The organism is Saccharothrix luteola, from assembly GCF_020859565.1.
GTDB classification, from domain to species: Bacteria; Actinomycetota; Actinomycetes; order Mycobacteriales; family Pseudonocardiaceae; genus Actinosynnema; species Actinosynnema luteola.
The window spans coordinates 370,635-428,305 of sequence record NZ_JAJHUO010000002.1 but is presented as its reverse complement, the minus strand read 5'-3'; the positions used below and the strand labels follow the sequence as shown (position 1 = coordinate 428,305).

Below are 57,671 nucleotides of genomic sequence, written 5' to 3'. Positions count from 1 at the left end.
GCCCGGTAGCCGGGCACGTCGCGGACGTCGGCCTTGCCCATGTCGACGAACCGGCCGCCGTCGGCCAGCAGGCGCAGGGACGCGTCGGTGAATTCACCGGCCAACGAGTTCAGCACCACGTCCACCCGCGGGAAGCGCTGCTCGAACTCCAGCGTCCGCGACGACGCGATGTGGTCGTCGGCCAAACCCAACCCGCGCAGCACGTCCCATTTCCCCGGACTCGCCGTGGCGAACACCTCCGCGCCGAGCCGTCGGGCGAGCTGGATCGCGGCCATGCCGACACCGCCCGCGCCCGCGTGGATCAGCACGCGGTCGCCCGCGCCCACCCGGCCGAGGTCGACCAGGCCGTACCACGCGGTCAGGAACGCCACCGGCACGGCCGCGGCCCGGCTGAACGTCCAGTCGGCGGGCATCGGCGCGAGCACCCGGTGGTCGGCGACCGCGCTCGGTCCGAACGCGCCGGACAGCAGCCCGAGCACCCGGTCGCCGACCCGTAACCCCGTGACGGCCGAGCCGACCTCGGTGACCACGCCCGCCCCCTCGCTGCCGAGTGGAGCGGGGGTCGAGCCACCGGCGGAGCCGGCGATCGGACCGTAGACGCCCAGCGCGATCAGGACGTCGCGGAAGTTCAGCCCGGCCGCCCGCACCCGGACCCGGACCTCGTGCGGTCGCAACGGGGTCTCCGGGGCCTCGGCGAACACCAGGTCGTCCAGGTTTCCGGTGCCCGGCTCCACCAGCGAGCCCGTGACGGCCGCGTGCGCGGTGGTCCGGACGAGCCGGGGCACGTGGACGACGCCACGGCGGACGGCGAGCTGGTCCTCGTCGTCGAGGACGACCGGCGGCGAGTCGTCGGTGTCCACGAGGACGAAGCGGTCGGGGTGCTCGGCCTGGGCGGCGCGGACCAGGCCCCAGACGGCCGCGCCGTCGAGGTCGTCCACGTGGTCGCCGGGCGTGGCCGCCACCGCGTTGCGGGTGTGCACGACCAAACGCCCGTCGCCGTCCGCGGCGAGGAAGGCCTGGAGCAGTTCCAGCGCTTCCTCGACCGAGCGCGGCGCCACGACCCGGTCCGGTGCGGTCGTGTCGCCGTCGCGGCGGAGCCAGCCGAGCTCGAACAGGGCGTCGTCGGCCTGACGCGCCATCGGGCGGGTGGTGACCGAGCCGATCGTGACGATCGGCGCGCCGGACTCGTCGGCGAGCGCGACGGTGTAACCCTCGGTGGCCGTGCCCGACAACCTGACCCGGGCGGTCGTCACTCCGGTGCGGTGGACCGTGATCCCGGTGAGGGAGAACGGCAACCGCACTTCGCCGGTCGCATCGGCGAGCAGCGCCAGCGGTTGCAGGGCCGCGTCGAGCAGGGCGGGGTGCGTGCCGTAGCGGGCGGCGTCGTCCACGGAGACCTCGGCGAACACCTCGCCGCCCGCCCGCCACACCGCGCGCACGCCCTGGAAGGCCGGACCGTGCTCGTACCCCGCGCCCGCCAACGTGTCGTAGAGGTCCCGCACGTCGACGGGCCGCGCGCCGGCCGGTGGCCAGCTCGACGGGAACGCCGGTGCGGCGACCGGTTCGGGGGCGAGCGCGCCGGTGGCGTGCCGGACCCAGTCGTCCTGTCCCTGGGAACGCACCTCCACGGGGTGGCGGCCCGTTTCGTCCGCCACGCCGACGACGACCTGCACCCGCACGGCCCCGTCGAGCACCAGGGGCGATTCGAGGACGAGCTCTTCGACCGCCGCGCAGCCGACCACCCCGGCCGCGTGCGCGACGAGCTCCACGAACGCCGTCGCGGGCAGCAGCACGACGCCCAGCACCGCGTGGTCGGCCAACCAGGGGTGCGTGGCCGTGGACACCGTGCCGGTCAGCACCACGGCCCGGTCACCGGGCAGCTCGACGGACGCGCCGAGCAGCGGGTGGTCGACCGGGTCGAGGCCCGCGCCGGACACGTCGCCCGCGCCGCGCGGGGCCAGCCAGAAGCGCTCCCGCTGGAACGGGTACGTCGGCAGGCCGACCGCGGGCGCCGGCACACCCCAGTCGACGTCCACACCCAGCACGAACAGCCGTGCGGCGGCGGCCAGGAAGGCGGCACGCCCGCCCTGGTCACGGCGCAGCGTGCCGCTCGTCGTGGCGTCCTGCTCCTCCAGCGCGGGCACCAGCACCGGGTGCGGGCTGATCTCCACGAACACCGGCGAGCCCTCGGCCAGCAGCGCGCGGGCGGCCTGCTCGAACAGCACCGGCGCGCGCAGGTTCCGGTACCAGTAGGCGGCGTCGAGCCCGGCGGTGTCGATCACCTCGCCGGTCACCGTGGAGTGCAACGGGACCCGGGCGGACGACGGCGTGATGTCCGCGAGGTCGGCCAGCAGCCGGTCCCGGATGGCCTCGACCTGCGCGGAGTGGGCGGCGTAGTCCACCGGCAGGCGGCGGGCGCGGACGTCGTCGGCCGCGGCCAGCAGCTCGTCCAGCGCGTCGGTGTCACCGGACACGACCACCGAGCCGGGCGCGTTGACCACCGCGACGGTCAGCCGCTCGCCCCACCGGGCCAGGTAGGTCGCGGCGCGGTCGGCGGACAGGCCGAGCGACACCATCCCGCCCCGGCCCGAGAGCGCGACCAGGGCCTTGCTCCGCAGCGCGACCACCCGGGCGGCGTCCTCCAGCGACAACGCGCCCGCGACGTGCGCGGCGGCGATCTCGCCCTGCGAATGGCCGACCACCACGTCCGGCTCGACCCCGACCGACTGCCACAGCCGCGCCAACGCCACCATCACCGCGAACAACGCGGGCTGCACCACGTCGACCCGGTCCAAGGCACCGCCGTTCAGGACCTCGACCAACGACCAGTCGACGTGCGGGGCCAACGCCCGCTCGCACGCGTCGACCGCGTCGCGGAACACCGGTTCCGCCGCGTACAGCTCGCGGCCCATCCCGACCCACTGCGCGCCCTGACCGGGGAACACGAACACCGTGCGGTCCGCCGCACCCGCCACGCCGGACACCACGTCCGAGCCGAGGATCGCCGCCCGGTGGGGGAACTTCGCCCGACCGGCCAGCGCACGGCCGATGCCCACGTCCGGGTGGTGTTCGGCGAACTCCCGCACCCGCCGGACCTGCTCCCGCAGCGCGGGTTCGCTCTTCGCCGACACCAACCAGGGCAGCTCGACGTCCGCGGTCGCCCCGGTCGCCTCCGGCGCCTGCTCCAGCACGACGTGCGCGTTGGTCCCGCTGATCCCGAACGACGACACCGCGGCACGCCGGGGACGTCCGGTCCCCGGCCACGCGACCGGTTCGGTGAGCAGCCGGATGTCCCCGGCCGTCCAGTCCACGTGGGGCGTCGGCTCGTCCACGTGCAGCGTCCGCGGAAGCTGCCCGTGCCGCAACGCCATCACCATCTTGATCACACCAGCGACACCCGCCGCGGCCTGCGTGTGGCCGATGTTCGACTTCACCGACCCCAGCCACAACGGCTCCGAACGATCCACGCCGTACGTCGCCAACAACGCCTGCGCCTCGATCGGATCACCCAGCGACGTGCCCGTGCCGTGCGCCTCCACCGCGTCCACGTCGGACGGCTCCAGGCCCGCGTTCGCCAGGGCCTGCCGGATCACGCGTTCCTGGGACGGCCCGTTCGGCGCGGTCAGACCGTTCGACGCGCCGTCCTGGTTCACCGCCGTGCCGGCCAGCACCGCCAGCACCTGGTGGCCGTTGCGGCGGGCGTCCGACAGGCGTTCCAGCAGCACGAGGCCCGCGCCCTCGCCCCAGCTGGTGCCGTCGGCGGCGGCGGAGAACGGCTTGCACCGACCGTCGGCGGCCAGCCCGCGCTGCCGCGAGAACTCGGTGAAGCCGACCGGCGTCGCGATCACGGTCACGCCACCGGCCAACGCCAGGTCGACCTCACCCGTGCGCAGCGCCTGCGCGGCCAGGTGCATCGCCACCAACGACGACGAGCACGCCGTGTCGAGGGAGACCGCGACGCCTTCCAGCCCGAGCAGGTAGGCGATCCGACCGGACACCACGCTGGTCGCCGCGCCGGTGCCGAAGTACCCCTCGACGTCGGTGGGCGCGCCGTACCCGGAGGCCCAGATGCCGGTGAACACCCCGGTCCGGCTGCCGCGCAACGAGGTCGGGTCGATGCCCGCGTGCTCGAACGCCTCCCAGGCGGTCTCCAGCAGCACGCGCTGCTGCGGATCCATCGCCAACGCCTCACGCGGCGAGATCCCGAAGAAGTCCGCGTCGAACCCCGCCACATCGGTGAGGAAGCCACCGGAACGGGTGTAGCTGGTGCCCGCGTGATCGGGATCCGGGTGGTAGAGCCGATCCAGGTCCCAACCCCGATCGGCCGGGAAGTCCGTGATGGCATCCACCCCGTCGGACACCAACCGCCACAAGTCATCCGGCGACCCGACACCACCGGGCAACCGACACCCCATGCCCACGATCACGATCGGGTCGTCCTCCACCGCCCGCACCACCGGCGCGGCGATCTCCCGACGCGTGCCTGCGATCTCGTCGCGCAGGTAGTCGGCCAGGCGGGCCGGGGTGGGGTGGTCGAACGTCACCGTGGCGGGCAGCCGCAGGCCGGTGGCCGTGCCGAGGCGGTTGCGCAGCTCCACGGCGGTCAGCGAGTCGAACCCGAGGTCTTTGAACGGCTGCCGCGTGTCGACGGCGTCCGGCGAGGCGTGCCCGAGCACGGTGGCGGTGTTGGCCATGACGACGTCGAGCACCACGGCGGTCTGCTCGGCCTCCGACAGCGACCGCAGCCGGTCGGCCAGCGCACCGCGGTGGACCGGTCGCTTGACGGGCTTGCGGCCCACCAGCCCGCGCAGGGCCGACGGCAGCACGGGCGTGCGGGCCAGGGCGGGCAGGTTCAGCGCCACGGGCGCGACCGCGGCCCGGTCCGCGGCCAGCGCCGCGTCGAACAGGTCCAGCGCGTGCTCGGTGGTCAGCGGCACGACGCCGGCGCGGGTCAGGCGTTGCCGGTCGGCGTCGGAGAGGTGCCCGGTCATGCCGGACGCCTCGGCCCAGTACCCCCAGGCCAGCGAGACGGCGGGCAGGCCGAGGGCGCGCCGGTGCACGGCGAGGGCGTCGAGGAACGTGTTCGCGGCGGCGTAGTTGGCCTGGCCGGGGCTGCCCAGCACACCGGAAGCGGACGAGAACAGCACGAACGCGGCCAGGTCGAGGTGCCGGGTCAGCTCGTGCAGGTGCCAGGCCGCGCGCGCCTTCGGTGCGAACACGTCGGCCACCTGCCGCGGCGTGAGCGCGGTGACCACGGCGTCGTCCAGCACGCCGGCCGCGTGCACCACGGCGGTCAGGTCGGGGATCGAGGCCACCAGCTCGGCGACCTGCTCGCGGTCCGACACGTCACACGCGACCACCCGCACGTCCGCGTCCAGCTCCGGCGCCTCGCCGCCGCCGCGACCGACCAGCACCAGTCGCCGCACGCCGTGCTTCGCGACCAGGTGCGCGGCCACCGCACGGCCGAGCGTGCCCAGGCCGCCGGTGACCAGCACCGTGCCGTCGAGGGCGGCGGGCAGGGCGAGCACGATCTTGCCGATGTGCCGGGCCTGGCTCATGTGCCGGAACACGTCCACCGCGTCACGCACGCCCCGGACGTCCATCGGCAACGGCCTCAGCACGCCGTCGGCGAAGGCCCGCAGCACCTCGGTGAGGATCTCCCCGAGCCGCCGCAGCCCGGCATCGGCGATCTCGAACGCCGTGTAGTCCACGCCGGTGTCGGCGCGGACGTCGGTCTTGCCCATCTCCACGAACCGGCCACCGGGCGCGAGCAGGCGCAGCGACGCGTCGGTGAACTCGTCGGCCAGCGAGTTCAGCACCACGTCAACCCGCGGGAAGCGCTGCTCGAACTCCAGGGTCCGCGACGACGCGATGTGGTCGTCGGCCAAGCCCAAGCCGCGCAGCACGTCCCACTTGCCCGGGCTCGCCGTGGCGAACACCTCCGCGCCCAGGTGCCGCGCCAGCTGGATCGCCGCCATGCCGACACCGCCGGTGCCGGCGTGGATCAGCACGCGGTCGCCCGCGCGGAGCCGACCCAGGTCCACCAGGCCGTACCACGCGGTCAGGAACACCACCGGCGTCGAGGCCGCCCGCGCGAACGTCCAGTCGTCCGGCATCGGCGCGAGCACCCGGTGATCGGCCACGGCGATCGGCGCGAACGCGCCCGGCACCAGGCCGAACACGCGGTCGCCCGGCCGGAACCGGTCGACGTCCGGCCCGACGTCGAGCACCACGCCCGCGCCCTCACCGCCCATCAACGCCTCGCCGGGGTAGACGTCCAGCGCGATGAGCACGTCGCGGAAGTTCAGCCCGGCGGCCCGCAGGGCGATCCGGACCTGTCCCGACGCCAACGGACCGGTCAGCTCCGGCCGGGGCACGAGCGCCAGGTCGTCGATGCTGCCGGTGCCGACGTCCTCCAGCCGCCACGGGCCGTCGGGCGGGGTGAGCGCGCGGTCCACCCGCACGAGCCGGGGCGCGAGCAGCACTCCCTTGCGCACCACCAGCTCCGACTCGTCGGCCAGCGTGCCGTCCCACGAGTCGTCCGCGTCGACCAGCACGAACCGGCCGGGGTGCTCGGCCTGCGCCGCCCGCACCAGGCCCCACACCGCCGCGTGGGTCAGGTCGACCACGTCACCGGGCACGGCGGCGACCGCTCGGCGCGTGACGATCACCAACCGGTCCTGGTCGTCCTGGATCGCGGCCAAGGCCTCCTGCGCCGCCGCCAAGGCCGCGTCAGGGGCGTCGCCGGGGTGGTCCGACACGTGGTGGCGGGTACCGGCGGTGTCGTTCCCGGTCACCGGCGACCACTCGAGCGCGAACAGGTCGTCCGGGGTGTCGGCGAAGGCCCGGACCGCCAGGGATGCCACGGACGCGACCACGGCGCCGTCCTGGTCGGCGAGCGTGACCGAGTACGTGTCGGGGCCGCCGGACAGCCGGACGCGCAGCACGGTCGCGTCGGTGGGGCGCAGCACCGCGCCGGAGAACGCGAACGGCAGCTTGGCCGGGCCGTCCGGGTGCAGCAGCGCCACCGGGTGCAGGGCGGCGTCGAGCAACGCCGGGTGCAGGGCGAAGCGCTCCTCGGCGGGCGCCTCGACCTCGGCGTGCACCTCGTCGCCGACCCGCCACGCCGCCGTGACGCCTTGGAACGCCGGGCCGTAGTCGTAGCCGAGGGCGGCGAACGCGTCGTAGAGGTGGGTGACGTCGAGCGGTTCGCCGTTCGGTGGCCACGGGGTCGCCCAGGTGGGTTCCGGGGCGTCGCCGAGCGTGCCGGTGGCGTGCCGGACCCACTCGTCGGCGTGGGAGTGCACGGTGACGGTGCGCAGGCCCGTGTCGTCCGGCGGTCCGACGACCACTTGGAGCCGCACCACGTCCTGGTCGAGGACGAGCGGCGTTTCCAGGACCAGCTCGCGCACGGCGGGCGCGCCGACCTTGGTCGCGGCGTGCGCGGCGAGTTCCAGGAACGCCGTGCCGGGCAGCAGCACGGACCCGCGCACGGCGTGGTCGGCCAGCCACGGGTGCGTGGACAGCGACACCTTGCCCGTGAGCGCCGCGCCGCCGTCCGGCAGGTCCACCAGCGTGGTGAGCAGCGGGTGGTCGCCGGTCTCGGCGGTGGTCGGCCGCAGCCAGAACCGCTGCCGTTGGAACGGGTAGGCGGGCAGCGGCGCGGGGGTGATGCCGGTCGGGAACCGCCAGTCGACCTCGACGCCCCGGACGTGCAGGCGGGCCAACGCCGTGCGGAACTCGTGCGGCTGGTCGCGGCGCAGGGTCCCGGTGACCAGGACGTCACGCCGAGCGGCCGTCTCCTCGACCGCCGACGTCACCACCGGGTGCGGGCTGACCTCGACGAACACGCCGTGGCCGTGGTCGAGCAGGGTGCGCGTGGCGTGCTCGAACCGGACCGGCTCGCGCAGGTTGCGGTACCAGTAGTCGGCGTCGAGGTCGGTGGCGGGCGCGGCGGTGACCGTCGAGTAGAGCGGGATCGCGCCGGGTCGCGGGGTGATGCCGGCCAGGTCGTGCCGGAGCCGGTCGCGGAGGGCCTCGACCTCGACCGAGTGGGCGGCGTAGTCGACCGGGAGCGCGCGGGCGCGGAGGTCGTCGGCGGCGCAGGCGGCGAGCAGTTCGGCCAGGTCCCGGGTGTTGCCGGAGACGACGACCGTGCCGGGCGCGTTGACCACGGCGACGGTGAGCCTGCCCGACCACCGTTCGAGGTAGGCGGCGGCGCGTTCCGGCGACAGCGCCACGGACACCATGCCGCCCTGGCCGGCCAGCGACACCAGGGCCTTCGACCGCAGGGCGACGATCTTCGCGGCGTCGTCCAGCGACAGGATGCCCGCGACGTGCGCGGCGGCGATCTCGCCCTGGGAGTGGCCGACGACCGCGTCCGGGACCACGCCGTGGGCGCGCCAGAGCCCGGCCAGCGCCACCATCATGGCGAACAGGGCGGGCTGGACCACGTCCACGCGGTCGAGCGCGCCGTCGCGCAGGACGTCGACCAGCGACCAGTCCACGTGCGGGGCCAGGGCTTCGGCGCAGGCGTCGAGGTGGGTGCGGAACACGTCCGACGTCTCGTACAGCTCGCGGCCCATGCCCGGCCACTGCGCGCCCTGGCCGGGGAACACGAACACGGTCTTGCCCGGGACGCCCACCTCGCCGGTGATCAGGCCGGGTGCGCCGCCACCGGCGGCCAGGCCGTCCAGACCTTCGCGGTCCAGGGCGACGGCGCGGTGCTCGAAGTGCGTGCGGTTCGCGAGGGCCTGGGCCACGTTCGCGGCGGGGGCGTCGACGGTCTTGAGGCGTTCGGCTTGAGCGGTCAGGGCTTGTGGGGTGCGTGCGGACACCAGCCACGGGAGGTCGACGTCCACTGTGGACTGTGGTTCGGCCGGCACGTGTTCGAGGATGACGTGGGCGTTGGTGCCGCTGATGCCGAACGAGGAGACGGCGGCGCGGCGCGGGCGGTCGGCCCGCGGCCACGGTGCCGGCTCGGTGAGGAGGGAGACGTTGCCGGCCGTCCAGTCCACGTGGTCGGTGGGCCGGTCGACGTGGAGCGTGCGCGGGAGGGAGCCGTGCCGCATCGCCATGACCATCTTGATCACGCCCGCGATGCCGGCGGCGGCCTGGGTGTGGCCGATGTTCGACTTGATCGAGCCGAGGCGCAGCGGCTCGGCCCGGTCCTGGCCGTAGGTGGCCAGGAGGGCTTGCGCCTCGATCGGGTCGCCGAGCGTGGTGCCGGTGCCGTGCGCCTCGACGGCGTCCACGTCCGACGGCTCCAGCAGGGCGTTCGCCAGGGCTTGGCGGATGACGCGCTCCTGGGACGGGCCGTTGGGCGCGGCCAGGCCGTTGGACGCGCCGTCCTGGTTCACCGCGCTGCCTCGCACCACGGCGAGGACGCGGTGTCCGTTGCGGCGCGCGTCGGACAGGCGTTCCAGCAGCACCAGGCCCGCGCCCTCGGACCAGCTGGTGCCGTCGGCGGCGTCGGCGAACGACTTGATCCGCCCGTCCGGCGCGAGGCCGCGCTGCCGGGCGAACTCCACGAACCCGGCCGGTGTCGCCATGACCGTGACGCCGCCGGCCAGCGCCATCGCGCACTCCCCGGCGCGCAGCGCCTGCGCGGCCAGGTGGATCGCGACCAGCGACGACGAGCAGGCCGTGTCCACCGACACCGCCGCGCCCTCCAGGCCCAGCAGGTAGGACACGCGGCCGGAGGTGGTGCTGGTGGCGATGCCGGTGGCGAGGAAGCCCTCCAGGTCGGGCGGCGGCTGGGCGGCGTACCCCGAGGACCACACGCCGGTGAACACGGCGGTCCGGCTGCCGCGCAGCGAGGTCGGGTCGATGCCCGCGTGGTCGAACGTCTCCCAGGCCGTTTCCAGCAGCACGCGTTGCTGCGGGTCCATCGCCAGCGCCTCGCGCGGCGAGATGCCGAAGAAACCGGCGTCGAACCCGGCGCCGTCGGCGAGGAAGCCACCCGACCGCGCGTAGGTCGCGCCGGGTGCGTCCGGGTCCGGGTCGTAGGGGACGTCCCAGCCCCGGTCGGTCGGGAAGTCGCCGATCGCGTCCACCCCGTCGGCGACCAGCCGCCACAGGTCGTCCGGCGACTCGACGCCGCCCGGGTAGCGGCAGCCGATACCGATGATCGCGATCGGCTCGCGGGCGGCCTCCTCCACCTCGGCCAGGCGCTTGCCCATCACCCGCAGGTCGGCCGTGGCGCGCTTGAGGTAACTGCGGAGCTTGTCTTCGTCGGCCATGAACAGCTACTCCCCCGCGGTGCGGTGCTCGCCCGATCGGATGACCTGGGTCCTGCGGTGCTCGTCGTCGAGGATGCTGAACAGCTCGCTGTCGGTGGCGTCGTCCAGGTCGTCCTCGGGCTTGGCGCGTTTGGCGGTCCACGACGCCAGCAGCGCTTCCAGTCGTGCGGCGACGGCGTCGTGGTCGGCGTGCCCGCTCCGGTCCAAGGTGGACTTGAGCTGGTCGAGCTCGGCCAGCAGCGGGTCGGGTGCGCTCGCGGCCATCCGTTCCCGCAGGTGGTCGGCGAGCCGGGCGGGCGTCGGGTGGTCGAAGGTGAGCGTGGCGGGCAGGCGCAGCCCGGTCGCCGCGTCGAGCTGGTTGCGCAGCTCCACGGCGGTCAGCGAGTCGAACCCGAGGTCCTTGAACGCCCGGTGCGGGCCGATGGCGTCGGTGGACGCGTGACCGAGCACCTGGGCCACGGCGCGTCGGACCAGGTCCAGCACGTCGTGCGTCGGCTCGACCTGGCGCGAGTCCGCCGTGTGGCGCGGCCGGGCCACCGCGCGGCGGTCGAGGCGGACCGGCGCCAGCACCGGTTCGCCCGCGGTGAGGGCGGCGTCGAACAGGGCCAGGGCCTCGTCCGTCGCCATCGGCAGCACGCCTGCCTTGGCCATCCGGCGCCGATCGGCGTCGGTGAGCTTGCCCGTCATGCCGCTGGTCTGCGCCCAGGGTCCCCAGGCCAGGGACACGGCGGGCAGGCCGTGGGCGTGCCGGTGGGTGGCGAGGGCGTCGAGGAACGTGTTCGCGGCGGCGTAGTTGGCCTGCCCCGGACCGCCCAGCACGCCCGCGGCGGAGGAGAACAGGACGAACGCCTCCAGGTCGGCGGTCAGCTCGTGCAGGTGGAGCGCGGCGGCGGCCTTGGGCTCCCAGACCACCGCGAACCGTTCGGCGTCCAGAGACTGCACGACGGCGTCGTCCAGCACACCGGCCGTGTGCACGACCGACGTGACGGGGTGCTCGGCGAGCAGTCGTGCGACCGCGTCGCGGTCGGCCACGTCGCAGGCGACGACCGTGACGTCGGCCCCGGCCAGGTCCGCGACCAGCTCGGCGACGCCGGGGGCGTCCGGCCCGCGTCGACTGGCCAGCACCAGCCGCGCGACGCCGTGCTCGGCGACCAGGTGACGGGCGACCGCGCCGCCCAGCACGCCGGTGCCGCCGGTGATGAGCACCGTGCCGTCCGGGCCGAAGGTCGACGGCAGCGGTGCGAACTCGGCGCGTTCCAGGGTGGGCAGGTGGACTCGACCGGCTCGGACGGCCAGCTGCGGCTCGTCACCGGCCACGAGTGGCGACCCGTCGGTGTCGACCAGCACGAACCGCCCGGGGTGCTCGGAGGCGGCGGAGCGGACCAGGCCCCACACGGCGGCGGCCCGGAGGTCGGTCACGTCCTCGCCCCGCACGGACACCGCGCCGCGCGTCACCACGACGAGTCGGGCCGCATTGTCGGCCGCGGCCAGGAACTCCTGCACCACGGCCAGGGTCTCGACCGGGTCGGTGGCGTGGTGGAGCTGGTCGGCGTCACCGACCGGTCCGGTGGCGGTGTCCGTTTCGTGCCACGCGACCCGGTAGAGGGACTGCCGGCGGGTCTGCGGGGCGCGCAGGGTCAGCGACTCGACGGCCGCGATCGGTTCGCCGCCCGGGCCGCTCAGGCTGACCCGGTAGGTCTCGGGTCCGGTCGCGGTGAGCTTCACGCGTGCCGCGCCGCGACCGGTCGACCAGACCGTGACGCCGGTGAACGAGAACGGCACCTTGGCGCGGTCGTCGGCGATCGTGACGGCTTGCAGCGCGGCGTCCAGCAGCGCGGGGTGCAGGGTGAACCGGTCGCCGTCGCCGTCAGCGGCGAGTCGGACGTCGGCGTAGAGGTCGTCGCCGTGCCGCCGAACGGCCCGCAGGCCTTGGAACGCCGGGCCGTACTCGAAGCCGGCGTCGGCCAGGGAGTCGTAGAAGCCGCTCAGGTCGACCGGTTCGGTCTCCGGTTCCGTCCACGGCACGGGGGCCACGCCGGCGCCGAGCACACCGGTGGCGTGCCGCAGCCAGTCTCCGTCGGACCTGGAGTGGATGGCGACCGGGCGTCGTCCGGCCTGATCGGGCGCGCCGACCGTGACCCGCACGTCGACCGCGCCGTCGAGCACCAGCGGCGCCTCCAGTGCCAACTCCTCGACCGCCGGGCAGCCGACCTGACCTCCCGCCCGCAACGCCAGTTCCACGAACGCGGCGCCGGGCAGCAACGCGGAACCGAGCACGGTGTGCTCCGCGAGCCACGGCTGGGTGGCCGGCGACAGCTGCCCGGTCACCACCACACCCTGGTCGTCCGCCAACTCCACCACCGCGCCGAGCAACGGGTGGTCGACCGCGGCGAGCCCGGCGCCCGTGACGTCCGTCGACGCGGCGGGCAACAACCAGAACCGCTCACGCTGGAAGGCGTAGGTCGGCACCTCGGCGTGCGCGGTCGGCAGGGTCCACTCCGCGCCGGACACCCACAGCTTGCCGAGGGCGGCGAGGAGTCGTTCGGGCGAGTCGTCGTCGCGCCGCATCACGCCGGTCGGCACGAGCGTGGGATGGGGCCCGATCTCCAGGAACGCCGTCACACCACTGGCACGCAACCACTCCACGCCATCGGCGAACCGCACCGCACCACGGGCCTGCCGCACCCAATACCCAGCGTCGAACACCGTGCCTGCGGAAGGGTCCCCGCCCAGGGGATCCCTGTTTACAACGCTACCCGAACCATCCGACAACACCGTCGACACAATCGGGAGCTGTGGATAACCGAACGTCAAACCCTCCAAGACCCCAGCGAACTCGGCCAACATCGGCTCCATATGCGCCGAGTGGAACGCATGGCTCACCGCCAACCGCCGCGTCTCGTGCCCCAAGGTCTCCCACAAGTCCGCGACCTCCAGGACCGCGTCCTCGTCACCCGAGATCACCACCGCCTCGGGCCCGTTGACGGCTGCGATCTCGACACCCTCGGGCAACGTCTCCGCCACCTCCGCAGAGACGGCCCGGATCGACACCATCGCCCCACCCGGCGGCAACTCCTGCATCAAACGACCCCGCGCCGACACCAACGTGCACGCGTCATCCAGGCTCAACACACCGGCAACATGCGCAGCAGCGATCTCACCCACCGAATGACCGATCAGGTAATCAGGCTTCAGCCCCAACGACTCCACCAACCGGAACAACGCCACCTCAACCGCGAACAACGCCGACTGCGTATACCGCGTCTGATCCAAATCAACGTCCCACAACGACAACCCCAACCGCCCACACACCTCATCCAACGCCTCCGCGAACACCGGATACGCCTCGTACAACCCGCGACCCATCCCCCGCCACTGCGAACCCTGACCCGAGAACACGAACGCCGTCTTGCCGACCCCCGCCGCGACGATCGGCACGTCACCTCGGGCCAGCGCATCGAGGTCCGCCGCGCGCGTAGCCGGATCGGTGAGCGCGGCACGGTAGGCGAACCGCGTCCGCCCCGCCAAAACCGGACCCACCGCCGGGTCGCCGGCGAACCCACGCAACCGCCGGGCCTGCGCCCGCAACGCCTCCGGCGACTTCGCCGACAACAACCACGGCACGACGAGCGCCTCGACCGGCTCGGCGGGCACGTGTTCGAGGATCAGGTGCGCGTTCGTCCCGCTGATCCCGAAGGACGACACACCGGCACGACGCGGCCGGTCGACGTCAGGCCAAGGCGTGGCCTCGGTGAGGAGCCGGACGTCGCCGGTCCCCCAGTCCACGTGCGTGGTGGGCTGGTCGACGTGCAGCGTCCGCGGCAGCACCCCGTGCCGCATCGCCATGATCATCTTGATCACGCCCGCGATGCCGGCCGCCGCCTGCGTGTGGCCGATGTTGGACTTCAGCGACCCCAACCACAACGGCTCCGAGCGGTCCTGACCATAAGTCGCCAACAACGCCTGAGCCTCAATGGGATCGCCCAACGTGGTGCCAGTACCGTGCGCCTCCACAGCGTCCACATCAGACGGTGATAGACCCGCGTTCGCCAGAGCCTGCCGGATCACCCGCTCCTGAGACGGACCATTCGGCGCAGTCAACCCGTTCGACGCACCATCCTGGTTCACCGCCGAACCCGCCACCACCGCCAAGACCTGGTGACCGTGCCGACGCGCGTCCGACAACCGCTCCAACACCACCAACCCCGCGCCCTCGGACCAGCTCGTGCCGTCAGCCGCGTCGGCGAACGACTTGATCCGCCCGTCCGCCGCCAGGCCGCGCTGCCGGGAGAACTCCACGAACCCGGACGGCGTCGCCATCACCGTCACGCCACCGGCCAACGCGAGCGTGCACTCACCCGACCGCAGCGCCTGCGCCGCCAAGTGGATCGCCACCAACGACGACGAGCACGCGGTGTCCACCGACACCGCCGGACCTTCCAAGCCCAGCAGGTACGACACCCGCCCGGAGGTCACGCTCGTCGCCGTACCGGTCGACAGATAACCCTCCAGGTCGGGCGGCTGGGCCCCGGAGCCGTACCCCGACGACCAGATACCGGTGAACACACCCGTCCGACTGCCCTGCAACGACGTCGGGTCGATGCCCGCGTGCTCGAACGCCTCCCAGGCGGTCTCCAGCAACACCCGCTGCTGCGGATCCATCGCCAACGCCTCACGCGGCGAGATCCCGAAGAACGCCGCATCGAACTCGGCCGCCTCACGGAGGAACCCACCCGAACGCGTGTAGCTGGTGCCGGGTCCGCCCGCCGGGTCGTAGAGCCGGTCGAGGTCCCACCCGCGATCGCCCGGGAAGTCCCCGATCGCGTCGACACCGTCGGCGACCAGCCGCCACAGGTCCGCCGCCGAGCCGACGCCGCCCGGGTACCGGCACGCCATCCCGACCACCACGACCGGGTCGTCCGCACCGGCCAGGGCGACGGGCGCGACGGCGCGCCGCTCACGGCCGAGCAGGAGTCCCCGCAGGTGGGTCGCGAGCGCGGACGGCGTCGGGTGGTCGAACGTCAGCGTGGCGGGCAGCTTCACGCCCAGCGCCGCGGCCAGCCGGTTGCGCAGCTCCACCGCCGTCAACGAGTCGAACCCGAGATCCCGGAACGCCCGGTGCGCGGCCACCCCGTCGGTGCGGCCGAGCACCACGGCGGTGTGCGTGCCGACCAGGTCGAGCACGACGGCGTGCTGTTCGGCCTCGGGCAGCGACGCGAGCCGCCGTGCCAAGTCGGTGTCGGCGATCCGACGGGCCCGCCGCGTCAACCCGCGCAACGACGGCGCGGTGAGGTCGAGCCGTGCGGGCACCACCGCGGGCGCGCCGTCGGCCAGCGCCGCGTCGAACAACGCCAACGCGTGCTCGGTCGACATCGGCACGATCCCGGAGCGCGCCAAGCGGCGTTGATCGGCCTCGGTGAGGTGACCGGTCAGGCCGCTGACCTGCTCCCACTGCCCCCACGCCAGCGACACGGCGGGCAGGCCCAGGGCGTGCCGGTGGGAGGCGAGGGCGTCCAGGAAGGCGTTGGCGGCGGCGTAGTTGCCCTGCCCCGCGCCGCCGAGCACACCGGCGGCTGAGGAGAACAGCACGAACGCCTTCAGGTCACGGGTCAGCTCGTGCAGGTGCCACGCGGCGTCCACCTTGGGCCGCAGCACGTCGTGCAGGCGTTCGGGGGTCAACGACGTCACCACGGCGTCGTCCAGCACACCCGCCGCGTGCACGACCGCGCACAGGTCGGGGATCGTGGCGAGCACGTCGGCGAGGGCGGCCCGATCGGTCACGTCGCACGCGACCACCGACACGTCCGCGCCCTCGATCTCCACCTCGCCGCCACGGCGGCCGAGCAGCACCAGTCGCCGGACGCCGTGCCGTGCCACGAGGTGCCGGGCCACCAGGACGCCCAGCGTGCCGGTGCCGCCGGTGATCAGCACGGTGCCGTCCAGGTCGAGCGCGCGAGGCGAGCCCGGCGCGCGGTCGAGCCGGGGCGCGAGCACGGCGTCGCCGCGGACCGCCACCTGGAACTCGTCGGCCGGCGCGTGGACCTCGCCGTCGTGGTCCACGTCGACCAGGGCGAACCGGCCGGGGTGCTCGGCCTCGGCGGCCCGCACCAAGCCCCAGACCGCGGCGGCGGCGAGGTCGGTCACCTCACCGGGGCCCGCCGCGCCACGCGTGACGATCGCGAGCTTCCCGTCCTCCGAGGTGCGCAGGAAGTCCTGGAGGACGGCCAACGTCTCGGCGACCAGGGTGTGCGCGGCTCGCACCGGATCGGCTCCCGGCGCGCTGACCACGTGGTGCACGGCGGCGTCTCCGGACGAAGGCGTCACCGGGACCCAGTCGAGGCGGAACACCCGGTTGTCACGGGTGCGGAAGTCCGCCGGCATCGGCCGCACGGTCAGGGCGTCCACCACGGCCACGGGCTCACCGGCATCGGTGGTCAGCAGGACCCGGTAGGTGTCGGGCCCGGTCGGTGTGAGCCGGACGCGCGCCGCCGTCACCCCCGTCTTCAGCACGGCGACGCCGGCGAACGAGAACGGCAGCCGACCCGCCGCGACGAGCGTGAGCGGCTGCAACGCGGCGTCCAGCAACGCGGGGTGCAGGCCGAAGCCGTCACGGGTGTCCAGGGCGACCTCGGCGTACAGCTCGTCACCGTGCCGCCACACCGCCCGCACGCCCTCGAACGCCGGGCCGTACTCGTAGCCCTGGGCCGCGAGGTCGTCGTAGAAGCCCGTGAGGTCGACCGGTTCGGCGTCCGACGGCCATTCCAGCGGACGTGACGCGGGCGGGTCGACGCCGAGCGTGCCGGTGGCGTGCCGGATCCAGTCGCCGTCGCGCCGGGAGTGGATGGTGACCGCCGTGCCGTCGACCACGACCTGGACCAGCACTGAGTCCTGCGCGGGCAGCACCATCGGTGCTTCCAGCAGCAGTTCGGCCAGCACGTGCCGACCGACCTGGGCGCCCGCGCGCAGGGCGAGTTCCACGAAACCGGTGCCCGGCAGCAGCACCGACCCGTGGAGGGCGTGATCGGCCAGCCACGGCTGGGTGGCCGTCGACAGCCGCCCGGTGAGCACCACTCCCTGCCCCGCCGCGAGTTCCACGGCCGCGCCGAGCAGCGGGTGGTCGGTCGAGTCGAGACCGGCCGCGGTCACGTCGGCCGACCCCGGCACGGGAGCCAGCCAGTAGCGGTCGTGCTGGAACGGGTAGGTGGGCAGGTCGACGTGACCGGCGGCGGGCCGGGGCCACTCGACGTCCACACCGGCGACGAACAGCCGTGCCGCGGCGGTGGTGAAGTCACCCTGGTCGCGGCGCAGGGTGCCGGCGGCGACCGTGACGTCCAACGCGGGCACCAGCACCGGGTGCGGGCTGACCTCGACGAACACGTCGTGCCCGGCGGCCGTCAACGCCTCCACCGCCCGGTCGAACCGCACTGGCTCCCGCAGGTTCCGGTACCAATAGGCGGCATCGACGGTCCCGACCAACCCCTCGGTCACGGTCGAGTAGAACGGGATCCGCGCCGGGAGCGGGGTGATGTCCGCGAGGTCGGCCAGGAGCCGCTCCCGGACCGCCTCGACCTGTGCCGAGTGCGCCGCGTAGTCCACCGGGAGGACGCGCGCCCTGATGCCGTCGGCCTCGCAGACCGCCACGAGCTCGGCGAGCGCGGCCGGATCTCCGGACACGACCACGGAGTCCACCGCGTTGACCACCGCGATCGACAGCCGACCACCCCACCGCGACAACAACTCCGACTCCGGCGGCAGGGTCACCGACACCATGCCGCCCTGACCACTGATCGCCACCAAAGCCTTGCTGCGCAACGCCACCACCCGCGCCGCATCCTCCAAGGAGAGCGCCCCAGCCACATACGCCGCAGCGATCTCACCCTGCGAATGCCCCACCACCGCGTCAGGCTCCACACCACGCGAGCGCCACAACGCCGCCAACGACACCATCATCGCGAACAACGCGGGCTGCACCACATCAACCCGATCCAGCGCACCACCGCTCAAGACCTCGACCAACGACCAGTCGACGTGCGGGGCCAACGCCCGCTCGCACGCGTCGACCGCGTCCCGGAACACCGGCTCCGCCGCATACAACTCGCGCCCCATACCGACCCACTGCGCACCCTGGCCGGGGAACACGAACACCGACTTCCTGAGCGCAGACGCCGTGCCCGTCACCAGGTCCGGATGCTCACGACCCTCCGCCAACGCACCCAACGCCGACGGATCCAGCACCACCGCACGGTGATCAAAACGCGCCCGACCAGCCAGAACACGGGCCACGGCGGACGCGTCGGCCGCACCGGCGGCCTTGGACAACCGGCGGGCCTGGTCGCGCAACGCCCGCTCCGACTTGCCCGTGATCACCCACGGCGTCCGGCCGACGTCCCCGGCCGACTCCGAGGCGGTCTCAGGCGCCTGCTCGATGATGACGTGCGCGTTCGTGCCGCTCACCCCGAACGACGACACACCCGCCCGACGCGGACGCCCTGCCTCCGGCCAGGGCACGGTGTCCGCGAGCAGCCGGATGTCCCCGGCCGCCCAGTCCACGTGCGGTGTCGGCTCGTCCACGTGCAGCGTGCGAGGCAACCGACCGTGCCGCAACGCCATCACCATCTTGATCACACCAGCAACACCGGCCGCCGCCTGGGTGTGACCGATGTTCGACTTCACCGACCCCAACCACAACGGACCCGAACGATCCTGACCATAAGTCGCCAACAACGCCTGAGCCTCGATCGGATCACCCAACGTCGTACCGGTCCCGTGGGCCTCCACCGCGTCCACATCGGACGGACGCACGCCGGCGTTCGCCAACGCCTGCCGGATCACCCGCTCCTGGGACGGCCCGTTCGGCGCGGTCAGACCGTTCGACGCGCCGTCCTGGTTCACCGCCGAACCGGCCAGCACCGCCAACACCCGATGACCGCGCCGGCGCGCGTCCGACAGCCGCTCCAGCAGCACCAACCCCGCGCCCTCGCCCCAACTCGTGCCGTCGGCCGCGGCGGAGAACGGCTTGCACCGACCGTCGGCCGCCAACCCGCGCTGCCGCGAGAACTCCGTGAACCCCAGCGGGTTCACGATCACCGTCACGCCACCGGCCAACGCCAAGTCGCACTCACCCGACCGCAACGCCTGCGCCGCCAAGTGCATCGCCACCAACGACGACGAACACGCGGAGTCCACCGACACGGCCTGGCCGCGCAACCCGAGCAGGTAGGCGACCCGGCCGGACGTGACGCTCGGTGAGATGCCGGTCGCCAGGTAGCCCTCGGCGTCACGCGGGGCCTGGTCGACCACGCCCCCGTACCCCGAGGACCACAGCCCGGTGAACACGCCCGTCTGGCTGCCCCGCAACGAGGTCGGGTCGATGCCCGCGTGCTCGATGGTCTCCCAGGCGGTCTCCAGCAGCACGCGCTGCTGCGGATCCATCGCCAACGCCTCACGCGGCGAGATCCCGAAGAAGTCCGCGTCGAACCCCGCCACATCGGTGAGGAAGCCACCGGAACGGGTGTAGCTGGTCCCGGGGTGGTCAGGATCCGGGTGGTAGAGCCGATCCAGGTCCCAACCCCGATCGGTCGGGAAGTCCGTGATGGCATCCACCCCGTCGGACACCAACCGCCACAGGTCATCCGGCGACCCGATACCACCGGGCAACCGACACCCCATGCCCACGATCACGATCGGGTCGTCGTCCACCGCCCGCACCACCGGCGCAACGACCTCCCGACGCGTGCCCGACAGCTCCAGCCGCAGGTGCTCGGCCAGTTCCCCGGGCGTCGGGTGGTCGAAGACGAGGGTCGCGGGCAGGCGGAGGCCGGTCGCCGTGGCGAGCCGGTTGCGCAGCTCCACGGCGGTCAGCGAGTCGAACCCGAGGTCGCGGAACGCGAGCCGGGGCTTGATCGCCGACGCGTCGGTGTGCCCGAGCACGGCCGAGGTGTGGGTCGTGACGAGGGACAGCAGGTCGGTTTCGGGTGCGGCGGGAGGCGGGAGCGCGCGAGGTGCCCGGGTCGTCAGGTGCGCGGTCGTCACCGCGGGCTGGTCACCGGCGAGCGCCGCGTCGAACAGCGCCAGCGCGTGCTCCGTCGTCATCGGCGCGATGCCGGCGCGGGCGAAGCGCTCCTTGTCGGTCGCGGTGAGGTGCGCGGTCATGCCGGACGCCTCGGCCCAGTAACCCCACGCCATCGAGACGGCCGGCAGGCCGAGGGCGTGCCGGTGCCGCGCCAGGGCGTCCAGGTAGGAGTTGGCGGCGGCGTAGTCGGCCTGCCCGGCGTTGCCCAGGACGCCCGCGGCGGCGGAGAACAGCACGAACGCGTCCAGGTCGCCGGCCAGTTCGTGCAGGTGCCACGCGCCGTCCACCTTGGGCCGCAGCACGCGGTCCAGTTGGTCGGGGGTGAGGCCTTGCACCACCGCGTCGTCAAGCACACCGGCCGCGTGCACCACTGTGGTCAGGTCCGGGATCGACGCCACCAACTCCGCGACCTGCCCACGATCCGACACGTCGCACGCGACCACCCGCACGTCCGCGTCCAGCTCCGGGACCTCGCCACCACCGCGACTCGCCAACACCAGCCGCCGCACGCCGTGCCGGGTGACCAGGTGCCGCGCCAACGCCCGGCCGAGCGTCCCCGTGCCGCCGGTGATCAACACCGTGCCGTCGGCGAGCCGGGGCACGGTGAGCACCAGCTTGCCCACGTGCCCGGCCTGGCTCATCAGCCGGAACACGTCCACCGCGCGCCGGATGTCCCGGGTGGCGACGGGCGGCAACCGGAGCACGCCGGCGCCGAACAGCCGCAGCACCTCGGTCAGCACGTCACCCAGGTGGGCGGGATCGGCGTCGTTGAGGTCGAACGCCCGGTAGTCGACGCCGTCGAGGACCCGGACGTCGGTCTTGCCCATCTCCACGAACCGGCCACCGGGCGCGAGCAGGCGCAGCGACGCGTCGGTGAACTCGCCGGCCAACGAGTTCAGCACCACGTCCACCCGCGGGAAGCGCTGCTCGAACTCCAGCGTCCGCGACGACGCGATGTGGTCTTCGCTCAACCCCGCCGCCCGCAACGCGTCCCACTTGCGCGGGCTCGCCGTGGCGAAGACCTCCGCGCCGAGGTGCCGCGCCAGCTGGATCGCGGCCGTGCCGACGCCGCCCGCACCGGAGTGGATCAGCACCCGATCACCCGGGCGGACGCGGCCGAGGTCCACCAGCCCGTGCCACGCCGTGAGGAACGCCACCGGCACCGCCGCGGCCTGCGCGAACGACCAGCCGTCCGGGACCGGCGCGAGCACCCGCTCGTCGGCCACCGCACGCGGCCCGAACGCGCCGGAGGCGAGACCGAGCACCCGGTCGCCCACCCGCCACCTCGTGACGCCCGGCCCGACTTCGAGGACCGTCCCGGCCGCCTCACCGCCCAACAACGCCGTGTCCGGGTACATCCCCAACGCGATGAGCACGTCGCGGAAGTTCACCCCCGCCGCACGCACCGCGAGCCGCACCTGGCCCGGCTCCAGCGGCAGCTCGGCCACCTCGGCGAACGCGAGGTCGTCCAGGCTTCCGGTGCCCGACTCGACCAGCCGCCACGGACCGTCGACCGACGGGGGCCGCGACCTGGCCGGCACCTGCCGTGGCACCAGGATCGCGTCACCGCGGATCGCCAGCTCCACCTCGTCGCCCGCCACGGCCGCCGCCTCCGACGCCCGCGCCACCGTCGCGTCGCGGTCCAGCTCCACCGCGACGAACCGGCCCGGGTGCTCGGCCGCGGCACTGCGGATCAACCCGCGCACCGCCGCCCCCGCCGGATCGTCCGTCCGCGTCGGCACGACCAGGCGCGTCCGCTCGTCGGTCTCCAGGAACTCCTGCACCAGGCCGAGTGCCCGTCGGGTGAGGCCGTGCACGGACTCGGCGTCGACCGAACCGGTCAGCAGGGGCGCGAGGCGGACGGGCACGGGGGTGGACTCCGCCAGTGGCACCCATTCGGTGCGCAGCAGCGTGGTCCCGGGTTCGGCGGCCGGTCGCACGGTCAGCGCGTCGATCGCCGCCACCGGTGCGCCCGCGAGGTCGGTCAACGTGACGGTGTAGGCGTCCGGGCCGGTGCGGGCCAGGTGGACGCGGGCGGTCGAGACGCCGGTCGTGGGCACGGCGATGCCGGTGAACGAGAAGGGCAGGCGGAGGCGGTCGTCCGGGTGCAGCAGGATCACCGGTTGCAGCGCGGCGTCGAGCAGCGCCGGGTGCAGGCCGAACTTGGCGCCGTCCGGCACCTGGACCTCGGCGAACAGCTCGTCGTCGGCCCGCCACAGCGCCCGCACACCCCGGAACGCCGGGCCGTACTCGTAGCCGAGGTCGGCGAGGTAGTCGTAGAAGCTGTCCGGGTCGACCTGCTCTCCCCTGGGCTCCCACACCGCGGTGGTCGGGGCCTGAGCCCGGTCGAGCGTGCCGGAGGCGTGGCGGACCCACTCGCCGTCGACCCGCGAGTGCACGGTGACCGGTCGCCGGTCAGCGTGGTCCGGCGCGCCCACGGACACCTGGACGTGCGCCGGGCGTTCGGTCACGGTCAGCGGCACGTGCAGCACGAGGTCCGCGACGACCGGGCAGCCCACGGCACGTCCCGCTTCGACGGCCAGTTCCACGAACGCCGTGCCGGGCAGCAGCACGGCGCCGTCGACGGCGTGGTCGGCCAGCCACGGGTGCGTGCGGGTCGAGAGGCGGCCGGTCAGCACCGCGCCCTGGTCGTCCGGCAGCTCCACGGACGCGTCCAGCAACGGGTGGCCCAGCGTGGACCCGGCCGTGCTCGGCAGGAGCCAGTAGCGCGTCCGCTGGAACGGGTAGGTCGGCAGCGCGAGTCGGCCCGCGGTCGGCCGGGGCAGCTCGACACCGTTCACCACCAAGGTGGCCAGGGCACCGCGGAAGTCGCCCTGCTCGCGCCGGAGCGTGCCGGTGGCGACCGCGACGTCCACTGTGGGCACCAGCACCGGGTGCGGGCTGACCTCGATGAACACGTCGTGCCCGGCCTGCGTCAGAGCTTCGACCGCCCGGTCGAACCGCACCGGTTCACGCAGGTTCCGGTACCAGTACGCGGCATCGACGGTCTCCACCAAACCGTCCGCCACCGTGGAGTAGAACGGAATCCTGGCCGGTGCGGGATTGATCTCGGCCAGATCGGCGAGCAGTCGTTCCCGGACCGCCTCGACCTGGGCCGAGTGCGCCGCGTAGTCCACCGGGATCCGCCGGGCGTGCACGCCCTCCCGCTCGCACAGCTCCAGCAACTCGTCCAGCGCGCCGGGCTCGCCCGACACCACCACCGTGGACGCCGAGTTCACCACCGCAACGCTCAGCCGGACGCCCCACCGCGACAACAACTCCGAGTCCGGCGGCAACGACACCGACACCATGCCGCCTTGACCGCTGATCGCGACCAGAGCCTTGCTGCGCAGAGCGACCACCCGCGCCGCATCCTCCAACGACAGCGCCCCGGCCACGTGCGCCGCCGCGATCTCACCCTGCGAATGCCCCACCACGGCATCCGGCTCGACGCCGCGAGACCGCCACAGCGCAGCCAGGGAGACCATCATCGCGAACAACGCGGGTTGCACCACGTCCACGCGATCCAGCGACCCGCCGGTCAAGACCTCGACCAGCGACCAGTCCACGTGCGGGGCCAACGCGCGCTCACACGCGTCCACGGCCTCGCGGAACACCGGCTCGGACGCGTAGAGGTCCCGCCCCATCCCGACCCACTGCGCGCCTTGGCCGGGGAACACGAACACCGACTTGCCCGGCAACGACGCCGAGCCCGTCACCACCCCGGGGTGTTCCCGACCCTCCGCCAACGCACCCAGACCAGCCGGGTCCAACACCACCGCACGGTGATCGAAGCGCGCCCGACCGGCCAGAACGCGCCCGATCTCGTCGTTCTCCCCGGGGTGTTCGGCGACGAAGTCCCTCAGCCGCCGGGCCTGCTCGCGCAGCGCCTCCGGCGTCTTGGCCGACAGCAGCCAGAGCGGGGCGACCTCCTCGGGCCGCACGTCCTCGGGCGCCTGCTCGATGATCGTGTGCGCGTTCGTGCCGCTGATGCCGAACGCGGACACCGCCGCCCGCCGAGGGTGTTCGGTGGCCGGCCAGGGCACGGAATCGGTCAGCAGCCGGACGTTCCCGGCCTCCCAGTCCACGTGCGGCGTCGGTTCGTCGACGTGCAGCGTCTTCGGCAGCACACCGTGCCGCAACGCCATCACCATCTTGATCACACCGGCCGCGCCGGCGGCGGCCTGCGCGTGGCCGATGTTCGACTTCACCGAGCCCAGCCACAACGGCTCCGAGCGATCCTGACCATAGGTGGCCAACAACGCCTGAGCCTCGATCGGATCGCCCAGCGTCGTACCGGTACCGTGTGCCTCCACCGCGTCCACTTCGGACGGATCGAGACCCGCGTTCGCGAGAGCCTGCCGGATCACCTGCTCCTGGGACGGCCCGTTCGGCGCGGTCAACCCGTTCGACGCGCCGTCCTGGTTGACGGCGGTCCCCCGCACGACGGCCAGCACGTGGTGGCCGTTGCGCCGGGCGTCGGACAGGCGTTCCACCAGCAGCAGGCCCGCACCCTCGGCCCATCCGGCGCCGTCGGCGGCGGCGGCGAACGACTTGCTGCGGCCGTCCGGCGCGCTCGCGCCCTGCCGGGACATCTCGGTGAACAACGACGGCGTGGCGTTGACCGTGACCCCGCCGGCCAGCGCGAGGTCGCACTCGCCCGACCGCAGCGCCTGCGCGGCCAGGTGCAGCGCGACCAGCGACGACGAGCACCCGGTGTCCAGCGACAGCGCGGGTCCGACCAGACCGAGCAGGTAGGACAGCCGTCCGGAGCCGATGCTGGTCGCCGTCCCGGTGACCTGGTAGCCCTCCAGGTCGTCCGGGATCGACCCGGCGGCGTACCCGGTGGACCAGATGCCGGTGAACACGCCCGTCCGGCTGCCCTGCAACGAGGTCGGGTCGATCCCCGCGTGCTCGAACGCCTCCCACGCCGTCTCCAGCAACACCCGCTGCTGCGGGTCCATGGCCAACGCCTCACGCGGCGAGATCCCGAAGAACGCCGCGTCGAACCCGCCCGCGTCGGTCAGGAACCCGCCGTGCCGGGTGGACGACGTGCGCGGCCGGGCCGACGTGGGGTCGAACAACCGGTCCAGGTCCCAGCCGCGGTCGTCGGGGAACCCGCCGATGGCGTCCACGCCCTCGGACACCACCCGCCACAGGTCGTCCGGCGACTCGACGCCGCCGGGGAACCGGCAGCCCATGCCGACGATCGCGATCGGCTCGTCGGTCGCCACCGCAGACGTGGTGGCACGCGCCGCGCGTTCACCGCGCAGATGTGCGGCGAGCCGTTCGGGCGTGGGGTGGTCGAAGACCAGCGTGGACGGCAGCCGCCGGCCCAGGGCGGTGGCGAGGCGGTTGCGCAGCTCCACGGCGGTCAACGAGTCGAAGCCGAGTTCCCGGAACGCCTGCCGAACGTCGATGGCCTCAGCTGAGGCATGTCCCAGCACCGCCGCCGTGTGGGTGGTGATCACGTCGAGCACGTCGACGTCGGTCGCCGGGTCCGGCTCGGCCGCTTCCTCCCGGGTCTGGGCCTCGGGCAGGTCGGCGAGCAGCCTGCTCGGCCGCGCGCGGGTGTAGGCGGGCGCGAACTCCGCCCAGTCGACCGGGGTGACCACGGCGTGCGGCACGTCCTGGTCGAGCACGTCGCGCAACGCCGCCAGCGCACGCCCGGACGGCATCTCGCCCAGGCCGAGCAGCCGCCGTTGCCGCTGCACGGACTCCAGCGCCGCCATGCCGCCCTCGGCCCAGATGCCCCAGGCCACCGACGTGGTCGCCCGGCCCTCGGCGCGGTGCCGTGCGGCGAGGGCGTCGAGGAACGCGTTGCCCGCCGCGTACGCCGCGCCGTGCCCGTCGCCCCACACACCGGCCGTCGACGAGAACAGCACCAGCGCGTCGAGGTCGGGCAGCAGGTCGGCGAGGTGCGTCGCGCCGGCGACCTTGGCGGTGATCACGTCGGCGAACCCGGCCACGTCGTCGTCGGCCAGCCGGCCGGACCTGATCACGCCCGCCGTGTGGAACACCGACCGCACGTCGCCGACCTCGTCCAGCAACGCCGCCAGCGCCGCCCGGTCCGCCACGTCGCACGCGGCCACCGTGACCCGCGTGCCGGAGGCGGCCAGCTCGTCGCGCAGCCCGGCCGCGCCGGGGGCGTCCGGCCCGCTGCGGCTGACCAGCACCACGTGCTCGGCGCCCTGCCCGGCGAGCCACCGCGCCACCCGGGCGCCCAGCGCACCGGTGCCGCCGGTGATCAGCGTGGTGCCCTCGGGCCGCCACGTCCGGACCGGCGGGGTCGGCCTGGCCCGGCGCAGCCTGCGGGCGAAGACGCCCTCGGCGCGGACCGACACCTGGTCCTCCGGGCCGCCGATCGCGGCGAGCAGCCGGCGCACGCCCAGCGCGTCCGGTGTCGCCGGGACGTCGATCAGCCCGCCCCACCGGTCGGGGAACTCCAGTGCGGCCGACGTGCCCAACCCCCACACCAGCGCCTGCCGCGGCCGATCGTCGAAGGCGCCGCGGGTCACGCACCACAGCGGGGCGTCGAGGTCCCGCACGGCCGCCAAGGTCCGCGCCAAGCCGACGGGCACGGCCGGGTGGTCCGGGTGCGGCGACTCGTCCAGGGCCAGGAACGACAGCACGCCGTCGACCCGGTCCGCCGTCCCGACCACCTCGACGCCGCTGTCCCGCAACGCCTCCACCGCCGCGTCGACCCACGGGTGCTCGCCGTCGGGCCGCAGCACCAGCCACCGCCCGGCGGGGGCCGAGGTGGGCGTGACGGGAGCCCACGTGACCTCGTACCGCCACGGGTCCGCGGTCGGCGCGGTGGACGTGAGCCAGTACGGCTCGTGCTGGAAGGCGTAGGTCGGCAGGTCCGCGCCACCGGCCGGCGGCAGCGCGGAAGTCCAGTCGACGTCCACACCGGCGACGAACAGCCGTCCGGCCGCCGTGAGGAACTCCCCGACCCCGCCGTGGTCGCGCCGCAGGGTGCCGGTGGCCAGGGTGACGTCCAGGGTGGGCACCAGGACCGGGTGCGGGCTGACCTCGACGAACACGTCGTGCCCGGCGGCCGTCAACGCCTCCACCGCCCGGTCGAACCGCACCGGCTCCCGCAGGTTCCGGTACCAATAGGCGGCATCGACGGTCCCGACCAACCCCTCGGTCACCGAGGAGTAGAACGGGATCCGCGCCGGGAGCGGGGTGATGTCCGCCAGCTCGGCGAGCAACCGCTCTCGAACGGCTTCCACCTGTGCCGAGTGCGCCGCGTAGTCCACCGGGATCCGGCGCGCGTGCACGCCCTCGCGCTCACACAACTCCAGCAACTCGTCCAACGCCCCCGGCTCACCCGACACCACCACCGTGGACGCCGAATTCACCACCGCGACCGTCAGCCGATCACCCCACCGCGACAACAACTCGGAATCCGGTGGCAACGACACCGACACCATGCCACCGAGACCACTGATCGCGACCAAAGCCTTGCTGCGCAACGCAACTACCCGCGCCGCATCCTCCAAGGAGAGGGCGCCGGCGACATGCGCCGCCGCGATCTCACCCTGCGAGTGCCCCACCACCGCGGCCGGCTCGACCCCGAACGACCGCCACAACGCCGCCAACGACACCATCATGGCGAACAACGCCGGCTGCACCACGTCGACCCGATCCAGCGCACCACCGCTCAAGACCTCGACCAACGACCAGTCGACGTGCGGGGCCAACGCCCGCTCGCACGCGTCGACCGCGTCCCGGAACACCGGCTCCGCCGCATACAACTCGCGCCCCATACCGACCCACTGCGCACCCTGACCCGGGAACACGAACACGAGGTCACCGGTGGTGGTCGGCGGGGCGGCCGGTGGCGGGGTGGCGAGCAGTTCGGCCCGATCCGCGCCGACCAGCACGGCGCGGTGGCGGAATCGGGCACGGGTGGCCAGGTCACCGGCGATCGCCGCCACCGGCACGTCCGGGTGCGTGAGCGCGTACTCGCGCAGCCGTTCGACCTGGGCGTGCAGTGCCGCCTCGGTCTTCGCGCTGACCAGCCACGGCACCGTCCGGTCTTCGCCGACCCGGGGCGCGACGACGTCCGGGGACTGCTGGAGCACGAGGTGGGCGTTCGTGCCGCTGATCCCGAACGCCGAGACCGCCGCGCGTCGGGGACGGTCGGTGTCGGGCCACGCGGCGGACCCGGTCAGCAGCCGGATGTCGCCCGCAGTCCAGTCCACGTGCGGCGTCGGCTCGTCCACGTGCAGCGTCCTCGGAAGCACACCGTGCCGCAACGCCATCACCATCTTGATCACACCAGCGACACCCGCCGCCGCCTGGGTGTGACCGATGTTCGACTTCACCGAACCCAACCACAACGGCTCCGAACGATCCTGCCCGTAGGTCGCCAAGAGCGCCTGCGCCTCGATCGGATCACCCAACGTCGTACCAGTACCGTGCGCCTCAACAGCGTCCACTTCGGACGGACGAACGCCGGCGTTCGCCAGAGCCTCCCGGATCACCCGCTCCTGAGACGGACCGTTCGGCGCGGTCAACCCATTGGAGGCGCCGTCCTGGTTCACCGCAGAACCCGCCACCACCGCGAACACCCGATGACCACGCCGACGTGCGTCCGACAGCCGTTCGAGCAGCACCAACCCCGCGCCCTCACCCCAGCTCGTGCCGTCGGCGGCAGCGGCGAAGGGCTTGCTGCGGCCGTCCGGCGCGAGCCCGCGTTGCCGCGAGAACTCGGTGAAGATCACCGGCGTCGCCATCACCGTGACGCCACCGGCCAGCGCCAGGTCGCACTCACCCGACCGCAGCGCCTGCGCCGCCAAGTGGATCGCCACCAACGACGACGAGCACGCCGTGTCGATCGACAGCGCCGGTCCGCGCAGCCCCAGGTGGTAGGCGACGCGGCCGGACGTCACGCTCGTCGCCGTGCCGGTGACCAGGTAGCCCTCGACGTCTTCGGGCACCGGCCCGCCGACGGCGTAGCCGGAGGACCAGATGCCGGTGAACACGCCGGTGCGGCTGCCGTGCAACGAGGTCGGGTCGATCCCCGCGTGCTCGACCGTCTCCCACGCCGTCTCCAGCACGAGGCGTTGCTGGGGGTCCATCGCCACGGCCTCGCGCGGCGAGATCCCGAAGAACGCCGCGTCGAACCCGCCCGCGTCGGCCAGGAAACCGCCCTTGGCCACGGCGCTCGTGCCGCCGCTGCGCAGCTCCGGGTCGTGCAGCCGGCCGAGGTCCCAGCCGCGGTCGGCCGGGAAGTCGCCGATCGCGTCCACCTCGGCGGTGACCAGGCGCCACAGGTCCTCCGGCGACGCCACGCCGCCGGGGAACCGGCACCCCATCCCCACGATCACGATCGGGTCGTCGTCCACCGCCGCCACGACGTCCGGCACGTCGACGACACCGTCACCCAGGTGCGCCACCAGTTCCGCGGGCGTCGGGTAGTCGTAGATCAGGCCGGACGACAACCGCAGGCCGAGCGCGCTGTTGATGCGGTCGCGCAGCGCGACACCCATCACGGAGTCGAAACCCAGGTCCTTGAACGTCAGCGTGGGGTCGATCTCGGCGGTGTCGGCGTGCCCGAGGACGGCCGCGATGGCGGCGGTGACCTGGTCGGCGGGATCGGCGGTCGGCGCGGGCGGTGCTTCGGGCGTGACGTCGCCCAGCCAGTGCGACCGGCGTTGGAACGCGTAGGTGGGCAGGTCGACCGGCTCGACACCCGCCGGGAACGCGGGCGTGAAGTCGACGTGCCCGCCCGCCACGAACACCCGGCCCAACGCGGCCAGGAACTCCTCCCGGCCGCCGTGGTCGCGGCGCAGGGTGCCGGTGGCCACCACGACGTCCAGGGTCGGTGCCAGCACGGGGTGCGGGCTCACCTCGATGAGCACGTCGTGGCCGTCGGCGGCGAGCGCGGCGGTGGCCAGGTCGAACCGGACGGGCTCGCGCAGGTTGCGGTACCAGTAGTCGGCGTCGAGGCCGGCGGTGTCGAGCGGCCCGCCGGTGACCGCCGAGTAGAACGGCACGTCGGCCGCCCGCGGGCGCACGTCCGCGAGGTCGGCCAGCAGCCGTCGCCGGATGGCGGAGACCTGCGCCGAATGGGCGGCGTAATCCACCGGAATGGCGCGCGCCCGAATGCCGGCCGCCTCGCACGCCGCCGACAATTCGGCCAGCGCGGTGGGCGTGCCGGACACCACGACGGCGCCGGGCGCATTTACCACCGCGACTGTCAACTGACCATTCCAACGTGCCACGAATTGCTCGGCCTCGTCGACCGGCAGTGTGACGGAAATCATTCCGCCCTGACCCGCCAATGAGACGAGCGCCCGGCTGCGCAATGCCACCACGCGTGCCGCGTCGGCCAACGACAATGCGCCCGCCACGTGCGCGGCGGCGATTTCGCCTTGGGAATGGCCGACCACCGCGTCCGGTTCGACGCCGTGGGAGCGCCACAGCGCGGCCAGCGACACCATCACCGCGAACAGCGCCGGCTGCACCACGTCGACCCGGTCGAGCGCGTCGCCGTGCAGGACGTCCACCAGCGACCAGTCGGTGTGGGGCGCGAGCGCCGCGGCGCAAGCGTCGATGCGGTCGCGGAACACGGGTTCGCTCGCGTAGAGCTCGCGGCCCATGCCGACCCACTGCGCGCCCTGACCGGGGAAGACGAACGCGGTCCGGCCCAGGTCGGCGGCCCGTGCGGTGACGAGGTCCGGCGCCGGGCGGCCCTCGGCGAGCGCGGTGAGCGGTGAGCGGCCGAGGAGCACGGCGCGGTGGGCGAAGTGCGTGCGCGTGGTCGCCAACGCGTGGCCGACCTCGCCGGGCGTCAGCTCGGGGTGGGCTGCGAGGTGGTCGTGCAACCGCCCGGCCTGCGCCCGCAGCGCCTGCTCGGTCCGGCCCGACAGCACCCACGGCACCACGCCCGACGTCGGCTCGGACCCGACCCGCTCCCGGTCCGGGGGCTGGGCGACGACCACGTGCGCGTTCGTGCCGCCCATCCCGAAGGCCGACACACCCGCGATCAACGGCAGGTCGGCGCGCGGCCACGGGGTCAGCTCGGTCTGGACGCGCAGCTTCAGCTCGTCGAACGGGATGTCGGGGTTGGGCGTGACGTGGTTGAGGCTGGCCGGCAGGGCGCGGTGGCGGATGCTCAGCACGGTCTTGAGCAGGCCGACGATGCCCGCCGCGCCCTCCAGGTGGCCGACGTTCGTCTTCGCCGAGCCGACGAGCAGCTCGGTGGCGCGCCCGGCGTGCGCGGCGCCGAGGCCGGCGGCTTCGACCGGGTCGCCGACCGGGGTGCCGGTGCCGTGCAGCTCGACGTACTGCACGTCGTCCGGGCGGACGTTCGCGCTGGCCAGGGCCTCGCTGATGACCTGGGCCTGCGCGTCGGCGCTGGGTGCGGTGAGGCTGCGGGTCGGTCCGTCGTTGTTCACCGCGCTGCTGAGAATCACCGCGTGCACCGGGTCGCCGTCCGCGAGCGCCCTGGCCAGCGGCTTGAGCACGACCACGCCGCCGCCCTCGCCGCGGGCGAACCCGTTGGCGCGGGCGTCGAAGGTGTGGCTGCGGCCGTCCGGTGACAGCCCGCCGAACTCGACCCCGCTCGTCTCGCGACCGGCCGCGAGGTTGAGGTTCACCCCGCCCGCCAGGGCGAGCGCCGTCTCGCCGCGCCGCAGGCTCTCGACCGCCAGGTGCACCGCGACCAGGGCGGACGACTGCGCCGCGTCCACGGTCAGGCTCGGTCCGCGCACGCCGAGGAAGTGCGACACGCGGTTGGCGATGACGCCCCGGTTCGTGCCGGTCATCGTGTGCGGGGTGACGTGCGCCGGGTAGCTCAGGGTGGTGTAGTCGTCCCAGGTCGCGCCGATGAACACGCCCGTTCGGCCGCCGGTGAGCGTGCCGGGGACGATCCGCGCGTCCTCCAGGGCCTCCCACGCCAGCTCCAGGGCCAACCGCTGCTGGGGGTCCATCGCGGCGGCCTCGCGGGGCGAGACGCCGAAGAACGCCGCGTCGAAGGCGTCGACCCGGTCCAGGAAACCCGCGGGCAGGTCGCCCGCGCGGCCGGGCGGCGGTGGGGTGATCGCGTCCAGGCCGTCGCGCAGCAGCCGCCAGAACGCCGCGGTGTCCGGCGCGCCGGGCAACCGGCAGGACATTCCGACGATCGCGATCCGGTCGTCCGCACGTGACATTTCCCCACCCATCGGGTCACCCTGTTCCGCTCGCGAGAATTCGAGACGGTTCCCGGACGAAAGCAATGCGGCCCGCGACCACCGCAGCGTCGAGCAGTTGTTCCCCGGCGGCGGAGAAAGGACGACCCGAACGTACCTCGGTTCCGCACGGCGCGGCTACCTGCCTATAGCGTTTTCGTCGAGCACGCATCGGGTTTCCGATCGTGCCACTGGCACCGGCGACGCGATTCGGCTTCAATGCCGCCGCCCTCGCCGGCAAGGCGCGCGCCGTCACTCATCCTGGTATCCGCGGTACTGGCATTGGCGATGATCCGGTGGTTCCGCCGGGTGTTTCCCGCGCGCCGAACGGACCCGGCGGCCGGCGCGGTCGCCCGGAGCCCGGCGGTGGCGAAGGACAGCAGCATGGAAGTTGTCGGACCGGCGCGCGGCCAAGGACATTGAGTCGACCGAAGTGCGCTCCGACCCGCAACGAGGTGAACGCCCATGACCCACCGGCCCGCCATCGGGACCGACCGCACCACCAGACCGGGACGGCTCATCGTCGGCAGCGTCATCGCCGGCGTGCTGCTGTCCGTGTTGTGGTCCTACGAGTTCGTCGACCACGTCATCGGCGCGAACGTCGCCAACGCCCTGCTCGGCGAGGACGCCGCGACCGCCTCGATCGCGGGCACCGCCGCCGGGCTGGTGTTCGCGTTCGTCTCCGGGCTCGCGGGCACGTTCACCGCGTGCAACATCGCCATGGCGGCGTCGATCGGACCGATGAGCGAAGCCGGCGGGGCGGCCCAGGGCACGCTGCGATCACTGCTGCGGCCGTTGGGCTTCTTCACCGCGGGCATGGTCGGCGTGTCGGCGGTCTATGGTGCGGTCGGCGTGCTGATCGGGCCGAGCCTGCCGCAACTGTCGAGCGCGATGGTCGGGGACATGCCGGTGCGGCTGGTGCAGTCGGCCGTCGTGTTCGGCCTCGTCGGCCTGGTCATGGCCTACCTCGGGCTCGCCGCCCTCGGCGTGCTGCCCGACGTGTTCCGCGACCGGCCGGTGGCCCGCGTGGTGGTGCTCGGCGCGCTGGTCGGCGCGTTCCTCATCGGCCGGCCGTACCCGATGTTCATCAAGCTGTTCCGCTCCGCCGTCGATTCCGGCAACCCGCTGTTCGGCGCGGGCACGTTCGTGCTCCAGTCGGTCGGCAACGTCCTGCTCGTCGCCATCGTGTTCGCGGCGCTCGCCCTCGGCACCAAGGGCCGGTTCCTGCGGTGGTTCAGCTCCAACAGCCGGCGCTCGACCGTGGTCAGCGCGGCGCTGCTCATCTCCCTCGGTGTGTTCCTGCTCGTGTACTGGGACGTCCGCGTCCCGTCGATCTTCGGGATCGGCTGGTTCCCGACCATGCCCTACAACTGACAAAGGAGCTGATCGTGTCCGCGACAATCGCTGCCTCGACGACCACGAGGTCGGAGTCACCCATCCGGAACGGGGCGTTGGCCGGGCTCGCCGGCGGCCTGGTGTTCGGGCTGTTGATGGCCGGGATCAAGTTCCTGCCGATGGTCGGCATGCTGATCGGTGTCGAGAACGCCTTCGTCGGTTTCATCGTCCACATGGTGATCTCCGCGATCTTCGGCGCCGTCTTCGGCTTCCTGACCCGCAACGTGGGCATGATCCCGCCCGTCTACATCGCCAGCATGCTCTTCGGCGCGGTCCTGTGGGTGATCGGCGCCCTGGTCATCATGCCGCTGTGGTTGAGCGTCACCGCCGATCCGATGATGAGCGAGATGGTGTTCATGGTCGGCGACGGCCAGTGGGTCAGCCTGTTCGGCCACGTGGTCGGCTACGGGCTGCCGATGGGTGCCGTGCTGCTCGCGCTGCGCGGCCACGCCAAGTAACGCCACTGCGCCCGGGTACCGTCGCACCCATCGCGGCGGGCCCGGGCCGTCCTACTGCGGGATCACGCAGTGCTGCCGTGGCACCGCCCCCCCCCCCGGGGGGGGGGGTAGCGGAGGGGGTACCCCCACCCCTGGGGGCGGGCCGGGGCCTTCATCCGGCGGTATCACGCAGTGCTGCCGTTCACCGACCGCCCCCCGAGCGGTCGGTGAACGGCTAGCGTGAACCCCATGGCACACATCGATCTCGGCATGGACGAGTCCCTGTTCCCCGGCATCCGGGGCCTGATGAAGTTCCGGCCCGAGACGGCCAAGCCGCTCAACGAGTTGGCCGAAGTCCTGCTGCGCGCGCCGAACTCCCTGCCCGCCGGTGAGCGCGAGCTGATCGCGGCCTACGTGTCGAGGTTGAACTCGTGCCGGTTCTGCGGTGACTCGCACTCGGCGTTCGCCGCCGCGCAACTCGACGAGGGCATGGCCCTGGTGGAGCAGGTGCGGGAGGACCTCGACACCGCGCCGGTGTCGGAGAAGCTGCGGGCGCTGCTGAGGATCGCGGGCGCGACGCAGCAGTCGGGCCTCAAGGTCACCATCGACCTGGTCGACGCGGCCCGGGCGCACGGCGCCACCGACGTCGAGATCCACGACACCGTGCTGATCGCGGCGGCGTTCTGCATGTTCAACCGGTACGTCGACGGCCTCGGCACGCTCGCGCTGGACGACCCGGAGGGGTACGGCGAAGCGGCCCGGCGGATCGTCGCGCACGGCTACATCGGCTCGGTGTAGGCCACGGCTACGTCGACTCGGTGTGGTCCTGCGCCTGTCGGTCACGGGCCGACCGGCGCAGCCGCACCAGCGGGTAGGACAGCAGCACCAGCGCCACGAACGGCACGCCGACCTGCCACGCCGGGCCGAACGCCTCGGTGAACGCCGTCGCCACCACCACCAGCACCACGTACAGCAGGCCCAGCACGGAGGTCACCGGCGCGCCCGGCAACCGGACCGACGCCGGCGGCAGGCCGCGGCGGGCGCGTCGGAACGCCAGGTGGCTCACGAAGATCAGCATCCACGCCGTCATGCCGCTGAACAGCGCGATGCCGAGCAGCACCGGGAACGCCGCGTCCGGCGACAGGGCGGCGGCGACCGCCGCGGCGGCCAGGCCGACGGTCGACGCGAGCACCGCGTTCACCGGGCTGCCCCGGTCGGTCACGGCGGCGAGGGCCTTCGGCGCGTAGCGGTCCAGCGCGAGCGAGTGCATCGTCCTGGACGCCAGGTACAGCGTGGTGTTCGCGGCGGACAGCGCGGCGGTGAGGATGACCAGGTTCATCAGGCCGGCGGCGGCCGGGACGCCGATCGAGGTGAACAGCGCCACGAACGGGCTCTCCGCCACCCCGTCGACCGCCGCCGCCTCCGTCCACGGCACGATCGCCACGATGATCCCGGTGGCCAGCACGTAGAACAACGCCAGCCGCAACACCACCCGCCGCGCCGCGCGCGGGATGTCGCGGACCGGGCTGCGCGACTCGGCGGCCGTCATCGCCACCGACTCCACCCCGCCGTAGCTGAACGTCGCCACGCTGACCGCGAGCAGCACGCCCACCAGACCGTTGGGCATGAACCCGCCGTGATCCGTCCACGCCGACAGCCCGGCCGCGTCCTGCCCCGGCAGCCCGAACACCACGTAGAGCACACCGAGCACCAGGAAGACGACCAACGCCGTCACCTTGACCATCGCGAACCAGTACTCGACCTCGCCGAACAGCCGCACGGCCGCGAAGTTGACCCCCAGGATCGCCACCGAGAACAGGCACACCGACGCCCACAACGGCACCTGCGGCCACCAGTACCGGACGTAGAGCCCGGCCGCGACCACCTCGCCGCCGACCGTGATCACCTGGGTCGCCCAGTAGCACCACCGCTGGACGTACCCGACCAACGGCCCCGCGTACCGCGCGCCGACCGCACCGAACCCACCCGCCTCCGGGTGCACCACGACCATCTCGGCGACCGCGTAGGCCACCGCGACCGCCGCCAGCGCCCCGACCAGGTAGACCACCACGACCGCCGGGCCGGCCATGGAGATGGCGAGGCTGGAGCCGAGGAACAGCCCGGTGCCGATGGTGCCGCCGAGCGAGATCATGCCGATCTGGCGGCTGGTCAGCTGCCGGAGCAGCCCGCCGTTCTCGTGGTCCGCCAAGGCAGTCCTCCGGTGCCGCACGGTCCGCGGGCAGCGCGACAGTGCCACTCCCCCGTCGGCCGCGCCATCGACCGCCGAGTCGCCACTACGGCTGACCGAAGGCCGCTTGTCGGGTGCGCACGTCCGCGAGGTGGTGCCGCGCGGCCGTCCCGTCCGCCGAGACCCGGCACGATCACGTGGCGGAGCCTGTGCGGTCGGGCTCGTGCGGTCCTCACCGGACGGTGGCGGCCCGCTCGAAGCGGAACGGGGCCAGGGCGTCGCCGCGGTCCTCGCCCAAGGCCTCGGCCGCGACCAGGTCACCCGCGTGCAGGCTCAAGGTCGCGCCGCTGTGCGAGACCGCGAAGTGGAAGTTCGGCAGCTCGACCACCCGGCCCAGCACCGGCAGGCCGTCGGACGGGATGGGCCGCTCACCGACCCGGACGCTCTCCACCGGCGCCGCGCCGATGCCGGGGTACAGCGCACGGCTCGCCTCGACCACCTCGTCCACGGCCGACGGGTCCACGCTGATCTCACCGGTGTCGGACACGCGGGCCGCGTCGTCGACCTCTGGGGTGTGCAGCAGCAGCCGTCCGCCGCCGTCCGGCCGCAGGTGGACGTGCGGCGCGTGGACGACCCGCGCCACCGCCACCGCGACGGGCGAGGTGTAGACGAGCACGCCACGGGTGTTGCGCATGGGCAGCGCCAACCCGGCCAGTTCCGCGATCCGCGCGGCTTGCGGCCCCGCGCAGTCCACCACCGCGTCGACGGGCAGCCGCCGTCCCGAGGCGAGCCGGACCGCCCGCACCGCGCCCGCCGCCACCTCCAGGTCCGTCACCGCGTCGTCGCGCACGACCTCCGCGCCCGCGGCGACCGCCGTCGACAGCAGGTGCCCGATCAGCCGGGTCGGCTCGACCCAGCCCTCGCGCGGGAAGTACGCGATCCCGTCGTCGGGCAGCGCGGCCGGGTCCAGGTCGGGTTCGAGGTCCAACGCCTCGGCCCGGCTGAGCCACCGCGCCTCGTAGCCGTAGTCGAGGACGGCAGCGACCTTCCGGCTCAGCTCGTCCCGGTCGGCGTCGGTGGCTGCCCACTCCAGGTTGCCGGTCTCGTGGTACCAGTCGCTGTGCGGCACGTCGGCCGCCAGCCGCCGGTGGGCTTCCATGCCGGTGACGTTGAAGTCGTGGTACGAGCGGGGTTGCTTGCCGCAGGAGTTCGTCCACGAGAACGTCGCACCGGACGTGCCACCGCCGGGCGCGCCCGCGTCGACCACGGTGACCCGGGCGCCCCTCCTCGTCAGCGAGGCGGCCACCGCCGCGCCGTAGACACCCGCACCGATGACGACCACGTGCGCGACCATGCCGTCCTGCCTCCCGTGATCAGCCGGAGCTGTTCTCCTTGTGGCACTTCCGGTATAGCACGCGGTCGTGTCGCGTTCGGGTGGTCATGCGGGCCGCGCGGAAACTTCCGGGTGGGCCGTGGCGAGGACTCGACCGAACGCCACGCAGGCGATCGTGAACAGCACGATGGGCGGCGCCGGCAGCAACCACACGGACAGGCCGAGCACGACCAGGGACGCCACCAGGCACAGGCCGCTCAACGATCGCGACCGCGTGACCAGGTCGGGGGCCGACCGCGCGACGAGCAGGCACACCAGCCCGCCGAAGACGAGCGCGGCGGCCATGACGAGCGACATGCCCCGGTCGAGGTCGAGCAGGCTGCGCCGGACACCGGCGATCTCCGTGCCGTACTCCCGCATCGCCACGAGCGCGGAACTCGCGGCGGGATCCTCGGGGAGTGACGCCAACAATGCCGCGGTGGCCAGGTGGCCGACACCCGTGACGACCCACGCCCACGCGCCGATCCGGAACACCTTCAACCCCCGGTGCGCCATGGCTCCGACCACCCTCCCCGTTGTCCATGCAGGACTGCATGTTTGATCCGTACAGTCCTGTATGTCAAACGACGTGACCGGGCACACGCCTAGCGGACGGCCGCCAACTGGTCGATGAGGTGCTTCAAGCCCGCACGGCCGCGCGGACCCTCCACCGCGACCTCGGGCACCACCCCGGCGGCGACGCGGCGCAGCTCCGCCCAGCCGAGGTACGCGGCGTACGCCAGGACCGCCTGTCGACGTGCCACCGCGGGCGTCAGGCCGAGGTCGGCGTAGACCTCGGCGAGGAACGCGATCCGCCGCTCGATCACCCTGGTCAGCACCGGTGCGATCACGGGGTGGTCGGCGTGCGCCACGAGTGCGGGCTCCAGGCCGGGGACGACCTCCGCGCCGAGCGCCGTCCGCAGCCCCTCGCGGAGCTTGTCCTCCGGGTCGTCGAGCGAAGCGAGCCGGGCGATGAAGTCGGCCGTGGTGCGCTGCTCCCACAGCTCCACGGCCGCCACGAGCAGCGCGTCGCGGTCCTTGAAGTGCCAGTAGAAGCTGCCGCGCGTGATGCCGAGCCCGCCGGCGAGCACGTCGACGGCCACCGCCGCCACCCCGCCCCGGGCCAGGGCGCGCAGCGCCGCCATCGTCCAGTCCTCGCGGGTGACGCGTCCTCTCGCCATGGCCCGAACAGTAGTGTCCGGTCCGGGTGGGCGGTCGGCGGCGCGCAAAAGTTTCACTACAGCGCAGCGAAATACTCCGACCGCCATTCACGCGCGCCGATCGTGGCCTCAATCACACCCGCTAGCATGCGCTGATGAGCGATTCCGGTTTCGTCCTGCGTCGACGTCACCTGGCATTGCCCGAGAGCACCGTCTCGCTCACCGAGATAACCGCACGCGCGGACCGGACACCCCGGTTCGAGTTGTTCCGGCTGCTGGTGCGACTGCTCGTCGACCGCGACGGGATGGTCCTGCTGTCCGGTCCGGTCGACTGGCGTGAACTGCGCGAACGGCACCCGGACGCCGCCCGGTGGCACGAGGCGTCCCGGCCGGCGGACCTGGCCAACTCGCTGGGACCGCGGTTCTCCTGCGTCCGCCTGGACGACCTGTTCCGCGACGCGCACGAGGATTTCGTCACCGTGGACGAGCACGGCGTGGTGGTCACCCGCGCCCAACGCCTTCGCCGATTACCCTCGGGACGGCCGCTGTTCATCCGGTTCCCCGCGCACTTCCCGCTGGTCATCGGATCCGACGAAGCCATTGCCCGACTGGTGCCCGCCGAACTGTCGCCGAACGTCCACCGGGCCCGCGACACCCGTGTCGACTACGCCGCATTCCACCACTTGTGGCACGGCCCGCCGCCGGCGGCGTACTTCGGCGTCGACAACCTCCTCCGAGCACAAGAGGAGTGGAATACCCTCTTTCTCGCCTGCGGAATCGGGAAAACGCTCGGCCGCAGGCACGCGAAAGCCGTCCTCAACGGCGACGGGCGCGACTTCTCCGGCACCCTGCTCGACGATGCCACACCCGTCGACGGCGAACACGCGATCACCCTCGTCCCGGAACCCGCGGACGCGCAGTGCGCCGCCGACATAGCGCCGTTCCTGCCGGCGATGAACCGCGCGCGATGGCTGTCCTTCCGCGCCGGCTACCTCTACCGCAGGCCCGCGGGCCTTGGCGTCCTCGACCTCATGGAGCACGGCGACGCCACCGGCTGGGCGCAGGCGGCCAGGGACGACGACTGGGCAGCGGCGCGAGCCCTCGCCGACGCCCAGCTCGCCGACGGCCCGCCGGACCCCCGGCTCACCGGGGCGTGGGACCGGATCGCCCGCCAGGCCCTGGTCGACCCGCCGACCATCCGCGAGGACGAGCTGGCACTGAACGTGGCCCGCGCCCTGGCCCTCACCGGGCGGGACGACGAGGCAGCCGCCCTGTGCCGTCGCGTGGTGACCGAGCGCACCGCCCGTCTCGGCGCCGACCACCCCGACACCAGGGACGCGGCCTCGCTCACCGGCGGTGACGCGCCGCGACCGAAACGGCGGTGGTGGCGCCTCTGACCGGCGGAAAAGGCGAAACCACAAACATCATCGCGACCCATCGGCCCGATGAAGATTCACATTCCGGAATCACGATCTCCAGTGCCTGACAAAACGTGGCCGTTCAGGCACGACCCGGGCAACGGATACCATGGCCGTGATGCCTCGTGACGCGGAATGTGAATGTGGTCTCGGTTGCGCTGGGGTTGCGGCCCCGGATGGCCGGCCGCACGATGGGCAACTCACCGCCGAGCGGGCGAGGACGTGGGAGTGGGCACTGTGCACGCGGTAACGCACCGACTGGGTCGACACCCGTCGGAAGACGGAAGCGACCGCCGGTGAGGCGCGCCGGTGGCCGCGGGCTCGGCACCTCGGCGATGCTGCTGTTCGTGGCGATCGGCGCGTTGGTCGCCGGGTCGTTGGCCGTGGTGACCTCGGCGCGCAGCGACCGGCCGACGCAGCCCGCCGCCCTGTCGACGTCGTCCTCCAGCGTGGCGCCGCCATCGCCGTCGTCCACGACGGTCGAGCCGCCCCCTCCGGTGGTGGACCCGTGCGCGGAGAAGGTCGCCTCGCTGCCGTTGCGGGCCCGGCTGGCGCAGTCGCTCGTCGTCGGGGTGGACCCGCGCGGGCCCGCCGACGCCCTCAGCGTGGTGCGGAACGAGCAGGTGGGCGGGATCTTCATCGGCGGTGACGACGTCGGCCTGCTCAGCGCCGGCGCGCTCGCGCCCGTGCACGCCGCCGCCGCCCTCCCGCTGACCGTCGCCGTGGACGACGAGGGCGGGCGGGTCCAGCGGCTGGAAGCGCTGGACGGCTCGATGCCCAGCGCCCGGCGGATGGCGGCCGACCTGTCGCCGGACGAGGTCCGCGCGGTGGCCCGTGACCGAGGTCTCGCCCTGCGCGAGCGCGGCGTGACCACCGACCTCGCACCCGTGCTGGACACTAGCGGCCAACCCGACCGCACGGTCATCGGCGACCGGTCGTTCAGCCCCGACCCGAACACCGCGCTGGGGTACGCGCTGGCGTTCGCCGAGGGGTTGCACACCGCGGGCGTCACGCCGGTGGTCAAGCACTTCCCCGGGCACGGCAACACAACCGGTGACTCGCACCTCGGCGCGGTCACCTCGCCCCCGCTGGCCGCGCTGCGCGACACCGACCTCGTCCCGTACCGGCACCTGCCGCGGTTCGGCGACGTGGTGGTGATGCTCGGCCACATCGACGTGCCCGGCCTGACCGGCGGCGTGCCCGCCACCCTCAGCCCGGAGGCGTACGCGCTGCTGCGCGGCGAGTTCGGCTTCACGGGCCCCGCGATGACCGACGACCTGGGCGCGATGCGCGCGGTGACGGACCGGGTCGGCCTGCCCGACGCGGTCACGCAGGCGCTCGCGGCCGGCGCGGACATCGCGCTGTGGTCCTCGGGCGGCCGGGTGGGCGAGGTGCTCGACCACCTGGAAGGCGCGGTCGCCTCGGGCGCCCTGCCGCCGGCCCGCGTGGACGAAGCCGCCCGCCGGGTGCTCGCCGCCAAGCAGGTGTGCTGAGTCACGCCAGGACGCCTCATATGCTGGCGGTGACGTCCAGCAGGGGAGGCACCGGCAGTGCGATACGTGGCCATCGGCGACAGCTTCACCGAAGGGGTCGGCGACGAGCGCCCCGACGGCACGCCAAGGGGTTGGGCCGACCTGGTGGCGGAGGGACTGGCCGTCGCGCTCGGCGAGACCGTCCACTACGCCAACCTCGCCGTCCGGGGACGCCTGCTGGAGCCGATCGCCACCAGCCAGCTCGACGCGGCGCTGGCCCTCTCGCCCGCGCCCACGATGCTCACCCTCAACGGCGGCGGCAACGACATGATGCGGCCCGGGGTCGACCTGGCGCGGCTGGTCCGGCTGACCAAGCAGGCGATCGAGCGCTGCGCGTCGGCCGGGGTGCGGTTGGTGCTGCTCAGCGGGGCCGACCCGTCGCAGCGGCTGCCGTTCGGCCGCACCGTCCACCGCCGGGGCGTGGTGCTGACGGCGGCGATCGCCGAGCTGGCCGCGCGGCACGACGTCCTGCTCGTGGACGCGTTCAACGACGTCGAGGTCCGCCGGGCCGAGTACTGGTCGCCGGACCGGCTGCACCTCAACGCCGCCGGCCACCGACGGGTCGCGTCCCTCGTGCTCAAGGCCCTCGGGCACGTCACGGAGGCGCACGCGATCGACCCGGGCCCCGCCGTCCGCCGCAGCCTGCTCGCCGAGACCCGCTACTACCGCGAGCACGTCCTGCCGTGGGTGAACCGCCGGATCCGGGGCATCTCGTCCGGTGACGACGTGACCGGCAAGCACCCCGACTGGGTGCCCGTCGACGCCAGGCCGCTCGTCTGACGCCTGCCGCGGGAGGTCGTGGCACCGCGAGGCCGGCCCGTTGCGTGGAGTGCCCGACCACCGCCATGATGACGGTTCGTCAGTACTCAACCAACAATGGTGGTGGCCTGGTGAACAAGTACCGGATGGTGGTCGCCGGGCTCGCGGCGGCGCTGGTCGCGAGCATCGCACCGGCCGCGCCCGCGCAGGCGGCGACGACCCTGCCCGCGACGAACTTCCGCCTCAAGGCCACCGCCTACTCGGGGCTGATCGACGACCTGGACGCCGCGCTGCCCAACGTCAGCGTGCCGACCGTCGTCGGCGACGGCAACCGCGCCGCCACCTCGTGCTCCCCCGCGGCGGCCAACCGCGTGGCCGCGTTCTGCTGGAACAGCGGTGACGACGACGTCGCGTACTGGGTGCCGCAGGGCATCACGACGACCGCGGACGCGTACGGGGAGGCGACCTACGAGGGTTCGACCGCGGTCCTGGTCAGCTGGTACGACAACGGCACGGACGGGATCGACCGGGGCATCCGGGTCTCCTTCGTCGACTACGCCACCCCGTCCGCGCCGACCTACCGCCACGTGCTGCTGGTCGAGCCGTACACCACCAGCGCGGGCCAGGCGTCGTTCCGGCCGATCAACCTGCACGCCGGTGGCATGTTCTGGTACGGCCACCACCTCTACGTCGCGTCCACGAGCAGCGGCTTCCGGGTGTTCGACCTGCGGCACCTCTGGCAGACCAGCACCACCAACGGCTCGGCGATCGGCCGCCAGGCCGACGGCAGCTACCAGGCCTACGGGTACAAGTACGTGCTGCCGCAGGTGTTCGCCTACAACCAGTCGACCACCAACGGGCACTCGCCCATCCGGTTCTCGTTCGCCTCGCTGGACCGCACCAGCACGCCGGACAGCGTGGTCGTCGGCGAGTACGCCAACCCCGGCGCGGGCAGCCGGCTGTTCCGCTTCCCCATCGACTACACCACCCGGATGCTCACCACGGCTTCGGACGGCTACGCGCACGCGAGCGAGGCCTACGAGGTGTCGGTGCAGAGCATGCAGGGCGCGACCGCGATCAACGGCAAGTTCTACCTCTCCACCAGCGACGGCAGCGGCAACGCGGGCGACCTGGCCACGTTCAAGCCCGGCGGCTCGGTCGTCGTGCACCACGACGTGCTGCCGATCGGGCCGGAGGACTTCTCCTACTGGCCCGCCAAGGGGCAGCTCTGGTCGCTGACCGAGTACGCCGGCAGCCGTTCGGTGTTCGCGGTCCGCGCCTCCGCGTACTAGGCCGTGCCTCGGAGTCACGCGGTTCCTGCCACTTGCCACAACGTCAAGTCCGGCGGGTCCGCGCCTTCCCGGTGCCGGGTCAGAGTGCGGCCAACGGAAGGTCCATGATGCCGGTGGCCTGCGACCAGACACAACGCCACGTGCCGTCGGCATTGGTGTAGACGTCGGTGTGCCAGGCATCGTGCCGCGGGATGTCCGCGCCGTCGACGGTGAGTTCGATGGCGCACCGGTAGCGGAGAACGACGACGTCGGTGCCGACGATGGCGTCCACGTCGCCGGTCAGCCCCAGTTCCCGGTAGGCGACCCGCCCGGTGGTGAGGAGATCCAGGTACTCGGCCTTCGTCCACACGGTGCCGGTCGGGTTGCACAACCGGTACTCCGCGGCGTGCAAGCGGTCGTAGGTGCCGCGATCCACGTCGAGGAGACACTGGATCCGATCCTGCTCAGCCTTGATCACTTGGCCGGCCACATCGTCGGTCATTCCCGCTCCTGTTCACTCGTTCGGTTCTGGTCGGCGACACGTGCGCCTACAACCGGGCCAGAAGGTGCAGAGGTGGTCTGTCGCTGACGCCAGCTGCGCCGGTGCCGAGCTCTTGAGCATGGCCGTCGGCTACACGGTATCGGGGGCCCACGACGACTGTTGTCGCTGGTGATCACCGCCGGACAGCGCGGCGACCCCCTCGGTTTCAGGTGGTCCTGGGCCGCATCCGGGTCGTTCGGGCAGTGGGCAGGCCAAGGACGTGCCGGTGGCCGACCACCAGCCTTCGACCCGCGGCCCTACAAGCAGCGCCACGCCGTGGAGTGCGGGATCAACCGACTCAACGCAACCGCCGCCCCAGACCGGGCGAACTCCCGTCACAGGGTCGGCAGCGCCCGGTCGGCCGGCGTGCCCAGCAGCACGTAGGACGGCGCGAAGCCCGGCGGGACCGCGAAGCAGAGCAGCGTGGTGCGGTGCCCGGAGCGGACGCCGCCCCGGTGAGCGCACCCAGGGCGCCCGCGCAGTCGTCCACGCGGACCGGTGCGCCGTGCTCGTCGGCCACCAACCGCACCGCGACCGGCTCCCCTGCGGTCGACCTGGTCTCCTCGACCACCAGGGTCAGCACCTGGAACTCGCTCATCCACCGCGCCGCGCCCTCCGGTGCGCCGCGCCGGACTTCGAGCACGCGAACCGCGGCGTCCCCGGACCGCGCGACCGCGCCCCGCCCGGCCACCGGCGGCGGCGCACCGGTCCGCAGTTCCACCTGCGTCAGGTCGGTCACCGGCGCGGTCGTCGCGCTGTCGAACGCCCCACGGCCGAATCCGCCCGGTGCGAGGACCATCGCCGCGGCGAGCACCGCACCCGCCACCGTGTACAGCACCTTCGTCCTGAACCCCCGCCCGTGCCGCCGCCCGGCCCGGACCAGCACCCAGCCCGCGACCAGCACCGCTGCCGCGCCCACCGGCATCAGCACGGCCTTCGCCGCCAGGTCGTGGAACTCCACCAGGCCGCCGTCGGCCACGCGCACCGCCAGCACCCGGTCCGTCAGCGACGACAGCCGCACCACCACCGGAGACCGAACTCCTCCTCGCCGGGCAACCGCATCGCACGCCCGCCCTCGACCACCAGCAGCACCGCTGCCGCCACGACCTTGCGAGCGCCGTCCGCGGGCGGTTCCCGGAGCAGGACCACCGCAACCCTCCCCAAAGCGATCAAGCTCAACGTAGTGACGATGAAGAGTGACGTGCAGCAGGTGACGCAAACTTCGCTATAGTGCTTCTCCATGCGGAGCGATACGTAATGATGACGCAAGATTGGTACTCGATCGAGCAGGTCGCCGAGCGCCTCGGTCTGCACGTGGCCACGGTCCGGGGCTACGTGCGCGACGGCCGGCTGAACGCGGTGCGCATCGGGAAGCAGTACCGCGTCGCCCGGGCCGACTTCGAGGCGCTGACCGGTCGGCCCGCCGACCACGGCGAGCGCGAACGGCGGCTCGACGTCTCCGCCGTCCTCGACGTCGACGGCATCGACGCCGAGACCGCGGACCGGTTCACCGCCCTGCTCAACGGCCTGCCGACCGGCCCGCTGGGCAAGCCGGTGCTGCACCTGCACGCGGTGCACGACGCGGAGCGAGCCCGGCTGAAGGTGCTCACCACCGGCGAGGCGCGGGCCACCGCGGAGGTCCTGCGGCTGGTCGCCGCGCTGGTGGAGGAGGAAACGGCATGAGCGAGCCGTTCACCGGAGCCATCGCCCTACCGGACGGCACGGTCGTCCGCGGGCGAGGCCGGCGCGAGCCCTTCCCGGCAGGTCCGCTGCCGGACTTCGGCCTGTACCTGGGCCACCCACCCGACGCCCGGCACGGCGGCCTCGGCCGACTGCTCCGCCGGCGTGCCACGTGGCAGCCCGACTGGCCGGCGGACTGGATCGCCTGGCCGGACTTCCGCACACCTCGCGACCACCGGGACGCGGCGGCGAAGATCACCGGCGCGTACCGCCTCGCCCGCTCCGGGCGGCGCGTCGAGGTCGCGTGCACGGGCGGCACGGGCCGGACGGGCACCGTGATCGCCTGCCTGGCGGTCCTGGCCGGCCACCCCGCCGACGACGCGGTCGCCTGGACCCGCCACCACTACCGCCCACGCGCGGTCGAGACACCGGGGCAGCGGCGGTGGATAGCCTGGTTCGCCCACCACCACGACAGCCCCGAGGAGACGTGAGCGACGACGTCAGGTGCCACGGCGGCCACGAGACCGGACCTGTCACCGGGCCCTCGCCGACCGGCTGCCGGTCGAAGACCACCCCTCAGGGCCGGACGGCCCCCGGCACGGTCCACAGCCACTTCTCGTAGGACGCCACGCGGGTGTAGATGCCGCCGTCGCCGCACGGGCGCAGCGACGAGGCGGTGGCCCGGGACGTCGCGCCGGCCAGGAACCACTGGCCACCCGACTGAACGTAGGCGGGACCGCCGCTGTCGCCGTTGCAGCTGTCCCGGTCGAGGAACGGCGAGCCGGCCACGAACTCCGTGGCCGCGTCCGCGCCGTGCCGGGGGTGGTCGCTCGCGATCGGCACGTCCACCATCCGCCTGCGGCCGTAGCCGCCGCTGCTGTGCACGTCGGTGTTGCCGTACCCCGCGAGCCGCACGAACTTGGCGGCGGCGACCTGGTCGGGCGTCGCGATCGGGCGCGGCGTGACCGAGGCGGGGCGGGCGAGCACCAGGACGGCGATGTCCCCGGTCGGGCGCGGCGGGCGGTAGTCGGGGTGCGCGAGCGCGGTCTCCACCTCGATCACCTCGCCGTCCTCCGGGAACTCCACGTCCTTGCCGATGAACACGCGGGCCGCGCACCCGCCGTCCACGCAGTGCCCGGCGGTGACGACGACGTTCTGGGAGACGAGCGTGCCCGAGCAGCACCACCCGTCGGCGCTGCCGATGGCGACGCACTCCGGGAAGTCGGCCGTGGGCACGCCGCCGATGATGCGGGCGTGGTCCTCGACCACGGCACGCATGTTGGCCAGGTACACCGGGTCGGTGAAGATGCTGTCGGACGGCGGCTCGGTGGCGACGGCCGACCTGGTCAGGGGCGACACGCCGCGGCGGAGCAGCGAGCGGGCCAGGCGGTAGCCCTCGGCGGCGTCACCGTTGAGGAAGCCGTCGACCTGGTTGGCGATCGCGTGGTACACCAGCACGAACCGCTGCTCGTCGTCGCCCGCGACCACCCGGGCGAGCTGCGCCACGGCGGCCATGGGGTCCTGAGGTCGTTCAGTCATGGTGGTCATCGTGGGCCTTTCGGATCATCGTGTCGATCAGGTCGTAGAGCTCCGCGCCGGCGGCCCGGTCGTCCGCGACCGGGCCCTCCTCGCCGACGTCGGCGCGCGAGCCGTCCCCGACGGCCTTCGCGACCTTGTCGAGGATCAGGTCCTGCGCGTTGACGCGGTCGGGCGGCGGCGGGGCGAACAGGGCGGGTTCGCGGTCGAACGCGAGCCGTGCCGCCGCGATCAGGCAGCGGACGTCGCTGGTCTCCGGGCGTTGGTGGTCCACCAGGCCGTCGGCGGCGGTGACGGCGTGGCGCTGCTGGTCGGCGGTGAACGCGATCACCTCGCGCAGCGGCCGGTCGCCGAGGCCCGGGTACGGCCCGTCCAGCAGTGCCGTCGTCATCGGGGCGATGTCGTCCTCGAACTGCCCGCACGCCGCCCGCGGCGTCGCGAAACCCGTCTCCGCCAACGCCTGCGCGGTCAACGCGAGCCGCACGGCCGCGTGCGGGTGGACCAGGACCGGCCCGTCGACCTCGGCGGCCGTGGGGGCGTCGTCCACGACGAGCAGGTCGGCCAGCGCGGACGCGAACGCCGGACCGGCCGCCAGCACCCCGTACAGGTCGGCGAAGACCTCCGGCAGCCACGTGTCCCAGGCGTCGCGCCGGGCCTCGGGCATGGTCCGGAACACCGGCCTGGTCAGCGCGCGGACCGTGCCGAGCAGGCCGAAGTCGCGTTCCACCGCGTGCCCGACCTCGTGCCCGATCACCACCGCGTCCGGCAGGTGCACGAGCTGGTACCACGGCAGGCCGATGATCGGGATCGGCAGCCGCGTGACCACGCCGAGGAAGTCCGCGGTGTTCAAGGCGTCGGGCACGTCCTCGACCACGAACGGCGTCTCCCGCAGGTGCGTGAACGGGCTGAACTCGCCGCTGAGGTGCACCAGCGGGGCCTCGCGGTCGCGGCCGGCCGCCGCGGGCTCGTAGCACCGCCAGGCGAACTCGTCCACGGCGGTCAGGAACGGCCGGTACCACTCCACGTACCGCAGGTTCAGCTTCGAGCGGTAGAAGTCCCACAGCCGGTGCACCTCCAGCATCCGCAGCTGGAGCCGGCGGCACTCCCGCAGGACGTCGGCGCCGTCGGCCGCGACCGCGTCCAGCTCCGCGCCGATCCGCTCGACCACCCCGCCGAGCCGGTCGGTGAGCCGGACCACCTGCGTGTGGTGCTTGCGCAGGACCCGGCCCGACCCGGTCTCCGCGCGCCACCGGGCGAAGTCGGCGTCGATGCCGGCGAGCTTGTGCCTGAGCTCGGCGACCTTGCGGTCGGTGGTGGTCATGGCCGTCCTCCCGGTCCGGGCACGAGCCGCAGCCACGGCAGGTGCGTGTGCAGGGCGACGCCGGCCGACGGCAGCACCCGGTCGAGTCCGGTGGCGTGCCGTGCGGCCGAACGCAGCCCGCCCGCCACCTCGGCCAGGGACCGGCCGGCCGCGATCGCGCCGATCACGGCGTCGCACAGGTCGTGCTCGCCGTCGCCGGCCAGGCCGGTGCCCAGCACGCCGGCGCACCGGCCGAGGGCGAACAGGTCGCCCCCGAACGCGTTGCGCAGCAGCAGGTACGAGATCGCGTCGTCCGAGCCCCACGGCCGGTTCACGTCGAGCACCACCAGCGGCCGGAACCCGTCACGCGGCACGGCGGCGAGCACCCGGTTGAGCGCCGTCACCGGGATCTCCTCGGCGGTCGGCGTGGCGGTGAACGCCTCCGCCGCCCAACCACCGGCGAGGAACGTGAGCGCGACGCCGCCGCCGGACTCGCGCAGCCCGCCCGCCAGGTGCACCACCGCCGGCGTCCGCCCACCGCGGACCGCGCGGGTCACCGCGCCGGCGAGCCGGTCCAGCGTGGGGTTCTCGACCGACTCCACGTCGAACCCGTGGCTGCCGTACAGGCGGGCCAGGTCGACGCCGGAGCTCAGGTGCCCGCGGGCGGAGTCGAGCTGCGACGACCGGCTCGGCTGGGCCAGCACCGCCAGCGGCTTGACCGGCTCGGCGAGGTCGCGCTGCAACCGGTCCAGCAGCTCGGCGCCGAGGTCGGCGTCCGGGGTGAGCCCCCGTGCCTCCTGGTACCGCCGCAACGCCTCCCTGGTGTGCGGGCCGAGGTCGCCGTCGGCCGCCAGGTCCTCGTCGGCCGCGCGGTTGAGGCCGACCTGGACGAACCTGATCTCGTCGCGGTAGGCGGCCTCCCGCGACACGGCCCGGTGGAACGTGGCGACGGCGGGGTCGAGCACGACCAGCCGCCGCACGTCCGGCCGCAGCGCCAGTTCCCACGGCACCGGGCCGAGCCTGCGGTCCTCGACGTCGCACCGGAGGTCGAACGGGCTCCGCAGCGCCCGCAGCGCCGGACCGGGCAGGAGCAGCGAGCCGAGCCCGGCGCACGTCGCCTGCCAGTCCTCCCGCAGTCGTTCGGCGAGGGGCCCGGAGCCCGCCCGGCCGACGCCGAGGATCGCGTCCACGAGGGCGTTGTCGTGGCGGACGGTGGTGTCCACGTCGGGCGGGACGAACGTCCCGACGACCAGCGCACCGTCCTCGACGGCCAGCCGCACCCGTCCGCGCGCGCTCCGCAGCGTCGTGCCGATCCGCCCTCGCGTGAAGCGGGACGCGACCGCCGCACGGCGGGTGTCACCGAGCGCGGCGAACGTCGCGCCGGCGCGGACCAGCTTCGGTTCCGGCTCCAGGCTGGACTTCTCCGCGATCACGCTGTCGGCGTAGTGCGACCTCGCGTGCCACTGGGTCTCCCGCTCGTCGGCGGCGACGAGCAGCGGCGCCGCCCGGCGCAACAACGCGTCCGCTCGATCCGACTCGTCCAGCGCGATCAAGGCTTCCGCGCGTTCGACCAGGAAAGCCGCGCACAGCATCGGGTGGTCGCCGAACTCCCGGAGGAACGCTTCGACGTCGCCTCGCGCGGGAAGTCCCAGCCGGTCCGCGGCACGCGACCACTCCCGGAGCGTGAACCACGAGCCACCGGTCGGGCGCGCCTCGGCCAGCTTCCGCTCCGCCGCCGCCCGATCGCCGGTCAGCCGGTCCACCTCCGCCGACCTGAGGTCCAGCAGGGCGCGATCCGTCGCACGCAGCCGGTCGGTCTCCAACCGCACCAGCGACGCGACCTCGCGCCACGCGTCCCGCGCCGGGTCGTCGTGCGGGTCGGGCACGCGGCGCAGTTCGTCCAGCACGACCAGGCGCGCGGACGCGGGCGTGATCTCGCGCAGCCGCGCCACCAGTTCGTGCAGCAACCACCCGAACCCGTCGGGCAGGTCGATCGCCAGCCCTTCCAGGGCGGCACGTGCCACCAGGCACGGTGGGCGTGCCCGCCGGTGGAGCTCGTCGATCACGGCGGCGACCGCGTCCAGCGCCTCGTGCGGCCGTGCGGCGAGACCCAGCAGCTCGACCCGGGCCAACTCCGCGGCGCACCAGGCGTCGGTGCCCCGCGTGGTCAGCTCGGCGGCCTCGGCCAGGTGGTGCTCGGCCAGGGTGAGGTTGCCGACCTCCCGCATGAGCAGCACCGCGGAGTGCGTGTGGCAGCGGGCGACGGCCGCGCGGTCACCCTCGTGACGCCACCGCGACCGTGCGGTTTCCAGCGCGTGCAAGGCTTTCCCGTAGTGCGCCACCACGCCCTCGGCGACCCCGGTCAGCTCGCGCGCGAGCGCGGTGCCGGTGGTGCCGCGGGCGGAGCGCTCGGCGCGGTGCGCGAGGTCGAGCGCGAGCAGCGGCCTGCGCGCGGCCAACGCCACCCTCGCGCCGGCGGCCTGCCCCTCCCAGTCACCGTCGCGCGCGGCGACCCGTCGCGCGTGCAAAGCCGCCCACTCCAGCCGGTTCGCGCCGAGGCCGAGCTCGACCGCGAGCAGGCCGGAGCGGCGCTGCTGCTCGGCGTTCGACGGCCCGCACCGCCGGGCGCGGACCAGCTCGCGGATCGCTTCCGCCAAGCGCCCGAAGTGCCGGTACGCCTTCACGATCCGCAGCCGGATCGGCGGTTCCCACCGGTGGGCGCCGACGCGGACCGCCGCCTCCGCCGCACGCCGGTACTCGTCGGGCGCGAGCCGGTCGCCGAGGATCATCCGCACGTCGCCGAGCAGGATGCGCAGCCGCACGTCGTCCTTGGTGCCGGACGACCGCCGCAGCGCCCGCTCCAGCTCGGCTCGCGCGGTGGTCACGTCGCCGGACTTCAGCGCCAGCGCGGCACGCACGTACGCGAGCCGCCAGTCGGGCACGACGTCCGCGCCGAAGTCGTCCCGGTCGCGCACGACGGCGGAGAAGTTCTCCTCGGCCCGGCTCCACAGCTGGTCCGCCGCCTCGACGCCGCCCTGCCTCGCCATCTGGGTGAGCGCCGCGGCCAGCTCGTACCGGGCCTCCACCACGGTCTCCCGGGTCACGATCGGCCCGTGCTCCTCCCACCGGCGCGGGTCGGCGTCGGCGTCGACGTAGTCGGGACCCAGCACCTCCTCGGCCAACGCGGCCCGCCGGTGCGCCTCACCCAGCTCCACCTCGTCCAAGGCGGCGCGCCAGTAGGCCACGGCGGCGGGGCCCTCCAGCCGGAACCGGTGGTAGACCGCCTCCCTCGTCCACCGGTCCCACCGGTCGGGGTCGGCCTCCGCCTTGCGCTCGAAGAACGCCACCGCGCCGGCGTGCAGCCGGTCGTGGACGGCGTGCGACCGGACCAGGCGGCGCATCGGCTCGGCCACGGCCTCGGCGAACCGCAGCGAGCCCGGCTCGCCCGGCACCGGCACGACCCAGGAGGTGGTGCCCGCGAACGCCGTCAGCCGCGGCCACAACCGCTCGACGTCCACGTCGGCGGTGGCGGGGAACAACGACGCCGGCTCGCCGCCCGGCACCACGTCCTCGCCCGGGTCGTCGAGGTCCAGGTCGCCGGACGCGGCGGCGCGCAAGTACGGCTGGAGCACCTCGCGCGCGAAGTCGAGGCTCAACGTCCGCGCCACCATCCCGTACCGGAGCAGCCACCGCAGGCCCGGGTCGGCGATCGGCCGCAGGACCTGGAGCACGAGCGCGGTCAGGTCCGCCCGGTACTCCCGGATCTCGGCCGGTGTGATGTCGGGCCGCTGCTGCACCAGGTCGGCCAGGCGCGCCAGCACCACCGGCTCTCCCCCGGCCTTCGCCACGATCGCGTGCCGCAGGTCGGCGCGCGTGATGCGGCGCCGGTCGGCCAGGTAGCGCGACGCGTCGTCGTCGGTGAACGGGACCAGGTGCCGATCGACCGCGGGCGGCAGCACCGGCACGGTGATCGGGTGGCGGCCGGCCAGCACGATCCGCATCGCCGGGCAGTCGCGGTACAGCCGGAACAGCTGCCGGAGCAGGTCGGCCAGCTCCTCGCGCGAGCGGTTCGCGTACACCCGGTCCACCGCGTCGAGCACCATCACGGCGGGGCGGCCCGCCATCGCCTCGTTGAACGTGCGCACGAAGTCCCGGAGCACGTGCGCGCCGAGCCGGTCGCGCTCGTCGCACAGCCGCCTGCTCGCCGCCGCCGCCCGGCCCGGGTCGGCGACCTGGCGCCGCGAGATGACCCCGGTCCACGCGTACCGCTCCAGGAACTCGGTGAACGGCGCCGCCGCCAACTGCTGGTCGAGCTGCGCCGCCGCCTCCACCAGCAGCAGCCACGGGTACCGCGCGACGTTGACCGGGTCCAGCACGTCGAAGTCGCCCAGCACGCACGGCACGCGCCGCGGCACCAGCACCCGGGACACCAGCCAGCGCAGCTCCATCGTCTTGCCGCGCCCGGACGGACCGTGCAGCACCACGATCCGCGGTCCGTCGCCCCGGACGAGCCGCTGGTAGGTCGCCGTCGTCCCGGCCCTCTCGAGGAACGTGGCCGATTGCAGGTACTCGGTCGACCACAGCCCGCGGGTGCGCAGGTAGGCGGCCCGGTCGTGGCGCAGCGCGATCAGCTCGGGGCCGATCAGCCGCACCCGGTCCCCGTCGCCGAGCACGTCGATCAGGTCCTGGCACAACGCCAGGTCGTGCCGGTGGTCGGCCTTGGCGTAGAGCCGGACGAACAGCTCGGCGGCGGCGCGGTGGTCGACCAGCACCAGCTGTTCGAGCAGGTCGACGGGCTGGTGCGCGGCCCGGTAGTGGCGTGCCAGGCGATCGACCAGCGACCGCAGCTCCTCGGGCACGGTCCGCGGGTCGGCCCCGTCGGGCCACCAGCCGTTCCAGTAGCGCGCCTTCGCGCCCGCCCGCAGCCGGAACGCCTCCCGCGTGCCCTGGATCGGCTCGACCTCCGGCGCGGTGACGACCGCGTCGAACGGCGGCGCGCCGTCGACGTCGGCGACGAGCACGTTGTCGTACAGCTCCCGGTCGAACGAGCGGACCGCCGCGCACCGCCGCAGCACGTCCCACTGGTCCGCCGGTCGCAGCGACGCCAGGACGTCCTCCAGGGAGTCACCCCGAGCCAGGCGTCGCAACAGCTCGGCGTCGATCGGCTTCATCGCATCCGCCTCACGATGTTCTCCAGGTCGCCGAGCACGGCGGGGCTCCACTTGCCGGTGGCGACGCCCTTGCCGATCGCCTCGATCAGCTGCACGTGCGGGTCGCCGATCGCGCGGCCGACCGCCAGCACCACGTCCTCGGCCAGCGCGGAGAACTCCTCCGCCTCGATGCGGTCCAGGTCGACCCGCGTGCCGCCGCCCAGCTCCGGCCAGTGCGTGGCGAACTGCTCGTTCGTCATCACGACCACGAGGCTCAGGTTGGGCACCTCGCCGTCGGCGACGTGCCGGATGAGGTGGTCGTACAGCTGCTGCCGGAACGCCGAGTCCAGCACGTTCCCCACGTGGTCGAAGACCAGCAGCAGCGGCTCCGGCTGCGCCGCGCGGCCGAGGCACGCCCGGAAGGACTCGAACGTCGCCGCGACGTGGTGCGAGGTGCCGCCGGTCAGCCGCGGCCACCGCGCCGGCGGCGGCGTCGGCACCGGCGGGTCCGGCGGCAGCCTGCCCTCGGCGAGGTGGACCACGTCGTGGTTGAACCGGTCGAACGCGGACGCCACGCCCTCCGGCAGGGTGGGCAGGTCCTCCGCCACGTCCCGGATCGCGTACAGCACCTCGAGGAAGTCGAACCTGGCCGGCCGGTCGCCGAGCACCTCCACCGGGTTCGGCCGGTCGAAGCTGACGTACTTCACCCGCCGCCCGCGCACCGCGCACCGCCGCCGCAGCCAGTTCAGCAGCCGCGTCTTGCCCACCTGCGACTCGCCGACCACGAGCAGCAGCGGTTCGAGCGGCTCGCCGACGCCCGGGTCGACGCCTTTGAGGAGCTTGTGGCGCTCGTGCACCCGGTTGACGAACGCGCCGACCTCCTTCTCGAACTGCTGCTCGATCCGCACCGCGCGCGCCCCGGTCGCGGACAGGTCCGGGAGCACGTCGTCGGGGCGCACGCGCAGCGTGAGGCTCGGCAGGATCCAGTCCCGGGCGCCGTCGGACACGCCGGTGGCGGCGTACACGGCCTCGCGCGCCGTCGTGACGGCCCGGTCGACCGGCTCGTTGTCCAGCAGGCCGCGGTAGAGCGAGCCGCCGAACAGCGCCGCCGCCGTGCCCCGGATGTCGCCCTGCATGCCGACGACGGCGGCGGCCCCGCTGTCGAGGAACACGTCGGTCAACGCCACCGCGTCCGCCGTCTCGCCGGACCGGCAGGCGTTCAGGATCGCCAGGCGCGGCGCGGGACGGCTCAGCAGGTCGCCGATGTAGGTCGGGGTGAGCAACCACGCCTCGCGGCCGGGCGGGACGATCCTCAACGCGGGCTGACCCGTGCTCGCCTTGCGCGTGCCGTGCCCGATGAAGTGCAGCACGTGCGGCACGACCCGCCGGTAGGCCGCCTTGAGGTCCGACTCGGTCGGCCGGGACAGGAACTCCGCCTCGATCCGGCCCGGCGCGCCGCCGACGACCCTCTTGATCTCCCGGATCTCGTCGCGGGAACCGATGTCGTCGTCGTCATCGCCGCGCACGACCAGCACCCGGATCGGCAGCGGGTCGGCGATCGGGTCGTCGCCCGGGACGCGCCGGTGCAGCCGGATGAACGGGTGGTCGGGCCGGACGAACAGGGCGTGCGCGGACCTGGCCGATTCCCACGGCAGGCGGCGCAGCGCCGGCGGGAGGCACAGGAACGTGCGCCCCACCCCCGGCCGCGACCAGTGCTCGCGCACGGTCGGCGGCAGGAGCAGCCGACCGAGGTGCACGCCGAGGTCGGCGAACGCCTGCGATTCCGGGTTCGCGTGCAGGAAACCGACGATCGCGTCCGACGCCGTGGCGCCGGTCGACGGCACGGGCAGCGACGCGGCGGCCAGGTCCGCCGGCACGGTGTCCGACGCCGTCGGCTCCGCCGGCCACACACCGTCGTCACCGAGGTAGAGGTCCACCCGGTGATCGGCTCCCTGGCCGGGCTGCGTGATCTCGATCAACGCGTCCACAGGGGCTCACCCACTCGTTCCGGACACGGCGTCCTCCCCGCCGGCCGCCTATACCTGGAGTCGGCCCTGGACCAGGCGGGGTTACGAGGCGTCACCCGATAGCGCTAATGCGTACCGCCATCGAGCGCAACTGGTAGTCGGGTGCGCACAGCGCGTTCACCCGTGCCGGACTCAGGCCTGCCCGGCCAGGAGGATCGCGCCGAACACGACGAAGCCGACGAAGAACGTCGGCAACGAGGCCGGCACCGACCACCCGAACGGCAACCACCTGTGCCCGAAGAACCGGCGGACCAGCCAGGCCGAGACCAGGCAGGGCAGCACCAACCGGCCGAGCATCACCCCGACCCCGTACCCGGACGCGGGCGGTCCCCCGATCGCGACCACCGCGACCAGCACGACGCCCACCCAGACCAGGGACGCGAGCAGGCCGCGGCCGAACGACGTGCCTGAAGGCGCAGGTGCGCGAACGGGCTCCCGGGGCGAAGCCGGGAAAGGGGCGTTGCGGTCGGCGCAGCCGGCGGTGGCCAGGCCACCTCGCCGGACGGGGTCCGCCGACGTGGGAACCCGTGGGACGATGCGTTCACCGCGAGCGAAAGGGGTTCGAGGTTGGAGAAGGGCCCCCGGTCCACCGATGCCAACCGGATCGGCGGCGACGTGCACGGAGCCGCTGTGCTGGCCGGCACGATCCACGGCGGCGTGCACATCACCGTGACCGGCGCGGAAGCCGAGCAGGGGTCCCCGCTCGCTCCCGCCGAGGACGATCCGGCGTTACCGGGACTGCCCACGCCGGTCCGGTTCCTGCTGCGGGCACAGGTCGACACCGCCCAGGAAATGCCTTACCGGCTGCCCGGCCCGCGGCGGTCGTCGCTGGTGACGGTCCACGTGCGCCAGGACCTCGGCACCGGCACGGAGGAACTCGCGTCGGAGCCGTCGCGGCCGGTGCCGATCGTGGACGGTCGCGGCCAGGTCGTGGAGCCGCCGAGCCCGCCGACCACCCGGTTGGCCGTGCGCGCGCCCACCCGGACGGTCTGGGAGGCGTTGGACCGCGACGACCACGTCGTGATCACCGGTGGCCCCGGGCAGGGCAAGTCCACGCTGTCGCTGCGGCTGGCCGCCGACGTCGCCGAGCGGTGGCTGGCCGGCGACGGCGAACCGCCGCTGATGGCCGAACGGGTGGTGCCCCTGCGCCTGACGGCCCGGGAGCTGGCCGCGCGGCTCGGCCGACCGTTCCCCGAGGCGGTCGCGGAGAGCGCCGGTGTGGAGTACGGGGCCCTGCTGGCCTCTCCCCTCGACCCGCGCGCCCTGGAAGGGCGGATCGCCGGCTGCCGCTGGCTGCTGTTGGTGGACGGCTTGGACGAGGTCGCCGACGCCACCGAACGGGACCGCCTGGCCACCGTGCTGGCCGCGTGGACCGCCGAGCCGTCGTCGCCCTACCGGGTCGTGGTC

Annotated in this window: 24 protein-coding genes (2 of these 24 cut by a window edge); 10 read left to right on the top strand and 14 right to left on the bottom strand. The window is 73.5% G+C overall.

Annotated elements, in window-relative coordinates:
• Together LNK82_RS03345 and LNK82_RS03340 are read right to left on the bottom strand one after the other, a co-directional pair.
• Positions 1-10,241 carry the 5' portion of a type I polyketide synthase gene (locus LNK82_RS03345; RefSeq protein ID WP_230565409.1) on the bottom strand. It extends 6,988 nt beyond the left edge of the window, so only the first 10,241 of its 17,229 coding nucleotides appear in the window; its start codon is at positions 10,239-10,241; the stop codon falls past the left edge of the window.
• Positions 10,242-10,247: 6 nt separating this feature from the next.
• A complete protein-coding gene (locus LNK82_RS03340) occupies positions 10,248-32,480 on the bottom strand; it encodes a type I polyketide synthase (RefSeq protein ID WP_230565408.1) in 22,233 nt (7,410 codons plus the stop codon).
• Between the two features lie 483 nt (positions 32,481-32,963).
• Between LNK82_RS03340 and LNK82_RS03335 the strand changes: the two genes are divergently transcribed.
• From LNK82_RS03335 to LNK82_RS03325, 3 genes are all read left to right on the top strand, one after another.
• On the top strand, positions 32,964-33,872 hold the full coding sequence (locus LNK82_RS03335) for a hypothetical protein (RefSeq protein WP_230565407.1): 909 nt from the start codon (positions 32,964-32,966) through the stop codon (positions 33,870-33,872).
• Between the two features lie 14 nt (positions 33,873-33,886).
• Positions 33,887-34,351 (top strand): hypothetical protein, encoded by a 465-nt coding sequence (locus LNK82_RS03330; RefSeq protein WP_230565406.1) that lies wholly within the window; start codon positions 33,887-33,889, stop codon positions 34,349-34,351.
• A gap of 228 nt (positions 34,352-34,579) precedes the next feature.
• Positions 34,580-35,128, top strand: a complete 549-nt coding sequence (locus LNK82_RS03325) for a carboxymuconolactone decarboxylase family protein (RefSeq protein ID WP_230565405.1) — start codon at positions 34,580-34,582, stop codon at positions 35,126-35,128.
• Between the two features lie 7 nt (positions 35,129-35,135).
• Here the strand turns inward: LNK82_RS03325 and LNK82_RS03320 are convergent, their stop codons facing one another.
• From LNK82_RS03320 to LNK82_RS03305, 4 genes are all read right to left on the bottom strand, one after another.
• The gene (locus LNK82_RS03320; protein ID WP_230565404.1) at positions 35,136-36,539 is read right to left on the bottom strand and encodes an amino acid permease; all 1,404 of its coding nucleotides are present in this window, start codon (positions 36,537-36,539) and stop codon (positions 35,136-35,138) included.
• A 211-nt stretch (positions 36,540-36,750) separates the two neighbouring features.
• The gene (locus LNK82_RS03315; RefSeq protein WP_230565403.1) at positions 36,751-37,872 is read right to left on the bottom strand and encodes an NAD(P)/FAD-dependent oxidoreductase; all 1,122 of its coding nucleotides are present in this window, start codon (positions 37,870-37,872) and stop codon (positions 36,751-36,753) included.
• A gap of 84 nt (positions 37,873-37,956) precedes the next feature.
• Positions 37,957-38,406, bottom strand: a complete 450-nt coding sequence (locus LNK82_RS03310; RefSeq protein WP_230565402.1) for an LIC_13387 family protein — start codon at positions 38,404-38,406, stop codon at positions 37,957-37,959.
• A gap of 89 nt (positions 38,407-38,495) precedes the next feature.
• Complete coding sequence (locus LNK82_RS03305) at positions 38,496-39,071, bottom strand: TetR/AcrR family transcriptional regulator (protein ID WP_230565401.1); 576 nt, start codon at positions 39,069-39,071, stop codon at positions 38,496-38,498.
• Positions 39,072-39,205: 134 nt separating this feature from the next.
• Between LNK82_RS03305 and LNK82_RS03300 the strand changes: the two genes are divergently transcribed.
• From LNK82_RS03300 to LNK82_RS03285, 4 genes are all read left to right on the top strand, one after another.
• Positions 39,206-40,447 carry a tetratricopeptide repeat protein gene (locus LNK82_RS03300; protein ID WP_230565400.1) on the top strand — a complete coding sequence of 414 codons (1,242 nt, stop codon included), beginning with the start codon at positions 39,206-39,208 and terminating at the stop codon, positions 40,445-40,447.
• Positions 40,448-40,803: 356 nt separating this feature from the next.
• Complete coding sequence (locus tag LNK82_RS03295) at positions 40,804-41,961, top strand: glycoside hydrolase family 3 N-terminal domain-containing protein (RefSeq protein ID WP_268995738.1); 1,158 nt, start codon at positions 40,804-40,806, stop codon at positions 41,959-41,961.
• 57 nt (positions 41,962-42,018) lie between these two features.
• Positions 42,019-42,780, top strand: a complete 762-nt coding sequence (locus tag LNK82_RS03290; protein ID WP_230565398.1) for an SGNH/GDSL hydrolase family protein — start codon at positions 42,019-42,021, stop codon at positions 42,778-42,780.
• Between the two features lie 110 nt (positions 42,781-42,890).
• Positions 42,891-44,051, top strand: a complete 1,161-nt coding sequence (locus LNK82_RS03285) for a hypothetical protein (RefSeq protein WP_230565397.1) — start codon at positions 42,891-42,893, stop codon at positions 44,049-44,051.
• Positions 44,052-44,130: 79 nt separating this feature from the next.
• Here LNK82_RS03285 and LNK82_RS03280 read toward each other — a convergent pair whose 3' ends face one another.
• From LNK82_RS03280 to LNK82_RS03270, 3 genes are all read right to left on the bottom strand, one after another.
• On the bottom strand, positions 44,131-44,532 hold the full coding sequence (locus tag LNK82_RS03280; RefSeq protein WP_230565396.1) for a nuclear transport factor 2 family protein: 402 nt from the start codon (positions 44,530-44,532) through the stop codon (positions 44,131-44,133).
• A 337-nt stretch (positions 44,533-44,869) separates the two neighbouring features.
• Positions 44,870-45,598, bottom strand: a complete 729-nt coding sequence (locus LNK82_RS03275) for a hypothetical protein (RefSeq protein WP_230565395.1) — start codon at positions 45,596-45,598, stop codon at positions 44,870-44,872.
• Positions 45,574-45,720 carry a hypothetical protein gene (locus LNK82_RS03270; protein WP_230565394.1) on the bottom strand — a complete coding sequence of 49 codons (147 nt, stop codon included), beginning with the start codon at positions 45,718-45,720 and terminating at the stop codon, positions 45,574-45,576. The genes LNK82_RS03275 and LNK82_RS03270 overlap by 25 nt, the downstream gene beginning before the upstream one ends.
• A 111-nt stretch (positions 45,721-45,831) precedes the next feature.
• Between LNK82_RS03270 and LNK82_RS03265 the strand changes: the two genes are divergently transcribed.
• A complete protein-coding gene (locus LNK82_RS03265) occupies positions 45,832-46,254 on the top strand; it encodes a helix-turn-helix domain-containing protein (RefSeq protein ID WP_230565393.1) in 423 nt (140 codons plus the stop codon).
• Positions 46,251-46,742 carry a protein-tyrosine phosphatase family protein gene (locus tag LNK82_RS03260; RefSeq protein WP_230565392.1) on the top strand — a complete coding sequence of 164 codons (492 nt, stop codon included), beginning with the start codon at positions 46,251-46,253 and terminating at the stop codon, positions 46,740-46,742. Before LNK82_RS03265 ends, LNK82_RS03260 begins: the two co-directional genes overlap by 4 nt.
• An 85-nt stretch (positions 46,743-46,827) precedes the next feature.
• Here the strand turns inward: LNK82_RS03260 and LNK82_RS03255 are convergent, their stop codons facing one another.
• The 5 genes from LNK82_RS03255 to LNK82_RS03235 all read right to left on the bottom strand — a co-directional run bounded on the left by LNK82_RS03255 (position 46,828) and on the right by LNK82_RS03235 (position 56,630).
• Positions 46,828-47,790: a S1 family peptidase gene (locus tag LNK82_RS03255; RefSeq protein WP_230565391.1), complete on the bottom strand. Its 963-nt coding sequence runs from the start codon at positions 47,788-47,790 to the stop codon at positions 46,828-46,830.
• Complete coding sequence (locus tag LNK82_RS03250) at positions 47,783-49,108, bottom strand: hypothetical protein (RefSeq protein WP_230565390.1); 1,326 nt, start codon at positions 49,106-49,108, stop codon at positions 47,783-47,785. The genes LNK82_RS03255 and LNK82_RS03250 overlap by 8 nt, the downstream gene beginning before the upstream one ends.
• Positions 49,105-54,258: a peptidoglycan-binding protein gene (locus LNK82_RS03245; protein WP_230565389.1), complete on the bottom strand. Its 5,154-nt coding sequence runs from the start codon at positions 54,256-54,258 to the stop codon at positions 49,105-49,107. Before LNK82_RS03245 ends, LNK82_RS03250 begins: the two co-directional genes overlap by 4 nt.
• Positions 54,255-56,225 carry a CHAT domain-containing protein gene (locus LNK82_RS03240; protein WP_230565388.1) on the bottom strand — a complete coding sequence of 657 codons (1,971 nt, stop codon included), beginning with the start codon at positions 56,223-56,225 and terminating at the stop codon, positions 54,255-54,257. The genes LNK82_RS03245 and LNK82_RS03240 overlap by 4 nt, the downstream gene beginning before the upstream one ends.
• Before the next feature lie 171 nt (positions 56,226-56,396).
• On the bottom strand, positions 56,397-56,630 hold the full coding sequence (locus LNK82_RS03235; protein WP_230565387.1) for a hypothetical protein: 234 nt from the start codon (positions 56,628-56,630) through the stop codon (positions 56,397-56,399).
• 201 nt (positions 56,631-56,831) lie between these two features.
• Between LNK82_RS03235 and LNK82_RS46560 the strand changes: the two genes are divergently transcribed.
• On the top strand, positions 56,832-57,671 hold the 5' end (the start) of the coding sequence (locus LNK82_RS46560; RefSeq protein WP_268995674.1) for an NACHT domain-containing protein. It continues 4,413 nt past the right edge of the window; only the first 840 of its 5,253 coding nucleotides appear in the window; its start codon is at positions 56,832-56,834; the stop codon falls past the right edge of the window.

Coding starts and splice junctions, on each gene's coding strand:
- LNK82_RS03295 (WP_268995738.1), top strand. CDS start 40,804: ATGCTGCTGTTCGTGGCGATCGGCGCGTTGGTCGCCGGGTCGTTGGCC.
- LNK82_RS03315 (WP_230565403.1), bottom strand. CDS start 37,872: ATGGTCGCGCACGTGGTCGTCATCGGTGCGGGTGTCTACGGCGCGGCG.
- LNK82_RS03340 (WP_230565408.1), bottom strand. CDS start 32,480: ATGTCACGTGCGGACGACCGGATCGCGATCGTCGGAATGTCCTGCCGG.
- LNK82_RS03280 (WP_230565396.1), bottom strand. CDS start 44,532: ATGACCGACGATGTGGCCGGCCAAGTGATCAAGGCTGAGCAGGATCGG.
- LNK82_RS03310 (WP_230565402.1), bottom strand. CDS start 38,406: ATGGCGCACCGGGGGTTGAAGGTGTTCCGGATCGGCGCGTGGGCGTGG.
- LNK82_RS03325 (WP_230565405.1), top strand. CDS start 34,580: ATGGCACACATCGATCTCGGCATGGACGAGTCCCTGTTCCCCGGCATC.
- LNK82_RS03305 (WP_230565401.1), bottom strand. CDS start 39,071: ATGGCGAGAGGACGCGTCACCCGCGAGGACTGGACGATGGCGGCGCTG.
- LNK82_RS03250 (WP_230565390.1), bottom strand. CDS start 49,108: ATGACCACCACCGACCGCAAGGTCGCCGAGCTCAGGCACAAGCTCGCC.
- LNK82_RS03260 (WP_230565392.1), top strand. CDS start 46,251: ATGAGCGAGCCGTTCACCGGAGCCATCGCCCTACCGGACGGCACGGTC.
- LNK82_RS03335 (WP_230565407.1), top strand. CDS start 32,964: ATGACCCACCGGCCCGCCATCGGGACCGACCGCACCACCAGACCGGGA.
- LNK82_RS03255 (WP_230565391.1), bottom strand. CDS start 47,790: ATGACTGAACGACCTCAGGACCCCATGGCCGCCGTGGCGCAGCTCGCC.
- LNK82_RS03300 (WP_230565400.1), top strand. CDS start 39,206: ATGAGCGATTCCGGTTTCGTCCTGCGTCGACGTCACCTGGCATTGCCC.
- LNK82_RS03265 (WP_230565393.1), top strand. CDS start 45,832: ATGACGCAAGATTGGTACTCGATCGAGCAGGTCGCCGAGCGCCTCGGT.
- LNK82_RS03245 (WP_230565389.1), bottom strand. CDS start 54,258: ATGAAGCCGATCGACGCCGAGCTGTTGCGACGCCTGGCTCGGGGTGAC.